This window comes from Natrinema sp. HArc-T2 (assembly GCF_041821085.1).
Classification (GTDB): Archaea; Halobacteriota; Halobacteria; order Halobacteriales; family Natrialbaceae; genus Natrinema.
Genome location: NZ_JBGUAZ010000003.1, coordinates 399,988 through 453,787 on the forward strand (window position 1 = coordinate 399,988; position 53,800 = coordinate 453,787).

The window sequence follows — 53,800 nt, forward strand, 5'->3', positions numbered from 1 at the left end:
GTATAGAAGTCCACGTCGTCCCAGGTCGCGCCCGTCCGCCGGTCGTCGTCGGGAACGCTGAACAGTTCGGCACCGCGGATCGTCGAGTGTGCGAGGACGGCGACCATCGCGTACTCGCGCAGTCGGCTTCGTCGCTCGCGCGTCGACTGGGCGGTTTCGAGCGCCTGCTCGCGGACGTAGCGCTCGAGTTCGCGACGCTGTGTGGCTGTCCAACTATCGCTCGTCGGTCGCGTCTCGGCGCTTGGGAGCGCGCTCTCGGCGCGGTCGGTCGCCGCCGGGTTCGTCTCGCAGATCCCGCCACGGACACACCACGAGAGAAACGCGCGCACGACCGCATAGTAGGTACCCGCAGACGACGCGGTGTACTCTCCCTGCTCGGTTCGGCGGCGGAGTTCGGAAGCGTAGGCGCGCATGTGCTCGACCTCGAGCGTGGCGATCAACGTGATGTCGTGTTCGTCCTCGAGCCACTCGGCCCAGCGCCGGAGGATCGACTCGGCGTTGGATGCGTAGGTGCCCGCACCCGAACTGTCGGGGTCACCAACGGCTTTTCGGTGGAGATAGGCATCGATTGCGTCCGTGATCGCGACAGCGGTCACTGGTCGGTCACCTCCGTGAGTCCGTCCGACGCGAGTCCCGCGATCGCCGCCGACACCACGGTTCGGGCGTCTCTCGATAGTCTGTGCCTGTTGGTGGCGTGGCGATCGCAGACAGCGGGATCGACACGACGGAGCATCTGTGCGAACGATACTGAGCCGGGACCGTAAATCTGTGTTTCGATATACGCAACTTGAAATAAATCGGGAAACGTGCCATCTACGCGATCGGATCCTCCTCGAGAGCCACTGTGTGTTCGGTTCGATCACACGGTGGCTGTGATGAGTCCTCTGACACTATTGTCCGGGTGGATGCTGATGACTAATCTTTTCGGCCGTGAGTCCCGGAACCGGCGTTCCACAGGCTTTACACTTCCAGTTTCGCGTCGTCGTCCCGGACTCTTTCTCGAGGTCCTGTTTGAACTCGATGTGTGCGCCACACGGACACTGGTATGTCGCGCGGGTCATGCCCGATCCAACTCCGCGGGACGCGATAAACGGTTCGCCGGCACGAGACCAATGGTGATGTACACTTACCTCGTGGCGATGTCGACCGACTTCTCGAGGCCTCGGTGGCCGCGGGAACGTCGATATCAAGGTCTCGGCGACCGTCGACACCTGACGGGATGACCACGACACATCGCGTTCCGATCACCGACGCGGGAACGGACACGGGAGTGCCGACAGTCGCTGCGGTCCACCACGAAGCTGACTCTGACGACTGGATCGTCTTCTGTCACGGCCTCCGGAGCGACAAATCGGGCAGCTACGAGCAGCGGTGTCGACGAGCCGTCGAGGCAGGCTACAACGCAGTCCGTTTTGACTGCCGCGGCTGTGGCGAATCCGACGGTGCGTTCGTCGAGTCGACACTCGAGACGCGACTCACCGATCTCCGCCACGTCGTCGACTCCTTCGATCCCGACTCGTACGCCCTGTTCGGCTCGAGTTTCGGCGGCAAAGTCGCCTTCCACGCTGCTGCCGCCGACGACCGGGTTACCGCGGTCGCGACGCGTGCGCCTGTGACGACCGTCGGAACGTTCGACGAGTATCGCGCGACCGTCGATCGCGAGGGCGAGTGGACGTTCGATACTGGCGAACGGATCGACCGTCGATTCTTCGACGCCCTCGATCGGTATCCGTTCGATGACGTCGTCTCGACTCTGTCGATCCCGGTTGCGATCTTTCACGGTGGCGACGACGCGGTCGTCGATCCTGCGGACAGTTTCGATGCGGCGAAGCAACTCGAGACTGACGTCTGTCTCGAGCGATTCGCGGAAGAGGGCCATCGGTTCTCGCGGGCCGGCGAGCGGCGATTGCGCGACCGACTGTTCGGCTGGCTCGAGTGGGTAGAGCGTCGCTCCTGAAGCTGCTCAGGAGTGGATTCGAGACGCGACTGGCGACACACTCACGCACCCATTCCGTCGGTAGCCGTCCGGTGTCCCTCGATCGGCGTCATCGTGACGTAGAGCGCCGCGGAGATCAGAACGACGTTCACCGTCGCGATGAGCCCACCCAGTCCGGATCGAGTGAGACCGAAGATGACGGTTGGAACGAGAGCGAGCAGTCCGACTGCGACTGCGCCTCTCGGTGACAGTGATTCGAGCATCGTCTGGGCTGTCCAGCGAGAGGGCCTTTAACCTATCACACTGTTTCGTTCATCGTACGTGGGTGATGCGCCACTCGAGAGTGACACCGTGACTGTGATTCGTCACTCCATCTTCGAGGAACCACTGCGGATCGGCCGGAACGCCCAGACGAGAAGGGTTCCGATGATGACGACCCCAATCAGTGCCGTCTCGAGCGGCGGGATCTCGATTCCGAAAAACGCGAGGACCGTGCGCCCTTCGACGAGGATCACGAGGCTCAGTGCGATGAGGATCAGTAATTTAGCGGGGGACGTGTGCATCAGGTGACTAACGCTCCAACGTAGTCTAGTCCGAACTGGAGATACATGACGGCTTCGCTGGAGACCGGAAGCGCCCTGATCCCCTCTCCAAAGAGTCCGCCGTCTCTCGCGACGCTGACCAGTGGGAGGGCGTAGGCGAGGACGACGAGGACGAACGCGATCCCGAACCACAGCGCCAGATTGTCGAGAACGGTCGGCGAGTCATCCGGCCCGGATAGCGCCGGTGGAATCGTCCCATCGACGACCGGCTCGCTGTCGGTGTTGAACACCGTCAGGAGCATGACCACGAGAAAGAGCATCGCGGAGATAAACAGCAACGTGCCACCGAGTGCGAGCTGGGCGTTGAGTTCGCCCATCGAACCGACAGGGACGTTGTAGTCGAAGCCCTGGTACTGCGGCTCCGCCGTCCGCCGTGGGACGCCGACGAGTCCGGCTCGGAACATCGAGTTGGTCATGAACACGATTCCGACGAACCAGAGCACGACCTGAACGAGGGCGACCTGCCGGCCGACGAGCCGGTTTCCGGTTAGCTGTGGAACGAGCCAGTACGATCCGGCCATAAGCGTCAGTGCGGTCGCAGTTCCCACCTGTGCGTGGATATGCCCGGGTATCCACAGTGCGTTGTGAACGAGGTAATTGATGTTCATCCCCGCGTTGACGATGCCGGTGAAGCCGCCGAATGCGAAGACCACCCCGGCCAGCGCCATGCCGGTAAACGCGGGATCGCGCCACGGGAGCGCCCGGAGCCAGCCGAACGTCCCTTCACCGCCGCGCTGGCGAGCCCCATGTTCCATACTGGCAACGACGGTAAACGCCGTCAGGAAGCTTGGCAATAGCAGGAACATCGTGTTGGTCATCGCGATGAACTTGAACCCCTCCGCGATGCCAGGGTCCATGTACTGGTGGTGAATGCCGACCGGTGTCGAGAGCAGGACGAACAGGATGAACACGACCCGTGCGAGCGGATCGCTGAATAGCCGCCCGCCCGACAGCTTCGGCAACACGTTGTACCACAGCAGGTACGCTGGCAGCAGCCAGAAGTAGACGACCATGTGGCCGAAGAACCAGAACAGTGTCCTGGTCAGCAGGGGATTAATGCTGTCGATAATCTCGAGCGACCACGGCAAGAGAAACACCAGAATGGAGGTCGCGATGCCGACCGTGCCGAGATACCACATAATCATCGTGGTCAACACCATGAACGTCGGGAGTGGGATCCGCTCGTCGGGGTGGTTGCCTTTCCAGGCCCACCATGTGCGGAACCAGTCGAACCCGGCGAGCCACGTCCCGATGACGAACACAACCAGTCCCGCATAGAAGAGCGGATGTGCCTGCAGCGGCGCGTAGAACGTAAAGAGCGAGTCCGCTGTCAGCGGCCTGCCGAGCACCACCGGTGGTTCATTGAGGAAGCCGGCAAGGATCGAGATTCCCGCGAGGAGTGAGCCGATCGACATCAGGCCGTACCAGAGCCAGGTAAAGCGGATGTCGGCAGGGCTCCGCCCAAGACTGCTCGTTATCGCCCACTGATATAGCCCGACGAGGAAGAAGATCGTGAACGCGATGACGAGGAAGACGCCGTGGCCGGTCAGGACAGTGTAGTACTTCGGTGATTCGAGGAATCGAAAGATGTCCGTCCGATGAAATGCCTGAATGAGCCCGAAGAGCGCGCCGATCCCGAACGCGATAAACGAGTTCAGGAAGGCGGCTCGAACGAGTCGTGCCTCTGCGGGATAGTCGTCGACGAACAGGGCCGTCACGACTCCTCACCCCCCTCGGTCTCAGCCGTCTCGTTGCTTACCACTTCCACCGACCCGGTTTCTTCGTAGTCGTCGACGGAGACGGACCAGTCGTGCTCGCCCTCGCCGAGTTGATCGCTCTCGACGGTAAACGTCATGTTCTCGGAACTCTCGCCGTCGACGGTTACGTCGCGCTGGAACGTCTGCCCCCCGATTTCGGCATTGACGGTGGTCTCGAGCGGTTCGAGTTGCCCGTTTTCGACCGTCGCGTTGACCGTGACCGTCTCGCCTGGCGCGACGGTGTCCGGTGCTTCGACGGACAGTTCGGTCAGGTCGAACTCCTCCTCGGGCTGGACGATAATCAGCCCTTCCATAGTGTGATGGAAAGAGCCACAGTATTCATGACAGATGAGGCCGTATTCGCCGGGTTCGTCGAATTCGACGGTCATCTCTGCGACCTGTCCCGGGATGGCCATCGCGTTGAGGTTCGTTCCGGGGACGTAGAAACCGTGGATGACGTCCCGGCTCGTCACGTGGAACGTAATATCGTTGTTCGCCGGAATTTCGATCGGATCGGGCTGAAAGCTGAACGTCTGGGCGACGACGTAGGCTGCATACTCGTTTTCACCGACTTGCTCGACTCGCGGTTCGCCGAACCGTTCGTCGTCGTTGAGTTCGTCCGGTGGGACTGTTCCCCCTTCGTCGTCGATCATCGAGATTCCGAGCCCGACTGAACCGAACGTGATCGTCACGATGAAGCCGACGATCAGCACCATCGCTCCTACGATCCAGAGTTTCTCGTACGTATGGATCCTCATAGGAGGACCACTGACACGCCCGTGCCAAACACAGTCAAGTCGTTGCCGACGAACTCGACGAAGTACGTGAACAGCCACATGAGCGTGAGGGCCACGAAATACAACGCGATGAGCGCGAGCGTGCCCCAAGGGTCATACTCGTCGTGACCGATCTCTCGCGAGACACGAGAATCCATATCGAAGGTGCCCCACGGTCGCCAAAATAACCCCTGTGGAGCGTTCGCACGCGAAATTCCGACTTGGACGGCGAAAGCATCGATTACTGGTACTGTCGTGGGCCGAGTCAGCTGCCGAAAGCGGCGCTGACGCTGTCGATGACGTACGCCGTGGCGGCCGACGACAGCGTTTTCTCGTTCAGAGAAATCGGACTGCTTTTCATAGGGATCCCGAAACGAACTGCTATACCAGTGAGTGAGGACACCGATCTGTCGACACTGCTCGCAGTCCTCGACGATGAGTACGCACGGGATATCCTCACCCACACGAGCGTCGAACCCATGTCTGCCAGTACCCTGAGCGAACGCTGTGACGCTTCTCTCCCGACGATCTATCGGCGACTCGACCGACTCGAGGAGTGTCACCTCGTCACCGAAGAGACGGAACTCGCCCAAGACGGCAACCACTACAGCGTCTACCGTGCGAACTTGGATCGGCTGGAACTCTCGCTGGACGAGGGCTCGTTTTCACTCGAGCTAACGTATCGTGAGGAAGACGTCGCCGACAAGTTCACCCGAATGTGGGAGGGGATGCGATGACGCGATCAGTCGTACGCCTCGATGGAGCGACGCTGTTCGAGCTGTTGACCGTCGCGAGTCTCTTTCTCGTTGCACTCTTTGGCACGCTCATCGCCTATCAGGCCTACCGGGGCTACCGCCGGAACGACGCCCGATCGATGCTGTATCTCGCCGTCGGATTACTGTTGCTGACGCTGTGTCCGTTCGTGCTCAACGTCGCGGTGACGACGCTGATCGCCCCGGAACAGATCGTGATCGCGCTACTCGAGAACGTGAGTCGGCTGTTCGGACTGGTCGCGATCACGTACTCGTTGTACGGCCATCACTAACGGGACGTCCGGGCGAGTCGAAAACGATCTATCCGACGCTGGGATGTGTGGCGGGCCGAAGCAACTGGCGGCTATCGACTCCCGCTGGCACATCGAGGGCCGATCGACGCGACACGACCCCGCGTGAGGGGGGACGCGGGACCGTGTGGGCAGGCGTCGCGGCCCTGGGATGATCGGGATGCGGGGAGACTGGGGGACCATCAAGCCGTTCGGTGACTGGGTTTCTCCTCCCCACTCGTTCCATCCGGTGCGATCGTATTAGTGACACGAGTGTGTTTTCAGGGTCGGAAAACGCGGTGTCGCCGTTGTATGTTCTGTGATCGCGTACCACAGGGTTCTTCGAGATCGCCACGTGAGAGGCAGTATGCACTATCTCGTGGGCACTGACTCCGTCCACACGACGGCGGCGATCTGTGACTATCTCGACGACCGCGCGACAGGTGACGATACCGTGACCGTGATTTCGGTTGCGCCAGCGGACGATCCGACGGCACGCCGCGATGCTGACGAGGCGCTGAACGTCGCCACCGTTCGACTCGCTGCCGTCGGCGATGTCGAGATCGACCGGCGGTCGGGATCGGGAACGCCCGCCGACGTGCTCTGTGAGGCTGCGACAGACTGTGACGCCGACGAGATCGTCATCGGGACACACAGTGGCGACCCCGATGCGACGCCCGAGGTTGGCTCGAGCACCCGTCGGCTCCTCGCGGTCGCGGATCGACCGGTCGTCGTCGTGCCGATCCCCGAACTCTAACGCACGAGCGGGTTAGAAGGGGAACAGCGAATCGGCTGCGAGATCGCGCTCGATGAGTTCGATCTCGTGGCCGTCCGGGTCTTTCGTGAAGGCATACATGTTGTCGTTGCTCTCGGGGTCGCGGTAGTCGGGTGCCTCGCGTGTCATGAGCTGGTTCCAGTCGTCCTCGAGGTCGTCGACGCGGACACAGAGGTGGCCCCAGGCGTCACCCTGCTCGTAGCTGCGACCGTCGTAGTTGTAGGTGAGTTCGACGGACATCGCCTCGGGGGCAGCGTCAGTGGGCTCGACGAAGTAGTTCGCGAAGGTGTCGGCTTCCCAGCGACCGACCTCGTCGTAGCCGAACTTGCGGGTCCAGAAGCCGAGCGCCTCGTCGGCGTCTTCGACGCGGATCATGGTGTGATCGAGCGACCAGAGCGCTCCCTCGTCGGGGTCGCGCTGGACGAGTTCGATCTCGTGGCCGTCGGGGTCCTTGACGAACGCGTAGCGACCACCACAGGATTCGGGGTCGCGGTAGTCGTCGACGCCTTCGTCCATGAGCTGCTGGTAGTAGTCCTCGAGTTCGCCCTCGGGAACGCGGACCGCAACGTGCCCCCAGGCGTCGCCCACGTCGGGCTGCTCGCCTTCGTTGTGAGTGAGCTCGAGCATCGCGCCGTCCTCGTGCATGTCCTCGGGCCCGAGATAGACGATGGTGAAGCCGTCGCCCTCGTAGCGGTCTTTCTCCTCGTACTCGAGGTGGGTCTGATACCAGTCGAGCGATTCCTCGAGGTCGGCGACGCGGATCATCGTGTGGTCGAGCGTTCCGTCCATACCCCAGTAGAAGCCTGCGCGCTCCAAAAAATTGGCGGCTGCGGTTGTCTACTCGGCCCCGTCGGGCGACTCCGCGGTCGTCTCAGGTCCGCGGTGGTCGATGTCTGCCGTCGTCTGCGTGGCAACTGGCTCGAGGTCCTTTCGGTCGGCGTCGAATCTCGAGAGGCCAACGACGAGGCCGACGAGGGCGACGACGCCCAGCGGCAGGAAGACGACCGCGGGCACGCCCAGATAACCGTTGAGCAGGTAACAGCCCACGACGACGACGAAGACGGTCGCGGCGTAGGGCAGTTGCGTCCGCACGTGGTCGATCAGGTCGGCTCCGCTGAACGTCGCCGAGAGCACCGTCGTATCGGAGATGGGTGAGGCGTGATCGCCGAAGATCGCACCGGAGAAGACGGCACCGACGGCGACCGGGACGAGCTCGAATCCCGTTCCGAACTCGTAGGCGACCTGCACGGCGATGGGCGTGACCAGCCCCATCGTCGCCCACGACGACCCCATCGTGAACGCGACGAAGGCGGCGACGAACAGGATGAGCACGGGAAGCAGTTCCGCCGACAGGTAGCCCTGCGCGAGCCCGGCGACGTAGTCGCCCGTGCCGAGCGTGTCCGCGACGCTGCTGATCGTCCAGGCGAGGACGAGGATCGTCACCGCCGTCAGCATGATGCCGAAGCCGTCGAGAACGGTGTCGACGGCCTCTCCGATGTCGAACAGCCCGTAGGCGAGCCCGAGGAGGATCGCCGAGACGACCATGGCGAACGATCCCCAGGTCAGCGCCGTCGCGAAGTCGCCCGCGCCGACGATATCGATCAACACCTGCGTGAGCCCCGTCTCGTTCGCAGCCGCGCCGATCGCCGTCGGCGCTCCCGCTTCGGCCTGGCTCGAGATCCACGACTGGTAGCCCGTCCAGAACGCACTCGCGAGCGTCACCGCGATCAGGACGACGACGGGCGCGAAGAAGATCCGAAGCATCGGCCGCTGATCGATCGGCGCGCCCAGTTCCTCCTCGACCTTCTGCAGGGGCTGTGCGTCCTCACGGTTGACATTGCCGGTCGTCCACGACCGGTGTTCGGCGTCGAGCATCTCGCCGTAGTCCCGACCGGTGAAGACGATGATCCCGACCATGACGATCGCTAACAGCGCGTACGTGTTGTAGGGGATCGACCGGACGAACGTCGCGAACGCGGTCGGCGCTTCCTCCGCGACGCCCATGCTCTCGTAGGCGTCGCTGATCAGCGAGAGCTGGAACGCGACCCAACTCGAGATACCGAGCGTCGCAACGGGGGCGGCCGTCGAGTCGACGATGTAGGCGAGTTTCTCGCGGGAGATCCGCAACTCGTCGGAGATCTCGCGCATCGTGCTCCCGACGATCGCCGTGTTGGCGTAGTCGTCGAAGAACATGGCAATCCCCAAAATCCATGTGGTCATCCCGACGGTCCGCTGGCTCTCTAAGTGATCCGTCGCCCACTCGCGGACGGCGAGCGCGCCGCCGAGCCGCCAGATGAGTGCAACGCCCGATCCTAACAGAAGCGTGAAGACGAGGATCTGGACGTGAAACCCATCGTCGACGATGATCGCGGCGACGATCCAGTCGAAGGTCTGTCCGATGCCGAGGCTCTCGGTGTAGATGACCGCCCCCGACCAGATGCCAAGAAACAGCGACAGCATCGGCCGGCGAGTCACGATCGCGAGACCGATCGCGAGCAGCGGGGGAACGAGCGAGAGCGCGCCGAACTCTGCCATAACTACCTAGTCGTCGGGTCGCCGGATATGCTTCACCGTTCCGATCCAACTCCTGTCTCATCAATAATCACGCACGATAGCATCCGTGATGATCGTGCTGGTCTGCCCCGAGACAACCCGTCTCGAAAATAAGGATTATACTATTGTCACAATGGGCGTCTTAATTCGACTCGAGGCATCGAACACGAATCAGTGCCGGCGCTCCGACGACGGGCCGACCGCGACTATCGTCGCAGAATCAGCTTCAGCACGTCTTCGTCCTCGAGGACGTGGTCCATCCCGACCTGCTGTTCGTCGTGGGTCGCGCTGGGGCCGCTGACGCGGGCAAAGCGGAAGCGTTCTTCCATCTCGCCGCCGAGTTTCTCGATCGCTTCGCCGACGGTGGCACCTTCCTCGATTACGAGTGGTTCCTCCCAGTCGACGCCACGACCGGGTTTGTCCATGTACACTCTGATGAGACCGAGGTTCTCCCAGATGCGGTCTTTGAGTGCCTCGAGCCCCTTCTCCTTCTCGGCGCTGATGAAGGTGACTTCCTCGGGGTCGAGGTCGCGCTCGCGCAACTGCTCGTCGACGGTCTCTTTGTAGTCCGGCTGGATCAGGTCGACCTTGTTGACGCAGGTGATCGAGGGGATGTACTCGCGGTTGTCCATCAGGCCGTCGACCAGCCGGTCGATGGTGACGTTTTCCTGCAGGTTGAGGTCGGCGTTGACGTAGCCCTGATCACGGAGCACGTCCTGAATCGTCTTCTCGTCTAGGTCCTGGTCGGTGCTCGAGGTGATCTTGATCCCGTCTTTGATCTTCGGGCGGACGGTGACCCGTGGCGGCTCCTGGTCGACGCGAATGTTGATGTCGTACAGTTCCTTCTGCAGGCGGTCGTACTGCTCGATCTCGAACACCGAGAGGACGTAGATGATCAGGTCGGCGTTGCGGACGACCGCCAGCACCTGCTGCCCGTCGCCTTTCCCTGTCGCCGCGCCCTCGATCAGCCCCGGCACGTCGAGCAACTGGATGTTCGCGCCGCGGTGGTTGAGCATCCCTGGATTGACGTCCAGCGTCGTGAACTCGTAGGAGCCGGTCTCGCTCTCGGCGTTGGTCAGCGAGTTCAACATCGACGATTTGCCGACGCTCGGAAAGCCAACCAGCGCGACGGTCGCATCGCCGTGTTTCTCGACGGAGTAGCCACCACCGCCGCCAGAGCCCGACTGCTGTTTCTCGAGTTTCTCCTTTTTCTCCGCGAGCTTGGACTTCAGCCGGCCGATGTGGGCCTCCGTCGACTTGTTGTAGGGCGTGTTGGCGATTTCTTCCTCGATTGCCTCGATTTCATCCTCGAGCCCCATTTGTCCGTACACAACCGGTCGGGCCGAAAAACCCTTTCGAGACCCGCACGCCGTGGCGGATCGATGGACTCGATTGGACACGTCGCCTGAATTACCAATGCTAACGGGTTTCGACACACATAAGCGACGGGCAAGCAACTGAGCAACTATGCCAGACGCATCGCAGCTGCGCGACAGCACCCAGATCGTCCTCCCACGGGAGGCCCTCGATGGGCTCGAGGCGCAGCTCGATGACGTGTGTACGGTCTCCGTCTTCGCCGAGGGCGACGACTACTGCCGAATCATCGGGAGCCCGGTCGAGATCAAACGGGCCAGTGAGTTCCTGGCTCGACACGGAGTCAACGTGCGCTGAGTGCTGGAAAGTGCCAGCACTACGACACACCAATCACGACACCGCATCCGTCTTCTGTGGGTGGTCATCGAATTTCGAACCGCCGACAGTCCTGTCAGAAGCGAGGTGCAGACGACGAGCGCCACGAGCGTCTCGAGTGTGAAATGCCGCTGTGATCGGTCGCGACCGGTCGAAACCAGAATGCCTATATTGATTTAGGCCTGCCTAAAACCATGGCCGAGAAGCCGACCGGGAAGACAGAATCGGGGTGTCGGAACCAGTCCGGGGGCAACAGTAGACTCATCGCGAGACCGATCCAAGTTGACTGTTCGAACGACAAGGTGTGTCGCCCGTGACCCGCGAGACGACGTCCGAAACGCCCGAGTACACGACGCCGGTCGAGACGATCAGGGCGGCGCGCGACACCGTCTCTTCCGTACGAAGCGCCGACGGTGGCTTCGTCGTCTCCTGTCGCGAGTCGGGGATTCGACCCGCACCGGTCACGGACGCACGATTCGACACCCACGCCGATGCCCAGCGAGCCTGTGACGCTGCTCGCCGCTACCGTGATGCGATGCGGACGCTGGACCCGTCGCTGTCGCGGTACGACCTCGTCGTCTCGCCGATCGACGAAACCGCACTCGAGGTCGCGAGCGTTCGCGAACAGACTGACCGGCGACGTGCGAACGGACTCCCCGCGTCGCAACGGACCGTGACGCTCGCCGGAACCGGCAGTGACGAGTGGCTCCGCGTCGAGAACGGCCCGGTCGTTCACTTCACCGGCCCCGATTCGCTGCTCGACGACGAAGTCATCGCACGGCAACTACGATCGAAACTTGACGAGAAACGCGGCTGATCCTCGCCCGTCTCTCCATCGGCGGGACAGGTCAGCGCGGAGCCGAAAACGCGCTCGCGGTGGCGCTCAGACAGCCGTGCCGCGTTATCACTCCGGATGTGTCGGCGCGTCGAACCTACCCCGGACGAGCGGCTTCGCGACGTGGCGACGGAGCATACATCGGTATATGGGGTCGCTCGGCTACCACTACCCCGCTACGGTCGATACTGAGCTATCACGTCTGCTTACAGTCACGGCAGACCCTTGCCTGCCCGGCGTCTACGTGGACTATGACTCGCGTCTTGGTTCCGATCGACGGCTCCTCGAAATCTACCGACGCACTCGAGGAAGCGTTCGACCTGTTTCCCGACGCCGAGATTCACGTCTTGCACGTCATTCAGGTCACACGGGTCCCGTCGGACCCGGAGACGACGCCCTACGAATACGCCAAAGAAAACGGGCAAGCGTTTCTCGAGGACGCGGCGACGACCGCCGATACACACGGTCGAGAGATCAAAACGGCGCTCATCGAGGGCCATTCCGCCCGAACGATCCACCGGTATATCGACGAGCACGACATCGATCACGTCGTGATGGGCAGTACCGGTCGGTCCGGGATGTCGAGAGTCCTGCTCGGCAGCGTCGCGGAGGCGGTCACCCGTCGCTCTCCCGTTTCGGTCACGATCGTTCGGTGATGGGCTCGTATCGACGTTGCAAGCCACGTCATACGAACCACTGCAATACGCCTCCTGTCAGCTGGTGCCGGTGGGCCCGCGACCTCTCCTGCAGGTCTCCGGTCACTCGATGCAGGGGACCGTATCACCAGTTCTCCTTCGAACGACGACCCGTCGTCTACCGCTCCGGATGCGTCGGCGCGTCGAATCCGCCCCGGACGAGCGGCTTCGCAATATGCCGACGCGCACACGGCGGCACCTCGTACCAGCCGATCTCGAGGTCGCGCTCGAGGTCCCGCGTCGTTTTCTCTGCCCGCTCCGTTTTACACGCTCGGCAGCGATAGCCCTGATTCCGACCGGCGCTTTTCATCGTCCGACCGCAGTCGGGACAGGTCGGCGTGACCCGTTCGGTTCGCACGAGGTCGCGGACGGCGAACTTCTCGAGTTTGAGCGTGCCGTCGGAAACCTCGCCACAGGCCGTGAGCCGGTCGCCGACACGCAGCGCTCGTACGCGATCTCGGAAGCGTTTGGTCGGTTCGAATGCGGCACACGTGAGCCGGTCGCTCGAGTCGTCATCTGCGGGGTCGTCGGCTGCCGGCGAGACGAGATCGACGAAGACGTGGCCGCCGCGTCGCGTGTCGGGGTCGCTGGCGACCTGTCCTTCGAGGCAGTAGGCACGACCGTCGTCGACCGTCGAGATCGCCCCCTTTTGCAGGTGGACATCGGTGCCCTGATTAGTCACGAACAGCTGGCTCGCGGCGACAGGCTCGCTCTCGATCCGGTCGGCGACCGCGCGCACTGCGTCCGGGTCGTCGCCGCGGATGCCATGCAAGATCGGGCCAGGCGTGTGAGGGACACAGACGGTCTCGTCTTCGCCGCGGTCGACCGTATCCCACACGTCGGGATACCCCCAGTCGGCGGCAGCGAAGACACTCTCGTGGTCCACTTCGCGGGGCGTCCCCCAGCGGTCGGGTTCGCGGTAGGAGATGTACTCGTAGGTCCACTCCGCGAGCGCGTCCCAGGCCCCGATCGCAGCCAGCGCACCGATCCGGCCACGACCGTCGCCCGCGTGCCACGACCGATAGCCGTGGCGGTCGATCAGCGTTTCGGCGTCGGCGATCTCGAGGTGGTCGCGGATCGCCCCGTGCGCGAACCGTGTGACATCGTCGGGTGCTCTGTCGTCGTCGGGATCGTGTGCCGCCACGACCAACCCGGGATTCGTCCGCTCGTCCGTGGTTTCGGCCAGCGACTCGAGGCGCTCTCGCGCGAGCGCGTACGCGAGATCGGGTTCGAAATCCGTGTGAATCGCCAGCGCGGCGTTGCCCCGTGTCTTGTACTCGACGGCGGGGTTGAGCCGGACGAGCAGGAGCCGCGAGACTGTCTCTGCGCCATCCTGACGGAGCCGGTCGGCGATCTCTGCGGCGACATACGTCGTACACATCCCCAACTTGCGCGAGTCTGTATCGTCGATCCCGACAACGGTCATCGCCACTGTTTGCACGCCGGCTGAGTAACGCCTTTCGGGACCGCCTCGTCACCGGGGACGGTGAAACCGCTATATAAGTATACTCCTGATACAGGCTCGAATCGCGACACGGCACGCAGGCACTACGGGGAAAACGTCTTATAGGAGGAATCGCTTACAACCCCGTATGTCCCGCTCCGCACTGGTCGGCAACGTGACCGCGATGTTAGAGGACGCGGGATTCGCGGTGAGCGATCGGTGTGCAATTCGACCGAAGAGTTTCGACATTGCCGCGCGACGTGGTGACGATCTGATCCTCGTCAAGATCCTCGCGAACATCGACGCGTTCAACGAGGCGACCGGCCACGAGATGCGTCGGCTTGGAACCTACCTCGAGGCAACGCCGCTGGTCATCGGACTCCGAAGCCGTGACGAGGACCTGAAACCGGACGTCGTCTATTTCCGACACGGCGTCCCTGTGTTCAGTCCCGATACGGCGTACAATCTGTTCATCGAAAACGTGCCGCCACTGATCTACGCTGCGCCCGGTGGCCTCTACGTCAACATCGACGGCGATCTGCTAGCCGACGAACGCCAGGGCAAAGACTGGAGTCTCGGCCAACTGGCCAGCGAACTTGGCGTCTCACGCCGGACTGTCTCGAAGTACGAAGACGGCATGAACGCCTCCGTCGAGGTCGCGATGGCGCTCGAGGAACTGTTCGAGGCGCCGCTGACGAGCCCGGTCGATGTCCTCGAGGGCGCCGACGAGGTCCACGAAAGCGACGCGACGCCGGACGATCCGGAGGCGGACCCGGACGACGAACCGGTCGTCGCCGTCTTCACGCGGGCCGGCTACAGCGTCCACCCGACGGTTCGCTCGCCGTTTACGGCAGTCAGCGAGGACGAAGCCGACAGCGACATCGTCCTGACGGGCCACTCGAAGTTCACGAAAGCCGCGGAAAAACGCGCCCGGATCATGAGTTCGATCGGGGCAGTCACCCGCACGCGATCGGTCTACGTCGTCGACCGCGCAAAGCAGGACTCCGTCGACGGCACGGCGCTGGTCGAACGCGAGGAGCTCACGAACCTCCGGAACGCCGACGAACTTCGAGACGTCATCCGGGAACGCTCGGAGTACGAAGAAGCGGTTTAATCTGTCTCGTTGAACCGACGTGCCGGAGTTCTCCGGACTTCTGGCAGTCAGTTCCATGTAACCTCGACCGTCCCACGGTCGGGCCAGTCACTCGAGATACGATAGTAGCCACTGAACGTCACTGCACCCGATCGCACGACTGCTATGCGATCGGTGTGTGAATCGTTTCAGTTGTTACTATAGACCGTATTAGGCAGCGTCGTCGCCGTAGGTCTCCTCGAGATACTCGATAATGTCACTACTTTCTGGCATTCCTTCGACGCCGGTCGTCTCGTCGGTGATAACTGGCACGCCGGTCTGGCCGCTGACTTCCTGAACTTCGGTTCGGTTCCGATGCGAGCGGGGGACTTCGATCGTATCGTAGTCGAGGCCGAGATCGTCGAGTTTCGTGCGAACCATCGCACAGAACGGACAGCCAGGAAGATCGTACAGCGTGATATCTGCCATCGTGGGCGAGAATAGGGGCCTCGAGCCGTAAGAACACAGTGGTTGCGGCGGGCTTCGATCGATAGCGTACGGGATCGAGCGCGAGTGGGGACGGTCTAGCCGAGCATGCCGCTCGTAGCGACGTAGAAGTAGCCGATCAGTGCGACGGCGATCGCCCACTGTCCGAGCCGGACGTCGCTGCGTTCACCCATCGCCGTTTTGATCAGGGGATACGCGATGATCCCGGCGGCCAGTCCGGTCGCAATCGAGTAGGTCAGCGGCATGATCGTGATCGTGAGCCCGGCAGAGACCGACCACGCGGGGTCTTCCCAGTCGATGTCGAGGACGCCCTGGAGCATGATGACTCCGACGGCGACGAGCGCGATGAACGACGCGTAGGCGGGAATCGCGGCGATGATCGGCACTGCGATCAGCGATAGCGCGAACAGAACCCCAACCACGAGGGCGGTGAACCCGGTGCGGCCACCCTCCTCGACGCCGGTCGAGGACTCGACGAAGGTCGTCACCGTCGAGGTACCGACCATCGCCCCGACGGTCGTCCCGACAGCGTCGGCCATCAGTGGCTTCTCGATTTCGGGGAGCTCGCCGTCTTCGTCTAAGAACTCACCGAACTGGGCGACGCCGATGAGCGTCCCGGCGGTGTCGAAGAAGTCGACGAAGAAGAACGTGAACACGACGAGGACGAACGTCAGCGGGTCGACGTCGCGCAGTCCCTCGACGAAGGCACCGGCAAGCGGCGTGATGTCGTAGTGTGGGGATGTCACCGCTTCGAAGGTGACTTCGCCGGTTCTCTCGTCGAGCAACGTCTCGGGTGCGAGTGCCGACGCACTCGCAACGCCAGTGAGTAACAGTCCCCAGCCGGCAACGGCTGTCGTGACGATGCCAGCGATGATCGCGCCCTTCATCCCGCGTGCCCACAGGATAAACGTCAAGAAGAGGCCGGCGAGCCCGAGGATCGCGGCTGGATTCTGTGCGACGTTACCGAGCGTGACCAGCGTCGCTGGATCGCCCGTCACGACCTGCATCTCTTGAAGCCCGATAAACAGCAGGAACACACCGATCCCCGCACCGACCGAGAATTTGACTGGTTCAGGGAAGAGGTTGATGACGTATTTGCGGGCCCCAACGGCCGTGATAGCGATGAAAATGATTCCTTCGACGAAAACCGCAGCGAGGGCCGTCTGCCACGGAATCCCCATCCCGATAACGACGGTAAACGTAAAGAAGGCGTTGAGCCCCATCCCGGGAGCCAGTCCGAAGGGTCGATTGGCGTACAGCGCCATCACCAGCACCGCGACGACCGAGGCGATGATCGTCGCGATCGCCAGCATCTGGAACACCTCGTTCGAGTCGTAGACGGCCCCGTCGATGGTCGTCTGCTGGTTGATGTCGCCCTGTTCGTTGAAGCCCATGATCGCCGGCAGCAACACCGTCGGGTTCACCACGATGATATACGACATCGCCAAGAACGTCGTAATCCCCGCGATCAGTTCGGTCGTGAAATCGGTATTATGTTCGTCAAATTCGAAATATGACGACAGTAACTCGATAGCCCCCATTTTGGATGCTCGAGCGTAGCAACACCGGTTAGTTAAGCGTTTTTGTCCAGCCTGCTATATCATGAAAGAACATTCATGCATATTGGTTGATATGGGTCCCGGTCAGTGGGTTCCGGCGGGGCCGCGACTGTCCTGTGGGCTTACCACGACTGCCGGACAGCAGACCGTCTGACGAGGTAACAAGCTGTTACCCGGGCTGTCAGTCTGGCTGGTCAGTTGCTGTCGACCGGTGGACGAACGTATTTCACCCCCGAGCGCGTACTGTGGTACCATGAGGTTTGTCATCGTTGGGTACGGTCGAGTCGGCTCACGGACGGCAACGATCCTCGCCGAGGAGGGCCACGATGTCGTCGTCGTCGACACCGACATCGACCGGCTCGAGCGTGTCTCCGACGACGAAATCGAGACGGTACACGGCGATGGGTCCGACGAGGATGTCCTCGCACAGGCGGGCATCGAGATGGCCGAGGCGATCGGGGCCTTTACGCCCGATCTCAACGTCAACTTCGCGGCCTGTATGGTCGGCACCCACCACGGCTGTCGAACCGTCTTGCGGATCGACGCCGATTACCGCGAGGACATCTACGAGAAGTACGCTGCAGAGGTCGACGAGATCATCTACCCCGAACGACTCGGCGCTGCAGGTGCGAAAACCGCCCTGCTTGGTGGAGACTTCAACGTCGTCACCGACCTCGCCGCAAACCTTCAGTTGACCGTCCTTGAGATCACGGAGGAGTCGCCGGCGGTCGGCAAGCGGATGAGCGAACTCGAGTTGCCCGAATCCGCACGGATCTACGCCCATGGCCGCGCACACGAGCCGCTGACGATTCCGCTCCCGGGAACGGAACTCGCGGTCGGCGACGAGGTCGCGGTCATCACCGAGACCGACCGCGCTGATGCGGTTCGGTCCGCCCTGTTACCCGCCAGTGCCTGATACGGTTTGCTGTAACGAGTGACCGGCCCGACCGCAGGACGGTCGCGGCCCCACCGGCACTGACTGACAGCAGACCGTCTGATACGAGGGATATCACCGCGGCTCGAGCCGCGGTGTCCCAGACGTGCCTCTGACACTTGTCCCGAATGGTTATGGGGGAAGAGAAACGGGAGCAGGCGCGCAGGCGAGTGGATGGGGGGAGTGTGGTGGGGAGGCCGCCAGCGCGCCTATTCGTTTCGTTACGGTGTGGGATAATAAAACCGCGTCAGACGGGGGTCAGACGGACGACGAAGCATCGTTTTCGGGACGGAAGACGAGCACGTTCTGGTGGACCATCGAGGGGACAAAGGAGAACGGATAGCCGTAGACGTGAAGGTCTTTCGTCGGGTCGTACCAGATCAGATTCGCTGCCAGCGACAGCGGCGCGGTCGACTCGATCGCCTGTGCGAGCTCCGCCGAGAGGAACTCGTAAGACTGCTCGCGATACATGTCGCCGATGAAGACGACGACGTGACCGTTCGAGGTGACGGCGTCGGAAAAGCGGTCAAACTTCTCGGCCATGTCCGCGAGCCAGTCGGCTTTCGTTTCCCAGGTTCCGCCTCCATCGGCGGGCATATCGCCGTCCTCGTCGCCCTCGGCTGTCCCGTCGAACGACCCCAGCTTGCTCTCACGAGTCCGGTTTTCGTTGCGTGTCTGCTCGAGTTCGTCCATGTGCCAGTAGGGCACGTCGGTCAACAGGAGGTCGACCGAGCCGTCGTCGACGTCGGCGATCAGGTCGGCGCAGTCGCCGTGGCGCATGTCCTGTGTGGCGAGCGGCGGTTCCCCGCAGGCACGCCGCTCGTCGTTTTCGCGCTCGAGGACCTCGTGATAGATCTCGACCCAGCGGTCGGTGCGCTCGAACCCGATCGCCTCCCGGCGACCGGTGCCCTCGTGTTCACAGAGGCTCGCACCCAGCAAGGTGCCGCCGACGCCGGCGAAGGGGTCGAGGACGGTGTCGCCGGCCTTGCTGAACCGACCGATCAGCTCCGCACAGAGCCGCGGGGGTTTCTGCCCGCCGTGTTCGCTGCGCAGCTCGTGCTGGAGGTCGGGCGGGTAGCCCTCCGCGATGACGGATTTCGTGGCGTACTTCCACTCCTTGCCCGTGAGGTCGTTGACCCGATTGCGCTCGTCGTAGATCCCCCGCCCCTCGACGTAGCGCTGGTGATCGGCCAACTCGTCGGTGTCGACCACCTCCCCGTCCTCGACCGGCAGGGATTCCTCGCGTGCGCGGTCGGCGTCGAACTCGCCGTTCTCGTCCGTGAACAGCCGACTCTGGCGGTGTCGTTCCCCATCGTCTGCCATACCCTCGAGTGCTCACGGGGACCGTTTAAACGCTTGTGCCTCGCGTCGACCGTCCTGCGTGCCCGACGTTTTTCACAACGTCCGTCGAAGAGCGCCGGTACCGATGGTTCTCGTCGTCGACGCCGTCCTGCTCGCAGTGGGCGTCCTTGCTCTGTGGATCGGCGCACGCCTCCTCGTGACCGGCGCCTCGCGGCTCGCCGGTGCAGCCGGTGTCTCCGCGCTCGTCGTCGGCCTCACTGTCGTCGCCTTCGGCACCTCCGCGCCGGAGTTCGCCGTCTCGCTCGAGGCGGCGTTTGCGGGACAGGGCGACGTCTCGATCGGCAACGTCGTCGGTTCGAACCTGTTTAACCTCGGCGTAATCCTCGGTCTTGTCGGCATCCTTTCGCCGTTTCGGGTCACGGAAACGCTGGTCCGCCGAGACGCGCTCGCGATGGCAACTGCGACGGCAGTCGCCGCCCTCGTCCTCCTGAACGGGGCCGTCTCGCGACTCGAGGGTGCGATCCTGCTCGCGCTGCTGGGCGGCTACCTCGGCGCACTCGGCATCGCGATTCGGACGGCGAGCCGAGCGGACGGTGGCCGACTCGACGCAGCCGGCGACGGGGTGACGGTCCCGCCGCTCGCCCCTGACGAAGGAGTTCCACGCGAAATTCAGCCGACGCTCGAGGGTGGTCGCGTCCTCGTGGGCCTGCTGTTGGTGATCGGAGGCGGGCGCGTGCTGATTGACTCGGCGGTCGGACTGGCCTTGGCTGTGGGCATCTCCGAGTGGGCGGTGGGCGCAACGATCGTCGCAACCGGCACCTCGTTGCCGGAACTCGTCACCTCCGTCGTCGCCGTTCGCCGCGGCGACGTTGGCATCGCGGCGGGCAACGTCGTCGGCTCGAACGTCTTCAACGCCCTCGGCGTTCTGGGGCTCGTCGCCGTCGTCCAGCCGACGGCGGTCGACCCCGCCGTCTTCCTCGGCATCGCGTGGCTCTGTGTGCTGACCGCGTTCGCGACGGTCGTGCTCGCGACCGGCCGGCGGTTGACCCGTCTCGAGGGCCTTGGCCTCGTCGCACTCGGAGCGGGGTACTGGGTCGTGAGCGTCGCACTCTGAGATCTCGACCGCTGAGCGACCGTGACAAGCGTCGAACCCGGTGACACGGGTGTTAGCGAGCATACTTGCCGCTCGCGCCCCGAAACGATCATATGAACATGCTCGTTGACGGCCAGTGGCGCACCGACGCCTTCGAGGTCACCACCGAGGACGGTTCGTTCGAGCGCCAGGAGACGCCGTTTCGCGACGAAATCCGTGATGATCCCGACGCTCGCTTTCAACCCGAGGCAGGCCGCTATCACCTCTACGTCTCGTATGCTTGTCCATGGGCTCATCGGACGCTTTTGATGCGGTCGATTCTGGGACTCGAGGACGCGATTTCGGTGTCGGTCGTCGACCCGTATCGCGACGAGGACGGCTGGCAGTTCACGCCCGAGAAGGAGGGGTGTACCCGCGATCACGTCCACGACGCGGACTTCCTCCGAGAACTCTACGTCCGTGCGGACCCGGACGCGACCTGCCGCGTGACGGTACCGGTGCTGTGGGACACCGAGGAGGATACTATCGTCAACAACGAGTCCGAAGAGATCATGCGGATGTTCGACACTGAGTTCGGTGAGTACGCAAAACGAGATGTCGACCTGTATCCCGAGGGCTATCAAGACGAGGTCGACCGGATCATCGATGCGATCTACGAGCCGATCAACAACGGCGTCTATCGGGCCGGTTTCGCCACGAAGCAGGGACCTTACGATGACGCGATAGACGACCTCTTTGCGGCGCTCGATCACTGGGACGAGGTGCTTGCAGACCAGCGCTATCTCGCGGGTGATCGGCTGACTGAGGCGGACATTGCGATGTTCACTACCCTCGTCCGGTTCGACAACGTGTATCACACGCACTTCATGTGTAACGTCCAGTCTATTCGGGAGTACGACAACCTCTGGCCATATCTGCGCGACCTGTACCAGACACCCGGCGTCGCTGGGACGGTGAACATGGACCACATCAAAGAACACTACTACACGACCCACCCCGACGTGAATCCCCACCGGATCGTCGCCCGCGGACCTGACCTCGAGTTCGGAGCCTCGCACGACCGTAACGCGCTTCCCGGTGGGCCGCCGTCGGACCTCCGCGCGGCGGCCAGTGCGGACGACTAATACGGTCTGCTGTAACGATGTACCGGTGTAACCGCAGTGCGGGTCGCGGCTGCACCGGAACTGGCTGACAGTAGTCCGTATAACAGCAGTGGATGCGAAGCGAAAACGATGTGACGGCGCTGTTACGCTCCGCCGTTTAGTGGACTCGGTCTAGGCGTCGACTGCGTCCTCGTCGGTTTCGGCGTCTTCGGCCTCGGCATCGTCGTCGGCCTCGAGCCGATCGGTGCCGGAACGGTCGGCTTCACGACGCCAGGTTTCGAAACTGTGCTCGATCTCCTCGTCCGAGACGAATACCTTCCAGAGAACCCACACGACGGCTATCACGGGGAGAAGCGGAAAAAGAACGATAACGAGTACTGCGGCCATGATATAGCCGAACAGGGACATCGGTCTGTTCGGCCCGTAGCCCGTCGACTCGGACACCTTGACTGACATGTGTGCGTCTACGAACGTGTCGGTATTCGGTGTTACGATTCGACGAGTCCAAACCGAAACGAACGCTCGCCGTCTCGACCATCGAAAATCAGGCGATTCGACCGGGCACAGACTATTGGACAGCAGTCAATACGAAGCCGGTCGCATGTATACGACCGTCACCCGTGGGGACGGCCGCGAATTCACGACCAGCTTCACGCCGTTCTGTCCGGCAGTATCAGGGTGACTCGAGCCCGTCTCGCTCGTCCGACTCGTCGCTGAGAACCGCTTCGGCGTCGTCCTGTGGGTGGTACTCGAGTGCGTGCATAGTCTCTGCCAGCGACAGGAATCGCTTGGAGTTGTTGGAGATGCCATGAGCGACCAGCGGCGACTCCTCGAGCGTCGCTGTCGCGGCTGCAGTGAGCAACCGTCGGCAGTCGCCAGGGCTGAGCCACATCGCGCGAGCATAGCGCTCGCCGGCCTCGTCCCGGTCCCGACACTCCTCGCGGAGTTCCTCGCGGGTGAGCAGCCAGCCGATCCGGAGATTGACGACCTCGAGTCCGTGGCGGTTCGCGTAGTACGACCCCATCGCCTCGCCGAAGACCTTCGTGACGCCGTAGTAGGTGTCTGGGTCTCCCGGCTCGTCCGGGCGGACGATAGTGGGGCTGTCGATCGTCGACTCCGGTCGGGTCGCCGTGGCGGTGTTTCCCATGTTCACCGCGTGATTCGAACTCGCGAAGACGACCCGTTCGAGGTCGTTTTCGATCGCGGCCTCGAAGGCGTTGGAAAGCCCGTCGACGTTCGGGCCGCGAAGCTCGTCCCACGCCGCCCACGGCGATGGGTTGGCCGCGAGATGGATCAGTACGTCTTGTCCCTCGAGTGCGTCGACGAACTGCTCGCGGTCGGTGATCTCGAGGATCGTCGTCTCGAGGTCGTCGGTTTCGTGGTGGGAAAACAGCGTCAACTCGTGGTCGTCGGTCGGGAAGGCGTCGATGATCACCCGACCGACGTTCCCCGCCGCACCGGTAATAGCGATGTCGGTCATATGGGTTCGACAGCAAACTGGCAGAAATAGATTGGCCTAGCACGTTCCAGAGGGGCGTCACTCGCTACGTTGAAGTCGGCACAGGCAAGGACCGACGCTCTCGCGGCGGCACGAGGTAGTTTGCCCGACTCTGAACAGTCAGATACTGGAGAATACCGTTGTTCGTTCGTGTGCCGACCGAGCTGCTCTTGGCGAGGTCGGTCCCGGTCATCGCCTCGCGAGTCTTGACGAAGTCGTCGATCGAGCGCTGCAGCGAGAGAAAGTGGGTGGTCGCCCAATCGCCGTCGGTCGAGTCGAAATCCCGACGCAGGATGATCGGTTCGCCGTCTTCGCGGGCTCGAGCGGCCTTTTGCGCGTGGCCGACTGTGCCTTTCCGGGCGACCTCGGCTGCGTCCTCGCTGACTTCGGTCACGCGACTCGAGTCACCGAGGTTATGCCCGGCCCCTTCGACGAGATCGTCGGCGTTGTGGGCTGGTGAGAACATCTTGGCGACGCGTTGGCCGCGGCTGTCGTCGCCGTACCATTGGCTGAGGGTCAACTTGAGCTTCGAGAGATGAAGCGTCGTGCCGCCGGCGAACGGGCCGTCTTGAATCGTCACGCGGTCTTCGCTCGCCTGCGTCTTCTTGAACCCCGATTTGAATCCCATGAACATCGGCGCGTCCTCCGGAACGGGATCGCCGTCGGGAATGCCGGCGACGCTGGACTGGTTGTCCGCCGGCAGCCCGCGCCCGATGAATCCCGACCGGCGGTCGGCCACCTCGAAGACGCCGTCGAAGGTTTCCTCGACGTCGATCCCGTTGAGTTGCTCGAGGTTGCCTTTCATGGCCTCTTCGACGCTTAAGGTGACCTTGCCGTAGTCGCTGGCCAGATGGAGCAACGCGTCGTACTCGTCGAGTGTGGGTTCTTCGAACGGTGTCAGCGCTGTCGGCGCTGGAAGCTCGACACCCGTGGGGGCTGCGTCGAATCGGTCGAAGTACGCCGGACTGTAGGCTATCGTAAATGCCAGTCCATCGTTGCCACGTTTGTACGCCTTCTCGAGCGTTCGGAACGCGGCCTCGAGTTGCTCGCGCTCGTCGGTGGCGTCGGCGGGGCCGTCGCCGACGTACTCGAGACCGAGCAGGAGGTGGTGTTCGGGTGGCAGTACGTTGCCGGCATCGTCGGTTGCGAGAAACTCGTTCCAGGCGTGCTGGCGATCGGGGAGTTCTGCAGGGGAGAGCGTCGCCTGTGGCACGTCTTCGGTCGCTTCGCGCTCGAGGCAGGCAGAGAGTGCGCTCGCACCGCCGATGGCGACGGCGCTGCGGACGAACGCGCGACGCGAGATCCCACGGTCCGATCGGTCCATAGACGACTCTGTGTGCCCGTCAGGCAAGGGGATTACGGTCCTCCCGACGACGCTGGTGTTGCTTCTGCTGGTGGTGATAGGACGGGACGAGTTCGAGGTGAACCCAGCGACGCGCCGTTCTCGACGATCCGGCTGCTCAACGATCGCGCGTCGGTGTCGAACCGCGTACTGCATAGCCTGCTGGGACGACCAGCGGTCAGAAATCTTACGAGTCCCGAGACCTGGATGACCGGTACAGCCATGGATGTCTGCGTCGTACGATAGCTATGAACGTGGTCGAAGTGTTCGTCGAGGTCGACGCGCCACCCGAAATCGTCTGGGAGGTGCTGCTCTCGTTCGACCGCTATCCAGAGTGGAACCCGCTCAGTCGGCGGGTCGAGGGGATAGAAGTTGCGGGGACGGAACAACAGAACGGGGACGACCCCGCTGACGCTCGTCGGTTTCTCGAGAGCCCGATGATCGTCACCGTCGAGCCGTATCGACGGCTTGCCTGGCTCGATCGGTTCGTCCTCCCGTTCGCACTCGATCGCTACCACGAGTTTCACCTCCAGCCCATCGACGACGGCAGCCGCACACAGTTGCTCCAGCGCGAGACGGTCCGTGGCGCACTCACCTCGCTGGTCTTCGACGAGACGAAAGTCGAACGAGCGTTTATTTCGATGAACAAAGCGATTGCTGCCCGCGCTGAGCAACAGGCAAGCGCGACGGTGTAAGCGGCTGTCGGCTGAGATCGCTGTCCGTCCGAAGGTTCAAGTACGGACGGGCGGCCAGAGTCGTCGTGATCTCTCAGACAGCACGTGGCTCACCGCTCGAGCAGGCCGACAGACTGCCGTCAGACACGGTGAACGATGGGACATAGGGCGCTGGTCGCCTACCGACGGCCGGATCACCGATACGACGTGCGATACAGTCACTGGGGTGGCGAGGGGCTGTCGCTGGCCGACGAGATCAGTGCCGTAACTCCGCTGGCAAACGGTGCAGTCGAGACATCGCTGGTCGCGGAGTCAGTCACGTGCGATCGACTCCTGACAGACCAACTCGATCCGTGCGTCTACGAGGCGCTGTATCTCGTCGATCCAGCAGCAGACTACGCAGTCGACACGTACCGCGTCTGCTGGCTCGAGTGGGGGAACGACCGCGACAGAGGCCGCGGCGCGATCGTCGCGGTCGATCCTGCTGACGATCGACCGCTCAGGAACTGGTTTCGCGCGATCAAAACCGCACTCGCCGACATCATCGAAATGGGCGGCCTCTCGCGGCGAGCCGCACAGGCCTATCTCGAGGCTCGCGTCTGCGAGGAGTACGAGGGCACGGTTTACACGTACGGCGAATCGGTTGGTGACGGACACGATGGCGGGTACATGCCGCCGCCCGATCGGTACCCATAGCCGACTGCCGCCTCGCGGATCGACGGACCCGGCTTACGGAGACCGGAACGCCTCGTCCCGAGTTACTCGTCGGCGCTCCAGTGGGCGTCCGCGAGCGTCCGCTGGACGACCTCGTCGCCGACGGCTGCCGCCAGCGTCTCGAAGCCGGCCCGTTCGCGTCGGTCGCCCGCGTTGGCGACCAGCCGCGAGACGATGAACTCCGGCGTCGACCGACCCACTGTATCGAAACGCGGCTGGTAGTCGACGAGTAACTCGAGGTCGGCGTTCAGTCCCTCCGCGAAAATGCCGTCGACCCGTGCGTCGGCGGGCAGCGGCTCTAAGTCGTCCGCGAGGTGGGTGACGAACACACCAAGCGCTTCGCGGTCGACGGTCAGCGTCACCAGCCCGTGTAACAGGTCTGCCGCACTGCCCGGTTCCGTGATCGCTTCGAACTCGTCGACCAGCATCAGCGTCCGACCGCCAGCGGACAGCGGCGGGACGATCGAGCGCAACGTGGACTCGAGGACGCCGGCGTTGAAACTCGCGTGGCGACGGTGAAAGACCAGCGAGTCGACCGGTGTCACCTCCGCGCGGTCTGCGGGCACCGGCAACCCCATCGTCGCCAGCAAGACGACCTGACAGAGCGTCTCGAGTAGTGTCGTTTTCCCGCCGCTGTTGGCTCCGGTCAGGACGGCGACCCGTTCTTCGCCGGGAATCGCATTGATGTCGTCCGGAACCTTCGTGACGCCGTGTTCGCCGAGCCCGTAGGTAACTGGCTGGACCGAGTCGCCGTCACGCGCCGCGAGCGTCAGGTTGCGTGCGTTGACGACCGAGACGGCTGCCTGTGCTTCTTCGACGAACGTTGGCCGGGTACAGTCGTACGCGAGCGCAAAGCGGGCCAGCGAGAGCTGTAAGGCGATGTCGTCGATTGCTTTGACGGCCCGATCGACGGCTTCGCGAGCGTCCGCGAGCGTTTCCTGGAGCTCACTGGCGACGGTCGTTTCGCGTTCGTCGACCGCTGCGGTGAGATCGCTCCGGAGGGTGCGCAACGTCCCACCGACGAAATCGGTCGCGTCCGTCGCGTCTGTCGGCATCGCGTCTCGAACCTGATCGATCGTCACGTCGGCCTCGCTCAGCAGATGATCCTCGAAGGACTGGCGAAAGCCCTCGACATCGCGGACACCGTCCGAACGCAGGTCTTCGATTAGCGAGAGGGCGTCGGCGTCCAAATCCTCGACAGTTCCCAGCGCGTCCCGAAGCCGGTCGAGTTCCTCGTCTGCACCCGCGCGAACGTGGCTCCCGTCCAATGCTGTTAGGGCTTCAGCGGCCTCCGCCAGTCTCGCGCGCTCGAGGTCGGCAATCGCGGCGAACGGTCCGGAATCGACGCCAGCCTCGAGCAACGCGAGCGCGGCCTCGACGGCGGCGCGTTCGCTGCCCTCGCGGTCGTCGTAGCGCTCGTAGGCATCGAGCACCGCCTCGCGATCAGCCTCGGCGAGGTCGGCCCAGGCGTCTCTGGCCGCGAGGACATCGTCGAGGCGCTCCTCCATCGCTGCCCGACTCTCGAGTGGCGTCAGCACCCGAATGCGATCTGCCGCGCGCTGCGTGACGGCGTGGTCGACCGCCAGATCGAGCAGTTCCTTGTAGGCCGAGCGTGCGTCACTGGTCGCTAACACGTCCATGCCGGCACTGTCGGTTGCCCGCCGGAGAATTCGCGTCGCCCGCCCGCGGGCTAACCCGGCGTCGGCAAGCGCCCGGACGTCCCCACTCTCGATCGCCTGAACCGCCCGCTCGCGGCCCAGCGTGTCGACCAGCGTCTCCCGTGTCTTTGGACCAACTCCCCAGTACTCCTCGAGTCGCATACACGTTGACTCGAGGGAACGCTCTTGATACTGCCGGACACAGATTCATCCCCACACAATCGGCTTCGCGATTCGTAATCGCTCGTTGGAGCGAGAGCAGGCCGTGGTGAGGCTTCGTCATCGTCTGATTATCGGACAGTATCCACGTTTGTGCATATAATTCGATTCTAGGACTGCCTATAGAAGCACAAACACGGGGGTTTTTATCGGCTCGATGCCCTACTGACTCCCATGACTGATGGGCGGGGCGAGACTCCCCGGCGAACAGGAATGACCGAAAAGTGCGGCGTCGTCGGCGTCTCACTCGACGGTCGGGACGCGGCACGACCGTTGTACTACGCACTCTATGCGCTCCAGCACCGGGGCCAGGAGTCCGCAGGAATCGTCACACACGACGGCTTCCAGCAGCACAGCCACGTCGAAATGGGCCTCGTCGGTGACGCCTTCGGCGAGGATGATCTCGAGACGCTCAACGGGGCGGCCGGGATCGGCCACGTCCGGTATCCGACGGCGGGCTCGGTCGATTCCTCCTGTGCACAGCCGTTCTCCGTCTCGTTCAAGAGCGGGTCGCTTGGTCTCTCGCACAACGGCAACCTCGTCAACGCCGACGAGATCCGCGAGGAACTCGCGGCCGCGGGACATGCCTTTACGAGTGACGGCGACACCGAAGTCATCGCCCACGACCTCGCGCGCAACCTCTTGGAGGAGGATCTTGTTCGGGCCGTCAAGCGCACGATGGGACGCATCCACGGCTCGTACTCGCTGACGATCAGCCACGACGACACGGTACTGGGCGTGCGCGACCCACAGGGGAACCGACCGCTGTGTATCGGCAAACTCGAGGACGGCTACATTCTCGCGTCCGAATCGGCAGCGATCGACACGCTCGATGGTGAACTCGTCCGTGACGTGCGGCCAGGTGAACTGGTCGTCCTGCAGGACGACGGCCAAGGCTTCGATACCTACCAGCTCGTCGAACAGGAACACACCGCCCACTGTTTCTTCGAACACGTCTACTTCGCGCGCCCGGACAGCGTCATCGACGACACCCTCGTCTACGAGGCCCGGCGCGAACTCGGGCGCAAGCTCTGGGAGGAAAGCGGCGTCGAGACCGACGTCGTGATGCCAGTGCCCGACTCCGGGCGCGCGTTCGCCTCAGGCTATGCCGACGCTGCAAGCGAGACGACTGCCGACGGCGAGCCGCGAGCCGAGAACGACGACGGCGTCGAGTTCGCCGAGGGGCTGATGAAAAACCGCTACGTCGGCCGCACCTTCATCATGCCGACCCAGGACGAGCGCGAACGCGCGGTACGGCTGAAACTCAACCCGATCAAGTCCACGATTGAGGGGAAGACGGTCACCGTCATCGACGACTCGATCGTTCGCGGGACGACCTCGACCCAACTCGTCCAACTGCTCAAGGACTGCGGGGCCGAAGAGGTCCACGTCCGTATCGGCGCACCGGCGATCGTTGCCCCCTGTTACATGGGCATCGACATGGCCACCCGCGAGGAACTGATCGCCTCGGACAAGTCGACCGCCGACATCCGCGACGAAATCCGCGCCGACAGCCTCGCGTACCTCTCGACCGACGCCGTCGCCGAGGTGCTCGAGAAAGACCGCATCGACCTCTGTCTGGGCTGTGTCACGGGCGAGTATCCCTACGACATCGAGGGCGAGGAAACCGACCGCGACGTGAGTCGGCCCGATATTAGCGGGCCGGAGCTCCCTGCGGACGACTAGAACCACGAAATTTTACCGAGGGCCATCGCGCTGTGCGGCGAAGCCGCCAGCACGATAGACCGCAGCGTAAAATCTTCAAAAGAGCGTGAAGCGCTCTTTTGGATTTCGCGGGATCTTTGATCCCGCTCAGTTTCGATCAAAATCACTTCTCTTTCCCGTTGGGTCAGTCGTCGTCCCGCTCGCTCGCTTTGCTTGCTCGCGGCTGGAATAGACGGGCCGCGGAACGCACAAGACGCTGACCGGCCAACTCGAGGTATGCCACTCTTGCAGTTCGAGACGACGCTGTCGCTGTCGGACGCAGAGAAAACCGCCTTCGCCGAGCGGGTGACAGATCTCTATACGACCGAGATGGCGACGACCGCGGGACACGTCGCCGTGACGATCCGCGAGCGCAATGGGGCCGACCTCCATCTCGGACGCGCCGTCGAGGGACCGTTGCTCTTTCTCGACGCGGAGATCCGACAGGGCCGAACGTTCGACCGAAAGCGGGCATTCGCCCTCAAAACGATGGCATACGTCGGTGAAACGTTCGATGTCCCCGACGAAAATCAGAAGGTCGTCTTCACCGAGCATCCCGGCGAGGCGATGATGGGCGTCGACCGAGTCGGCGGTGAGTGGTCCGGAGACGACACCGAGTCCGAATAGAGCTCGAGCCCCAGTTGTGGCGGCTATCGAAGACAGGCAGCGACGACCGCGAGCATCTCCTCGCCCCGGACTTCGTCGGCGAACAGCGGCACGCGCCGGACGTCGGTCCCGCGGAAGAGGTCCTGTGCCTCGGCTAAAGCGGATTGCTGGACATCCCAGCGTCGTTGACAGAACTCACAGTCATCGAGGTTCGGCTGGAGGAACTCGCCCTCGACGTCGTCGGTGACGTTCGACAGCGGCTCCATCACCCGGTTGACGACGACGGTGCCGACGGGAATCTCGAACTCCTGGAGTTGCTGGCGCAGTCGCTTCGATTCGAAGACGCTCATCTCCTCGGGGATCATGACGATCCGGAAGTCCGTCCGTGCGGGATCTTGCAGGGCGGCCCGCAGCCGCTCGATGCGCTCGCGAAGGACTTCCAAGTCCTCGAGCTCGTTTTCGTTTTCCGGCGCCTCCTGACCGCCGAACATTCCTTTGACGCCCTCTAACATGCCGCCGATGCGCTGGCGGAACTTCATCAGCCGGCCCATCATCGTGTCCATGATCTCGGGCAACTGCAGCAGGCGGAGGGTGTGGCCGGTCGGGGCCGTGTCGACGACGACGCGCTCGAAGCGCTCGTCGTCCATGTACTCGAGTAAGAGTTGCATCGCGGCGGCCTCGTCAGCGCCGGGCATCGCGCCGCCGAAGAGGGCGTCCATCGGTGATTCGCCGCCGAGCATGTCGCCGAGACCCCCGAGTGGGCCGCCCTCGGCTCCTTCACCACCGGGGAAGGGGGAGGCACCGCCCGCGCCCGCTCCGCCGGCGAATGGATCGTCGTCCGCTTCCGTTCCGGCACCTGCACCCGCACCGCCGAAGGGAGTCTCGCCGCGTTCCATCGCAGCCTCGGGATCGATCTCGGCTGCATAGAGCGGGATGTCGTCCCGGATGCGACCAGGTTCGGCTGGAATGTCGGTATCGAAGGTGTCGGAAAGCGAGTGTGCGGGGTCGGTCGAAACCACCAGCGTCGGCGTCCCGGCGCGGGCGCTGTCGAGGGCAGTCGCAGCCGCCATCGTCGTCTTCCCGACGCCGCCTTTCCCACCGTAGAGGACGTAGTCGGGGCCGTCGATCGGCTCGTCGGACGGCTCGACGTCGATGGTGTCGCGCTCCTCATCGGCGTCGACGGAGTCCGTCGGCGTAACCTCGATGGTGTTTCCACCTTCGTCGCTGTCCATCGTCGATTCGTCGTCCTCCTCGACCGGTTCGACGTCGATGCCGCTCATACCCCGGGGTTTCCTGCCCCGACACGAGTATTCGTCGGTCTCGAGCGCCCACCGCTGTCGCCATCAGTCGAAATACGCTGCCAGTCGCTCAGCCGCTTCCTCGACGCGTGGTGTCACGAGCGCGAACCGCAGCCACTCGCTGCGCGCGTCGCCGAAGGCCTCGCCGGGCATCCCGGCCACGCCGGCCTCGTCGATTAATCGCTCGACGTTTGCAAGCGTGCCCGGATACCCCTCGAAGCGTGCCATCACGTAGAACGAGCCACTCGGCGTGGTGTACTCTGCGCCTGCCGCCTCGAGTGCGTCGGTAAACGTCTCGACTCGCTCGCGGAGCCGCTGGCGGTTTCGCTCGTAGTACTCGGGCCCTGTCTCGCGAAGCGCCTGCAGGACCGCGTACTGAGCCGGGCGAGTCGTCGCGACGTTGACCAGCATGTGACGACTCTTGGCGTCCGCGACGAGTTCTGGCGGGAAGATCGCGTAGCCCACCCGGAACCCGGTGATCGCCATCGACTTCGAGAACGCGTTGGTGACGATCCGGTTGCCCGAGTCGGTCTCGAGTGCGCTCGCGAACGCCCCCGAAAGGTCGTAGTGGTCGTACACCTCGTCGCTGATCAGGATCGCGTCGTACTCCTCGGCGATGGCGACGAGTTCGCGCATCGTTTCGGCGGGATAGACCGCGCCCGTCGGGTTGTTCGGCGTGTTCACGACGATCGCGGCCGTCTCGTCGCTTGCAGCCGTCCGGACGGCGGCGGGGTCCAGGTACCCCTCGTCGTCGGTCGCGACGAACCGCTGTGTCCCACCGAGCATCGTCGTCTTCCCCGGATAGTAGGGATAGACCGGGTCAGTCAGCAGTATCTCGCTTCCGCACTCGCGCTCGAGGGCTCGCGCCATCGCGAGGTAGTTCGCCTCGCCCGCACCGTTCGTGACGACGACCTGCTCGGCGTCGACGCCGCGGCGGGCGGCAATCTCCGCGCGCAACTCGCGCAGTCCCTCGCTGGGTGCGTACTGGAACCGGTCTGGCTCGAGGTCGGCGTACTCGCACAGCCCCTCCCGGAGCGCCTCGGGGGGTTCCCAGTCGGGGTTCCCGCTGACCATATCGATGACGTCGCGGTCCGCCGCGTCCGCATACTCCATCACGTGGAAGAACAGCGGCGTCTCGTAGTCCATACCGGATACTCGGGAGCCACGCCCCGTGTTCTTTCCGTTTTCAGGTTACACAGTGTGCCGTCGATATCGCGATCGCCACCCTCGCTTTCACAACGGTGTCGCTCGTCGACTCGAGCATGAACGACGACATCGACCGCGAGTTGCCGATGGCAGTCGGCGATGCGCTTCGCGACCGTGACGAGACGCTTGCCGTCGCCGAGTCCTGTACCGGCGGGCTGATCGGTGCCGCAATCACCGCCGTCCCGGGTGCCAGCGACTACTTCGACGCCGGATTAGCGACCTACGCCTACGACGCCAAGCGCCGCCACCTCGGCGTGAGCCGCGAGTCACTGGACGAACACGGTGCCGTCTCCGAACCAGTCGCCCGCGAGATGGCACGGGGGGTCCGCGACGTTACGGACGTCACGTGGGGGGTCGCGACGACCGGGATCGCCGGTCCGACTGGCGGGACCGACGACAATCCGGTCGGGACTGTCTATATTGGCATCTCCTATGCGGGCCCGTGGGGCAGCGAGGAATCGTATGCGACCATCTCCCGGTACGTCTTCGACGGCGACCGAGCCACCGTTCGCGCGAAGACCGTCGACCAGGCGCTTGAGGATCTGCTCGCCGAACTCGAGGCCCAGTAACGCCCGAGACCCGTCGGCGTCGGCGACTCTCTCGAGAGAAAACTATTCCCCACAGGCATCCCCAGATGCGGGTAGATGAACAAGAAGGGTCACGTGCTAAACGCCGTGTTGTTGAGCATCGGGCTGGGGTATCTGCTCGTGCCGGTGGGGGATCTGGAGACGTTCAAGACGATCCTAATGATCGGCGTGCCGGTCACGCTGGGAGCGCTCTTTCCGGACGTCGACACTGCCTTCGGTAAGCACCGAAAAACGTTGCACAATCTGCCAATCTTACTCGGCTTCGTCGCCTTTCCGTACGTCTTCGGCAATCTCGAGTACGTCTGGATCGGCGTGTTGACACACTACGTGCTCGACGTGGCGGGGAGCAAGCGCGGAATCGCGCTGTTCTATCCGATCTCGAAACAAGAATATGGACTCCCGACAGGAGTTACAGTCAGCAGCAAGCGCGCTGATTTCGTGACCGCGGTCGTCACCGTTGGCGAACTAGCACTGGCCGCCGTGGTCGTGTTTGAACTCCCCCAGTTTGCATTTGAACTGGGACGACAGCTCGTCGGCCTGTAACGCTCTTGCAGTTCCGAGTTCGTCTACAGCAGGGTTCGTGACTCGAGGGTGCGGTGCCTTCGATCGGGTGGCCAACTCGAGTAAGATACCTGAGATGACCCTCGGTTCTAAAACGCGTCCAGGAGGCGACTACCGCCGGTTCGGCGTCCACTCGTCGCAGGCGTCCATGTCGTCCATCGCCGTCTCGTGGCGGGCACAGTAGGGAACCATCCCGTCCGAGGACCGGACGTATTCGAACTGTGCGCAGTTCCCACAGTAGCGGTCCGTCGGTTCGGCTTGCTGGTCGGTCGTCGACTCGACGATTTCGGCGTCACGACCGTCGCCGACGTCGAGCGGTGAGGAAATATCCGAGGCCGCGGAGCCGCCGTCGCTGGTGGCTGCACCGACGTGTCGGCCACGTTGTGAACTGCGACTGCGAGTCGGTGGTGACTCCTGTGACGTACTCATACTCGAGCGCTCGTCGTACGAGAGCGCCGCTCCGGACGTGTCATCCACGTTGGTCTGTGTCTCGACGTCTCCGTCGGGCGTCCCGCCGAGGAATCCGATCCCGCCAAGGCCCTCCGAGACCTCCTCGTCGTCCGACTCGATAACCGTCTTGTTGTGTCGGGTGACGTTCATCTGGAGGGACCCGCCAGGGTCGTTGCGCCGCTTGAACGTCGCGATGGCGCTGAACAGACTCCACACGGACGTCAGAAGCCCGAGCAGGTAGACGACCGACACCTCGAGCGTGAGCTGCTGGCCGTAGCCACGCCAGTGTGTGGGGTAGGCGTGCCAGAAGAGTGCGACGCCGAGCAGACAGAGACTGCCACTAATCACGGCGGCGGCCTGGATGCGACGGCTGGCCGGTAAGACGACGAAGACGCCGACGAGCGCAGTCGGGACACTCAACCCGGCGAGGACGCCCCCGACACGGACGGTCGCGAACTGGGGGGCGATGTCTCCGGAAAGAGCGACCACATACCCGCCGAAGAGGTCGGTCGTTGCCACGAGTACGGCTACGACGGCCAGGACCGCACCGAGAAGCACGAGCGCCGTTCCCGCATACAGCCGGCGGCTCGTCACCCCCGGTCCGGTCCCGTCGTAAACCTCCGTCAGGCTTGTCATACGCAGCCGTTCGGTGCCCCGCCACAAAACGATACGTCAGACACATCTCGATTGCCGGAGAGGTTCCGATGGTCGCGGGGCTCCGAACGGTCTGTGGAAGCGAAAGTTTGAATCGCTGGGCTCGCAAACGGTCGCGCATGAGTGACGAGGACGAGGACGCGGAGCCGACTGTCTCACTCGGGACACACACGCCCGTCGAGGGCGCGCCACTCGCCCGCGTAAGTTCGCGGCTGACCTGGCCGAAAGAGAAAAGCGAAATCGACCGCCTCGAGGGCGAGACTGTACTCCGGACCCCTGACGGCCCCCGTGAGCTGTCCGACGTGCTCGACGCTATCGATGAGACGTACTTCCAGCGCCACCAGGAGTTCGAGACCCACGTCCGTGACGTGATCGGGACTGGCCCGATTCCGACTGCTGACGAGTAACACAGTGTCGTCCGAGCCGGACCAACACGGCGCTGGCTGGCTTCGGGACCGGCTGCGGCTATCCTGGGTCCAGAAAACGCTGCTCCTTGGTGCCGTGCTCTCGCTGTTGTGGATGCAGCTGGTCCCCGGCGAGTTAGATCGCCGAATCGTCGTCGACGGGGTGCTTCTGATCGGTGGGCCGCTCGCGCTCGGCCTCTCACACGGGAACCGCATCGGGTGGCACGTCGATCGCGTCGCGATTCGAAATACCGTCCTGCTCGCGCTGTTCGTCCTCCCCTTCTATGTCGTCGGCTCGACGCTGCCGACGATCCGTGCATACTATCCGATCTGGACGACGTCCGCCGCACCCGCGGCGTTTCTCCCACACGCGATGAAGCTCATGGTACTCGCACTCGCCGCCGAGACCTACTATCGTGGGCTGCTCTGTGTCGGCGTCAAGGAAATCGGCATCGTTGCGGTGTTTATCAGCCCCGTCGTCTACATGCTCCATCACACCTCGAAGCCGCCGATCGAGTTCGTCCTGTCGGGCCCGACGGACGTCCTCTTCGGTGCCGTCGACTACGCGTCCGACTCCATTCTCCCGTCAGTAGTCGCCCACGGCGGCGGCCTCGTCTTGCTCGACTGGCTCGTCATACACGAACCAGTGTTCGATCCCCTCCCCGTGATCCGCTTTCTCGAGTGGGTGCCGATCCCGCTGTAATCAGCAGTGACCCGGTCCCCGTCTTTCACCCGGTCTCTCTGGTGACAGGCGATCGATCGATGATCGTCGCCTGCGGCCCTCTAGTTGGCTGAAATTACAGTCAATACTATCAACACTTATGCCCTTCTCGTGAAAGATGAGTATATGGACGCTCGGTCCTCGGTGTTCGCCCTCCTGATCTGCGTCCTCGGCGTGCTTGCTGCGCTGGTTGTCCTTCCGCTCGTCGAGTACGTGCTGGCTGCTTGTCTGCTTGCGGTCGCGCTCCGACCGGCCTACGAGCGACTGGCTCACCGCGTCGGCGCGCGAACCGCCGGTGTCACGCTCACTGGTCTTGCCGTCGCTGGAGCCGTCGTTCCGCTGGTCGTCGTCTCGCTGCTCGTCCTCGAGACCGCCACATCGGTACTCGAGGCAGTCTCTGCGGATCACATCGCCGCAGCCGGGCAGACGTTTGCACGAACGACGCTCGGCATGGACGAGCGGACGGCCGCGACACTCGAGGCAGCACTGTCGAGTGAACTCACGGGTGCGATCGGGGCAGCGACGGACGTAACCCTGTCCGAGACCCTCGGCGTCGTGACTGCTGCCGTCGATGTCGTCATCGGGACGCTCGTGTTCGTTTTCGTGCTGTACTACTTACTCGTCGACGGTCCTACAGCCCTCGACTGGGTCCGACGGATCGTCCCGCTCGAGCGCTGGCTCGTCGACGAGCTGTTCGCGGAGGTTCATATCGTCATCTGGGCGGTGCTCCGTAGTCATTTGCTTGTCGCCGTGCTGCAAGGGGTACTCGGTGGACTGGGACTCGTTCTGCTCGGTGTTCCGAACGCGGTCGTATTGGCGGTCGCGCTGTCACTCGTGTCGGTGCTCCCGACGGTCGGGATCTGGCTCGTCTGGGGACCGGTCACCGTTACCCACGCGCTTTCGAGTAGCCTCCTCGGCAGCGTGGCGTTGCTAGGCTATGGAATCGCCGTGCTCGCGGTCGTCGACACGTATCTCCGGGCGCTGTTCGTCGACCAGCGATCCGGGCTGCATCCAGCGGTCGCGCTGGTGGGTGTCGTCGGCGGCGGCGTGCTGTTCGGCATCGTCGGCCTGTTCGTCGGCCCGGTCATCCTCGCAGCGTTCAAAGCCAGTGTGACCGTCGTCGATCGCCTCGAGCACTCGTCGTCGAGCGACGGTTCCGATACTGATCCCGATCGCGGACGCGAGACGACGTTCACGGAGCTCGACCAGTAGCTCGATGGCGTCTCGGACCGACCGGCTGATTCAGTCTCGGTTCGAGAAGGCGTTCAGGTTCGACTGCAATCCAGCCGCGAGTTCGGATTTGCGCTGCAGTCGCCCGTAGGAGACCGGGAGTCGTGTCGCGACCTCCGCGACTGCCTCGTGGAACGTTTCGGCTTCGCCGTATCCTCCGTCGAAGGCGTTGCGAACGCTCTCGCGAACTTGCCAAACGCCGACGGGTGCCCAGTAGTCGTCAGACACCTCGCGCAAGACGAGACATTTCGCCTGTCGACCGATCGACTCGAGCTGCTCGAGGACACCCAACCGGGCGGCGTAGTAGGCACCCGCAGTCTCCTCGACGTAACTCGAGCGCCCCTCGTAGCCCTCGCTGGCGCTCTGGAGCCAGATGTCGTCGTTCGGGTTCGGATTCCAGATGCTGCCCGGCGCTTTCATCTCGACGAGTTCGAACTCCCAGGTGCCGGGTGCGAGGACGACCCAGTAGCGGTTTCCCATGTACTCGTTGGCCCAGACCTGCACCTCGTCGACGCTGGGTGCGTTCCGGATGCGCCCACGCAAGTACTTCCCGACGGTGTCGTCGACAGCCGTGATCGACCACCGCGTTGGCACGAGTCGGCGCTGTTTGGTCTGGCCGAGTGCGCCAGCCGACAGAATCGAGTTGATGTCGTAGACATCGAAGCCGCGCCGATAGAGATAGGTCATCGCTCCCTGGGCCTGCCAGTCGTCGTCCTCGAGCGTCTTTTTGACTGGCCGGGGCACGTATGGGTTCTCGCGCAGCTCCGCGTTGCGCGCGTTGGCACGCGGGCCCCGCGGCGTCGCCACGTCCGTCCCCGCGTCCAGCCCGAGATCAGGAGTATCGTCTAACCCGATTTCCAAGTCGACCGGGCGGTCGGCGATCGCGACCTCCCGCTGGACGCCGACGAAGCCGTCCCACGTGTCGTGGACCGAGGGCGTCAGCCGGCTCGCGATCGACGGCGAGTCGACGTTGGCGCGCTTGCTCGAGTTCAACAGGCCGGTCCGGCGCTGAAGCACGTCGTCGATGGCATACCCCTGCCGGTACCAGTCGCCGTCGGTGACGTACTCCGTAGCAGCACTTTCATCGCCGACCGGCGAGAGCAGTCCGACGGGAATGTCGGGATAGTTCGACCGCCCGACGAAAATCGACGGTGCGGTCGAGCCGACGAGGGTGTCGCCACTGACGGCGTCGTCGAACCGCCGCTCGAAGTCCTCTAGGTGGTCCGTGATCGCGTAGGACTTCTCTTTGGCGAGGCGGCGACGTTCTGCCTCCTCGTCGGGCTCTAACTCCTCGATGTAGTCGTCGAGGCGCATTCACTCGCCGTAGGACGGGCACGACTTTGAATGTTGATACTGTCGAAAAACGTTGGTGACCGAGTGAGATGTCAGAGGCAGAGATCCGGTCGGGCGTCGAGCAACCGGATCTCACATCGATGTTTCGACTGGGGTATAAAGTATCCGCCACCGTCTTTTCTCCCTCTGAAAACGCGACCGGCACTCGCCGTTTCGGAAGCGTGATCATCGTCCCCGGCTCGGTTCGCTCGCGCAGCGGTCGAAAGACAACCGTTAAAAACGGCGGGCGGGAAGGGAGGTGTATGAGTACGACCGACGACCGAGAGGCACGTGCCTGTGTCTCTTGCGGGCTCAACATCGCGGGCACGAACGCTGCCGCGTTCAAATGTCCCGACTGCGGCCAGCAGATCTACCGCTGTGCCAAATGTCGCAAGCAGAGCAACCTCTATGAGTGTCCCGACTGCAGTTTCACCGGCCCGTAACTACCATGGGAAAAGTCGCTGCCAAAATCAAGGTCATGCCGGACAGCCCCGAAATCGACCTCGACGCGCTCCAGGAGCGCCTCGAGAGTACCCTCCCCGAGGGTGCGAAGATCAACGGCGTCGAACGTGAAGAAGTCGCGTTCGGCCTCGTTGCGCTTTACCCGACCGTGATCGTCCCCGACAGCGCGGGCGGCACGGAGACCGTCGAGGAGAACTTCACCGAAGTCGACGGCGTCGAAAGCGTCGGCGTCGAGAACGTCGGCCGTATCTAAACGGCGAGCGTCGTCCGTTTTTATACTGTGAGCAAACAGTAAGTAGCTGTGCGATCGTGTCTCGACGCCTGTCGCCGCCCGCGACGGCGTCTCGAGTTCGATCGAGATGTGAATCTGCTGTCGGACAGTAGCAGCCGGCTCGGCGCAGGACCGCTCGAAGCCAGCAGAGCTGGCAGTATTACTCGCACGGGGCGTTCGCTGTCGCTACTGGATTGTCTATAGTAACAGCTGAAAACGATTCACACACCGATCGCACAGCTCTCGTGCGATCGGGTGTACAATGACTTTCAGTGGCTACTATAGAGTCGACGAACGCTTACTGGTTTGGCTCCTGATCGTCGCGGTTCGCACCGAGGTTAGCCTGCGAGACGATCTCTGCGCCGATCGGTGAGAGGTCGACGGTCACGTCGTCGGTGACGGCCTTGCTGATTTCGTCTAAGTTCCCCGCGAGGACGGTCAGCACGTCGTCGGGATTCGTGTAGACGAGCATATTTCCGTCCTGGCCCTCCGCGACGAGTTGCGTGTCGTTGAGCACGATTTGATCGTTCTGAATCGTCGCCGAGACGACCGGCAGCGCCGCCGGTTTCCCCTGTTCGTCATCTCTGACTTTCCGGATGTGGACCGCATCGAGGTCGAGGACATCTTTGTGTTCCTTGATCTGTTCGGCGCAGTTGACCATGTCGTTGAGAAGCGCCGTGCGACGCTCGTTGCCGTGATCGCCATCGAGACAGTGCTGACAGACGCGGAGTTCGAGTCGCATTATCCCGTTTTCGTCGTCGACACCGATGAGAATTCCGCTTCAGTCGCGTGGTCACCCGCGGTCAGCGCGCTGGCAGCGACCGTGCGGATTCACGGCCTTACTCGCGTAATTGGTCGCAAATCTCATGGATCCTGTCACTTCCCTGTGGGACGTAGCCGCCGTGATAACACAGCGTATGGTCGATCTCGAGGTCAGCTAGCGTCTCGACGGACTCGATCGCGCGGTCCATATCCGGCGTGAACTGCGGTTTCGGACCGTCAAGGGGCTCAGCTCCGTCCGCGACGAGTGCGTCACCCGCGACGAGCAGGTTTCCATCGGGGAAGTACAGCGAAACGTGCCCCGGCGCGTGGCCCGGCGTCGCGACGACTTCCATGGGGCCGGCAACCGTCGGAATCCGAACCCCGCCGACCAGTTCGATGTCGACAGCGACGGGCGGGTAGCGGTCGCCGTCGCTCTTGATCGGGTCGCGCTCGCCGGCGACGTACGGCGCTTCCGCGTGGTGAGTCGCGACGACCGCATCGACGCGTTCGTTCAGTTCTGATAGCCCACCGGCGTGGTCTCCGTCGTGGTGGGTGAGGACCACCAGCCAGATATCCTCGAGGTCGTAGCCTAGGCTCCGTAGGTGGGTCTCGAGACCGCCGATAGCACTCTGTGGACCTACGTCGCACAACACGAGGCCGCGGTCGGTCTCGACGACCGTGGGACTAATTGTCAGTTCTCGCTCGCCGTACTCGACCGTGATCGGCAGCGTGTGCACGCCAGCGTCTTCCGCCATACGACGACCATTCGAGGCCAGCACGATAGGTGTGGGTGTCCCGCGGTCCCTCGCTGCTCACGACGCGAGGGGCACACTCGAGCAACCCGAATACGTGTGTTTTATAACCGTCACCGGACAAAGCGGTCGTACGACTATGCCGAAATCTAATGGCCCTCGTCAGGGAACCCGGCGAAAGCTCGCAAACGATCCTCGAGACCGCGGCACGTCGCCGCCACAGCGTGCGATTCAGGAGTACGAAGAGGGTGAGAAAGTCCACCTGAAGATCGACCCAAGCGTTGCGGACGGTCGCTTCCACCCGCGCTTCGACGGTCTGACCGGCGAAGTCGTCGGCAAACAGGGTAGCGTCTTCAAAGTCGAGATCAACGACGGCGGCAAGGACAAGACCCTGCTCGTCGCCGCGGCTCACATGCGCGCGCAGAACCAGGAAAAGAGCCGGATCTGAACAGGGATGACGATCTTCAAAGAGATCGTCGACGAGGAGTTCCTGACGGTCTCGGAGACGAAGGAGCTGCTCGCCGACATCGAAGCCGAACGCGCGATGGACGAGGATCGCGAGCTGCGCTACGAACTCGCGCGAGCGATCGAACACGCCAATCGATTCGCCGTCCTCGAGCCCGAGGAGGCGCAGGCGCTCGTCGACGCCCTCCAAGAGTTGGAGAAGGTCGACGAGCCGACGGCCTACAAGATCGCCAACCTCCTGCCACAGGACCGGGACGAACTCCGGTCGGTGTACGCACAGCAGCGCTACTCGCTGTCGGGGGACGAACTCGACGACATTCTCAACGTCGTCGCACAGTACGTCTAATACGGATCGCTGTCCCGCGTTCTCGGCTTATCGTACAGCCATCGTGCGGTCGAATGTGTAGTGACTATCAGTGGCTACTGCTCGAAGCAGTTCGGTTACCGACAGGCGGTTGTCGCCTCCGTGCCGCCTCTTGAAAGCGAGCCGACTATTTAAGTACGCCCTCGCCGTAGCAAACGACAATGAGCGAAGCCGATGGCGACGAGATGGACGTTCGGCGCGCGGTCGTGTTGGATTACCTCGCACACGGGCTGTCTGACGACGGTCGACCGCAGTACGCGAAGTCACCGGCAGGGTACGCTGTCGGCATCGAAGACTTCCAACTCTATCAGGTCGCGTTCGACGAGGACGAACGGCTCACGATCGGCAGCGAGGTCGTCGTCAAACCTCCCGTCGAACGCGAGGTCGTCACCGAAGCCCACCGCGTCGAGTACGACGACCTCTCCTCGGGTGCCCAGTCGGAACTCGAGTACGTCGTCGCCGACCTCGTCGAGGAGTACGAAGCGCGCTTCGTCGACTTCTACAACGACGCCCAGCCGATCACACTGCGGCTCCACCAGCTGAACCTGCTGCCGGGGATCGGGAAGAAACTTCGCAACAGCATCCTCGATGAGCGAAAGCGCAAGCCCTTCGAGAGCTTCGAGGAACTGTCCGAACGGGTCTCCGGGCTCCACGATCCCGACGAGATCTTAGTCGAGCGGATTCTCGAGGAACTGCGCGACGACGATCTGAAGTACCAGACCTTCGTGGGTCGGCGCGAACAGGAACAGAACCAGTAACCGGCAGGTGTAGGCGGTCGGTTTCTCGCGGCCAAGACAGTGCGTTTACACCGCTTCTCGTCATAGCGACGGCAATGAGAGATCCAGACGCACTGATCGCCCGGGCAGGGGTCCGCGGCGATCCGGATCGCGACCAGCACTTCCTCGTCGACGATCGCGTCCTCGACCGACTGCCGACTTACCTTACGGAGATCGACGCCGACACGGGCCACCTCCTCGAGATCGGCGGTGGAACGGGCGTACTGACCGATCGGTTGCTCGCAGTCGGCGACGAGGTAACTGTCGTCGAACGCGATCCCGATCTCGCCGCGTTCCTGCGCGAGGAGTTCGCCGACGAGATCGCAGCCGGCGGCCTAACCGTCATCGAAGGCGACGCTCTCGAGGTCGACCTGCCCGACTTTACGGCGTCAGTGTCGAACCTCCCCTACGGCGTCTCGAGCGAAATCGCCTTCCGGCTGTTTCCCAAGGGGAAGCCGCTCGTTTTGATGTTCCAGCAGGAGTTCGCCGAACGGATGGTCGCCGACTCCGGGACGAGTGAATATGGCCGACTCTCGGTCTCGAGCCAGCACTATGCGGAGATCGAACTCGTCGAGTCGGTTCCGAAGGAGGCGTTTTCGCCGCCACCGGCGGTTCAGAGCGCGGTGATTCGCGCGATTCCGCGCGAGCCCGACTACGAGGTCGACGACGAGGAGTTCTTCCTGCGGTTCGTCAAGGCGCTGTTCACCCAGCGCCGGAAGACGATCCGGAACGCGATCCGGAACACGGCGCACATCTCGAGGCTCGCAGAACCGGACGCAGTCGTCGACGCGGCTGATGAGGACGTCTTGCAAAAGCGCGCCGGCGCGATGGCCCCGACCGAGTTCGCCGCGCTGGCCCAGGTCGCGTGGGAGGTCGGCGAGCCCGACGACGACTGATCGAGTGACGGCTCGAGCCGGACGGGTCCAACCAACGGATACTCAAAGCTGCGCGGACGACAGATCGGAGAGATGAACGCATGGTCGGACTACTGACCGGGCTCGAGTGGCTGTCGGAAGCGGCTTCGACGACCGAGCTCAAACTTGCAGCTTCTCTCGTGGCGGTCGCGCTCGTGGTCGCCGTGCTGTTCTCTTACCGGCGGCTCCACGCGTGGATCGCCGAGCGGGCGCGACCGCTGTACGCTGACATCGTCTCGATGTCGTTGCTCATCGCGGCCTGCCTAGTGAGTCTCACCGTTGTAACGGGTGTCTGGGGGCGCACGGACGAGGTTCAACAGCTCTCGACGAATCTCGGACTCGCCAGTGACGATGTCGCGCGCGCTATCGTCTCGTTTCTCCTGTTGGTCGTGACGGTCATCGTCACTCGATTCGTCAGCCGGGTGATCGAGGAGGTCTTCAACTCCTCTTCGGCCGTGACGGCCCACCAACGGAAGGTAACACATCGGCTGTCACAGGTACTCATCTGGACGGGGTCGCTGGTCGTCGTGTTGGGTATCTGGATCGAGGATCTCGGCAGCCTCCTCGTCGGGGCCGGGTTCCTCGGGATCGTGCTCGGGATGGCCGCCCGCCAGACCCTCGGAACCGTGCTCGCGGGCTTCGTCCTGATGTTCGCCCGCCCGTTCGAGATCGGCGACTGGATCGAAGTCGAGGGCGACGAGGGCGTCGTCACCGACATTTCGATCGTCAACACACAGGTCCGGTCGTTCGACGGCGAGTACGTCATGATCCCAAACGACGTCATCGCCTCGGGCACGGTGACCAATCGCTCGAAGCGAGGACGACTGCGACTCGAGGTCGAGGTCGGGGTCGATTACGAGACCGACATCGACCGGGCTGTCGACCTCGCAAAAACGGCGATCGACGACGTCGACGAAGCGTTGGCGACACCGGCTCCACGGGTGGTCGGCAAGTCGTTCGGCGATTCCGCCGTCGTGTTCGGTGTTCGGTTCTGGATCGATAACCCGAGTGCCAGACGATACTGGAACGCCCGAACCGCTGCGATCAGTGCGATCAAGGAGACGTTCGAAGCCGAAGGCATCAAGATTCCGTACCCACAGCGTGAACTCACCGGTCGACCCGAAGCTGGTGGCTTTCGGGTTGCCGACGAGCGTGAAACGGTGTCTGCCGAGGAATCCAGTGACCACCGCATGACGACGACACCGGAGGAACAATAACATGGGACTCGAGGACCGACGCGAGCAAGAACCGGACGTCTACCAACCCGCCGAGGACTCTCAGCTGTTAGCCGAGACAGCCACTGACCGTCTCACGGGTGACGAACTCGTCCTCGAGGTCGGCACCGGCTCGGGCTACATCGCCGGACAGATCGCCGACGAGACGGGGGCGCGTGTGATCGCGTCGGATCTGAACCCGCACGCGGTCCGCCAAGCTCGAGCCCCGAACGTCGAGACGGTGCGGGCGGATCTAGTTGCCCCGTTTCAGGATGGCGTGTTCGACGCGGTCGCGTTCAACCCGCCGTACCTGCCGACCGACCCCGAAAACGAGTGGGACGACTGGATGGAACACGCGCTCTCGGGCGGTGAGGATGGTCGGGCCGTCATCGACCCGTTCCTATCGTCTGTCGGTCGCGTGCTCGCGCCCGACGGCGTCGTCTATCTGCTCGTGAGCAGCCTAACGGGGGTCGACGACGTCGTCGAACGGGCCGGTGAGGAAGGCTTTAGCGCGGTTGCCGTCGCCGACGAGTCGTTTCCTTTCGAGACGCTGACCGTGCTCGAGTTGCTTCCGTAATCCGCATCATTTCATCCGAAAATACTTATTGGATGTCTGACCGCTACTGGAATGATGCCCTCCACGAGACGGACACTGTTGACGACCGTCGGTGCGGCGAGCGTCGCCCTCGCGGGGTGTTCGATGCCCTCACGGTTCTCGGAGCCCGACGACCCGCCGCCCTCCGGTGTCGCCGAGTTACCTGATCCCGACGGCCACGTCGCTGGCGCGAACGGTGACTGGTCGACGTTCGGCTGCAACGCGGCCAACACCCGCGAGATCGCGGATGGAAAGGCACCCGTCGACGGCGTCACCGAACGTTGGCGAGTCGAGGTGACGCAACTCTCCTATCAGGAACCCGTCGTCGCTGATGGACACGTCTACTACGTTGACCACCGCACCCTTCGGGTCTTCGACGCGACCGACGGGACGGAACTGTGGTCGCTCGAGGACGTTCGTACGCCGCCGTTGCTCTGGGATGGGATCGCCTATGTAGCTACCGTCGGGGCGCTCCACGCACTCGAGGCTGACACTGGGAACCCGGTGTGGGACCGCGAGTTCGAGGCCCCTGGTTCGGTGACGACGCCGGGGACCTACGCCGGTCGCCGACTGGTCTTCGGGATTGGAGAGCAGGTGATCGCGCTCGATCCAGCCGACGGATCCATCGAGTGGCGACGCGATGTCTTCGGTCAGGTACTCGATCACGTCGCCGTCTTCAAGGGATATTGGTACGTCATCGCGACCGAGGCTGGGGAAGTCTACTTGCTCGATAGGGATGGGATCGGTGGGCGGCGGTGGCAACTGCCCGCAGCACCGACGGCTCCGCCCAGCGCCGATTCGGATTCGGTCTATGTCACGTGCCGGGACGGAACGACGTACGCCCTGATGGATGACGGGCTCTCGAGTCCGGGGATCAACTGGACCGCCGATACCGGCGGGGTCGAACGTGGGATCGGTGTGGTGGATGGGCTCGTCCTCGTCGCGAACGGTGGCAGGCTTCATGCCATCGATTCGGAATCCGGCGATCGACGCTGGGAGTCCGCGGTCGGCGACTGGCAACAAACGGCCCCGGCAGCCGGTCGTGACACGGTTTTCGTCGGTGGTGACCGCCTTTGGGCGTTCGATCCAATCCCCAGCAACAGCCTGGGTCGCGGACCTGCCGTCCGGTTCGAACAGGAGTTCGCGGGGCGGGTTGGCCCTGGCCCGGTTCTAGACGACGGCACACTCTACGTCGTCGCGCACGTCGACGATGAAACGTACGCGTTGCTGGCCCTCGAGTGACGGCCCGCACTTGTGTGTCATGCGGCCACGTTTGGGTTTTCTCGATGGGGATCGAACTCTCCGAGTGACCGACCGCGAAACCACGAAACCCGCAAGAATTACTGCAGTGTATTACATTGGATGGAAAATATTAAGCGTCGGTATAGCCTAGCCGGGTGTACGATGACTGAGTACGTTTCGACCACGCCGGGGCTGTATCCGCTTCCGGACTGGGCGAAAGACGATCTCTCGGACCTCAAAGGCCATCAGAAACACGACCTCATCAGCGGCGATGAGGGCGAGGAGATCACCGCGGTCTACGAGCAGGCCCGCGAAGAAGTGATCGGCGTCCAGCAAGACGCCGGCCTCGACCGCATCGTCGAAGGCCAACTGCGGTGGGACGACATGCTCGCCCACCCGCTTGCAGTCGCCGACGCCGTCGAAACGCGCGGGATCGTCCGCTACTACGACAACAACAACTTCTATCGAGAGCCCGTCGTCACTGCCGACCTCGCAGCCACCGGTGACGTCGCCTCGGAACTCGAGGCCGCCGCCGACCTGACCGACGGCGACGATCTGCAGGCCGTCCTCCCCGGCCCGTACTCGCTTGCCGACCTCGCGACCGACGAACACTACGGCGACGAGGCCGACTTCCTCGCGGCGATCGCCGACTTCCTCGCCGACGAGGCCGACGCCTTCCCCGCCGTCGAGACGCTGTTCCTGCTCGAGCCCTCGCTGGTCGAGAACGCACCCGACGACGGCGAAGACGAACGCGCGAGCGAGGCGATCGATCAGGTCGCCAACGCCGTCGACGCCGACGTCGTCGTCCAGCCCTACTGGGGCGCACTCGAGGAGAAGGTCTACGCACACCTGCTCGATGCCGATATCGACGCCGTCGGCTTCGACTTCGTTGCGAATCAAGACGACAACCTCTACAACATCCAGGAGTACGGCACGACCGACGACGTCGCGCTTGGGCTCGCTGACGGCCAGAACACGCTGGTCGAAGACCCCGAAGCGATCCGTGACCGCGTCGAGTGGGTCGAAGGCCAACTGCAGACGGCCGACTTCGAGACGGTCTATCTGACGACGAATACGGAGACGTTCTACCTGCCGTATGCAAAGTACGTCGAGAAACTCGAGGTCCTTGCCGAAGCCGCAGACCTCGCAGAGGTGACAGCAGCATGAACGATAACAAAGATCAGTTTCGACCCGAGGATCACGAGAACGACCACTTCCTGCTGACGAGCGTCGTCGGCTCCTATCCAAAGCCCAAGTGGCTCAACCGTGCGAAAGAGCTCTACGAGGACGACGAGGCCGACTTCGACGAGGACAACTGGCAGGAGGCGAAAGACGACGCCGCTCGCGTCATCACGAACGAACACGAGCGTGCCGGCCTCGATACCGTCGTCGACGGCGAGATGCGCCGCACCGAGATGGTCGAGTTCTTCGCCCACCGGATCGACGGCTACGAGTTCAACGGCCCCGTCAAGGTGTGGGGACACAACTACTTCGACAAGCCAAGCGTCGTCAGCGAGGTCGAGTACGACGAGAGCTGGCTCGTCGACGAGTACAAGTTCACCGCAAGCGCCACCAACCGTCCCGTGAAGGTCCCGATCACCGGGCCCTACACGCTCGCGAGCTGGGCGTTCAACGAGGCCTACGAGGACGACGCGGACCTCGCCTACGCCCTCGCGGACCTCGTCAACGAGGAGATCGAGAAACTCGTCGACGCCGGTGCCCGCTACATCCAGATCGACGAGCCCGCACTCGCGACCACGCCCGACGACCACGCCATCGTCGGCGAAGCCTTAGAACGGATCGTCGCCGACATCCCCGAGGAGGTCCGCATTGGACTGCACGTCTGTTACGGCGACTACTCCCGGATCTACCCCGAAATCCTCGAGTTCCCCGTCGACGAGTTTGACCTCGAACTCGCCAACGGCGACTACGAGCAACTCGACGTCTTCAAAGACCCCGAGTTCACCGCAGACCTCGCGCTCGGCGTCACTGACGTTCACGTCGCCGAGGTCGAATCGGTCGAGCAGATCGAGGAGAACATCAAGAAGGGCCTCGAGATCGTCCCGCCGGACCAGCTGGTCGTCTCGCCGGACTGTGGCCTGAAACTGCTGCCCCGTGAGGTCGCCTACGGCAAGATGGAGAACATGGTGCAGGCGGCCCGCAACGTCGAAGCGGACCTCGACGCGGGTAACATCGACATCGAGCGCGAGACGCCAACGCCGGCCGACGACTGATCGCGGTCGCTCGACGCACGACGCTCCCGTTTCTCGTTCATTTTTCACATCAGGTTACGCACTTGGTACTCACTGCTACGACGGGTAACTATCAAACAAATTATGTCGGACGAGAGTATGGGTCCAGTAGACATGACTACGACACGAGTGTTACCAGGTATCCCTCTTGTCCGATAACGTATACATAGCGCAAGTCCCTAGCAGTGTTCGATGGCACAGTCCTCCACGATCCGACGCGAACTACGCGACGACGTCGCCGAGCATCGCGACACAGACCACGATATCGACCCCCTGTTCGTAAACCGGTGGTCCCCGCGTGCGATGACCGGCGACCCGCTCGACGAAGCTGAGTATCTTCCGCTGTTCGAAGCCGCCCGCTGGGCACCCTCCGCGTTCAACAACCAGCACTGGCGGTTCATCTACGCGAGCCGCGAGGACGAGGAGTGGGACACCTTCGTCGACCTCCTCTCCGAAGGGAATCGAGCGTGGGCGCGCGACGCCGCCGTACTCGCCGTTATCGTCTCGAAGACGACGTTCGACCACAACGGCGAACCGGCTCCCGTCCACTCCTTCGACACCGGTGCCGCCTGGGAAAACCTCGCCCTCGAGGGCGCACGCCGCGAGCTGGCCGTCCACGGGATGGCCGGCTTCGATTACGAACGCGCAGCCGCGGAACTCGAGGTTCCTGACGACTTCGACGTCGAAGCGATGGTCGCCATTGGCGAGCGCGCACCGCCTGAGACGCTCCCCGATGAGTTACAAGAGCGCGAACAGCCCAGCGACCGCAAGCCACTCGAGGAGATCGTCCACCGCGGCGGCTTCGAGACCGACACAGCGTAACCACCCCGGCTGTCGCACCACAAAGCGCTAACTATCGGGCCGGTGAACGCCCGCCCATGACCCTCGAGGTCGGCGTGCTCGGCTACGGGTTCATGGGAAAGGCACACGCGAACGCGATGGCGCGGCTGTCGATGTTCTTTCCGGACGCGCCCGCGATCGACCGCAGCGTCCTGATCGGTCGCCACGAATCGGCGCTGGCCGACGCTGCCGACCGGCTTGGCTTCGATTCGACCGCGACTGACTGGCGTGACGTTGTCGACGATGTCGACGTCTTCTACAATCTCGGTCCGAATCACGTCCACCGCGAGCCGTCGGTCGCCGCCCTCGAGGCCGGCACACCAGTTTTCTGCGAGAAGCCGCTCGCACCGACGCTCGAAGACGCCGAAGCAATGGCCGAGGCAGCGCGCGAGGCTGGTGACGACGTTCCGGCGGGGTGTGCGTTCAATTACCGGTTCGTCCCCGCGATCCAGTACGCCAAGGAACTGCTCGAGGCGGGCGACTTCGGCGAGATCCACCACGTCCGCGGGCGCTATCTGCAGGACTGGCTGGTCGATCCCGAGGCCCCGTGGTCGTGGCGCAACGACGCGGAACTGGCCGGGTCGGGCGCACTTGGAGATCTCGGCGCGCACACAGTCGACCTCCTGCGGTTTCTCGTCGGGAGCGACGACCTCGCGGGAGAGATCGAACGCGTCAGCGGCCACTTGCAGACGTTCGTCGATGAGCGCCCGACGGAAGACACGGTGGACGAAGCCGATCCTGAAACCCGGCCCGTCACCGTCGACGACGCCTACTCCGCACAGCTCGCGTTCGCAAACGGCGCGATGGGCACGCTCGAGGCCTCGCGCTTCGCGACGGGTCACAAGAACGACCATACGATCGAAATCCATGGCTCCGAAGGGAGTCTGCGGTTTTCATTAGAGCGGCTGAACGAACTCGAGGTGCTCCGCGACGGCGATCGCGGCTACGAGACGATTCTAGTCACTGACGAAGACGACCCCTACATCGATCACTGGTGGCCGCCGGGTCATGTCATTGGGTGGGAACATCTCTTCGTCCACGAGAACTACGAGTTCTTGAGCGCCGTCGCCGATGGCAGGGTGTACGAGCCGAACTTCGCCGACGGCCTCGCCGCCCAGCGGGTCCTCGCCGCGATCGAGGAGAGCGACGAGCGCGGTGAGTGGGTCACACTCGAGTCGTAACGTTCGACCTCGCTATCTTAGGCAATAATTCGGTCGTAGGTCTCCTGAGAGAGGACCTGCGGTTCGTAGTCGATGCCACGCGTTGCAAGCACGTCGACGAACGCAGACAGGTGGTTTTCCGAACTTTCCATCAGGTTTGAATAGACGGTGATGATGTCGTCGTTGTCGGCCTGGTCGATGAACTCCTGGATGTCGACAATATCGGTTTCTTCGATGAGTCCGCCAACCATGAGCGCCTCCGTGGGCGATTCGAGACCGCGTGCCACCAGTGAATCGTAGAGCGACTGGAGTTCGTCGTTCGTGAACGACCCGATCGCATCGCGGTATGGATCGTCAAGGCCGTACTTGTCGATCAGGTTCTTGATCGCGTCCGTGTGTCGCTGTTCCGAACTCGCGATCCGATCGAAGATCGTCAGCCCCCACTCCTCGTAGAACGTGAGATAGATGTCGCGAGCCAGCTTTTCTTCCTCACGCATATAGCGAATCCCTGCTCGCTCCGCATCCGACAACGGCTCGAGGGAACCCGACGAATCACCGTTTTGGCCCGTCCGCTGTCGTCGTGCGGCGGCTGTTCCGGTTGCTGCGGTCCCAGCGAGGACACCGATTCCGCCAACGAACCCGCGCCGAGTGAGTTTGGTCGATCTCATTTCGAGTTGAACTGTGAAGACACCACACATAGCATTTCTAGTTGAATACTCGAAAACGGGAATTGAAAATGACTGAATGTCTGACTAACATTCTATATTTAAAACAACATGTTGAAATAGGGCTGTTAAAATTCTAGAGAAAGCACAAACCTCTTAGCAAGCAGATGGTTTCACGTAGTGGCTTTGTGAAGTATGGACCGTAACTGTATCATTATTTATACTAAGATCAACCCGAACGGTGTTATCGCCGTCGCACGTCTCGTCAATCGTGCCTGCTGCGTTCGTCGTGGCTTGCAGTGTGTACTCTCCATCAGAGAGATCGTCAATAACAATATATTGACCGGGCAGAGATGCGTCATACTCGTCAGCCCACCCGGCACTGATCCCTTGATACTCACAATCGAACTGGGAACTACTACTGGCGGTCGAACGGGTTTGGTACAGATCCCGAAGACAGAATGTCTGCTTTCTTACCGCGCCCGTCCTCTCGCCCGATTCGTCAAGCAGGATATAGTTATTGAAACCTTTTAAGTGCGAGTGACCATGGGACTCCGAATATTCGAACAGATCCGGGCGGTTCTCAGGACGGCCTAATTCGGCATCCGTGTCTCCCACATTGTAGATGATCATATCAAATCGAAGTAGCCTATGTTCGCCTGGGGTTACAAAGCCATCTTCAACGTCAGCACTGGACTCATCAAACACTTCTGTTGAAACGCTGAAATCCCTGACACCTGGAACGAAGTTGACACCTGACCTATCCTCAACTTGGTCGTCCGAGGGTTCAGGGTCGGACTCAGCTGTCGTGGGTGGCGGTGTCGCCGAGTTCTCTTCGTCCGCCGGGGTGGCCTCCTCGTCCGCGGTACCTTCGCTTCTAGAGGTCGTGGAGGTGTCCGTGCTATTGTCACTCACTCTGAACGGGTTATCAATCGCCATGCCCCCGAGCGTGACCATGCCGACCCCTGCCACTACGATGAGGAGAACCCCCATCAGTGCCGCCGCACGCTTCCTACCTTTAATCCATTTTATTATCATACTTCTCACCAGACTGTACCCGGATCTAAGCGAGAAGAAATATAGTAAGATTCCTATTAATTAGATAGTGAAATAATAGGCCTGTCCTAAATAACTGTTAACTGGTGAACGTCTCTCTTACTTTCATTTATCGCACATTTTGTAATATATAATGGATTCTGTGGGGGAGAGAACAATACCGCTGGTCGGACTAGCTGGAGTTGCCGTGGTTGTTCTCGGAGCAATACTCGTTAGCCCCTCAGAGCACCTCCGAACGAACAGGTAGCCCTCGACTAATGGTAGCTGTGACGAATTCTAATTGATATCTCGACAGCCCTACACTGTACTGATCAGAAATAGATTCCTGAGGGGCGTACAACGCTATTTGACTTTGTCCGACGGACGCCAGCCATCTGAGCGGCACAGACTGTCGATCCGGACTGCTTCCCACCGAACCGCACGACTCGGGCAACCTAAGTATGGCCCGTCCTAACTCCTGCGTGAACGCCCGTGTCGTACGACAATCACACGCCCGACTCGAGATTTCGGTCGCTGATCGATCGGTTCAGCTACCCGCACCTGTTGACTGCGACGCTCACGCTGGTTGCAGCGACGATCCTGCTGGGTGTTGCGGCGAAGGCGACGGGGTCCGGATTGGCCTGTCAGGCCAACTGGCCCCAGTGTGACGCCGGCCCGTACAACCTGTTGCCGGCGAACTTGCCGAGTTTCTACGAGTGGTTCCACCGTTTCGTCGCGATGTTCGCCGGCTTCGCCATCATCGGCTCAGCACTGGCTGCCTGGCGACTCCCCGATGTCGACCGGCGCGTCACCGGGCTGGTCGTCCTCGGGATGGTCCTGACACCGGTGCAGGTCGCACTCGGCCGTGAAACCGTCACACAGTACACGATGGACATCCTGTCGCTGCACTTCTGGACGGCAGTCACCATCTTCACGCTGTTCCTCGTCGCGACAGTCCTCGTCTGGGCATCGCGGCTGACGGCGACCCACGTCACCGGTGCGCTCGCGCTTGGAATCGTCGCGCTGCCAGCCCACGTGGCCCTCAGTCCCGCCGTTGATGCCGGTATCGAGGTATACTCCCCGACGATGCAACTGGTCCAGTACGCCGTGACGCTGACGCTGCTTGGCGCAGCGATCGTTGCCGCGATGGTCGGCCGACGACGGTTCTCCGGTCGGTCCGTCGTGCCACTCCTCACGGCGCCGCCGCTCGTGGTCTTGGTCCTCTTTTTCGGCCGGCAGGCGCTCAACCCCGCACTCGAGATGCCCTATCTCGTCACCGCAGCCGCACTCCTCGTGACGTTCGTCGTTGGGATGGCCCTCACCCGACGAGAAGGGTAATCGACAGGCCAGCGAGGGTGGCTGCTAGTCCCAGTCCGAGCAATCCGTAGTTAGCGACTGGGTTTGCGGCTGTCGTCACCGCGAAGGAGTATCGGCGGCGTGAGAACGGCCAGAACGGTCGAATCCCCATTGGCGTGAGCGCGTCCGCGAGGAGATGGGAA

General features: G+C 62.9%; 61 protein-coding genes (2 of these 61 running past the window's edge). 34 read left to right on the top strand and 27 right to left on the bottom strand.

From position 1 onward, the window contains the following. Positions 1-596: the 5' portion of a tyrosine-type recombinase/integrase gene (locus tag ACERI1_RS09550; RefSeq protein ID WP_373617892.1), read on the bottom strand. 514 nt of this gene lie to the left of the window's left edge; 596 of the gene's 1,110 nt are visible here — the first part of the coding sequence; the start codon lies at positions 594-596; its stop codon lies off the left edge, out of view. Between the two features lie 294 nt (positions 597-890). Then, entirely contained in the window at positions 891-1,061 is a 171-nt protein-coding gene (locus ACERI1_RS09555) for a hypothetical protein (protein ID WP_373617894.1), read from the bottom strand. A gap of 158 nt (positions 1,062-1,219) precedes the next feature. Between ACERI1_RS09555 and ACERI1_RS09560 the strand changes: the two genes are divergently transcribed. Further along, a complete protein-coding gene (locus ACERI1_RS09560; protein ID WP_373617895.1) occupies positions 1,220-1,957 on the top strand; it encodes an alpha/beta hydrolase family protein in 738 nt (245 codons plus the stop codon). A gap of 41 nt (positions 1,958-1,998) precedes the next feature. Here the strand turns inward: ACERI1_RS09560 and ACERI1_RS09565 are convergent, their stop codons facing one another. The 5 genes from ACERI1_RS09565 to ACERI1_RS09585 all read right to left on the bottom strand — a co-directional run bounded on the left by ACERI1_RS09565 (position 1,999) and on the right by ACERI1_RS09585 (position 5,229). Beyond that, a complete protein-coding gene (locus ACERI1_RS09565) occupies positions 1,999-2,199 on the bottom strand; it encodes a cytochrome-ba3 oxidase subunit (protein WP_373617896.1) in 201 nt (66 codons plus the stop codon). Positions 2,200-2,301: 102 nt separating this feature from the next. Then, the gene (locus ACERI1_RS09570) at positions 2,302-2,499 is read right to left on the bottom strand and encodes a CbaC protein (RefSeq protein ID WP_373617897.1); all 198 of its coding nucleotides are present in this window, start codon (positions 2,497-2,499) and stop codon (positions 2,302-2,304) included. After that, the gene (locus ACERI1_RS09575) at positions 2,499-4,256 is read right to left on the bottom strand and encodes a b(o/a)3-type cytochrome-c oxidase subunit 1 (RefSeq protein ID WP_373617898.1); all 1,758 of its coding nucleotides are present in this window, start codon (positions 4,254-4,256) and stop codon (positions 2,499-2,501) included. The genes ACERI1_RS09570 and ACERI1_RS09575 overlap by 1 nt, the downstream gene beginning before the upstream one ends. Further along, entirely contained in the window at positions 4,253-5,053 is an 801-nt protein-coding gene (locus ACERI1_RS09580; RefSeq protein WP_373617899.1) for a cupredoxin domain-containing protein, read from the bottom strand. Before ACERI1_RS09580 ends, ACERI1_RS09575 begins: the two co-directional genes overlap by 4 nt. Next, a complete protein-coding gene (locus ACERI1_RS09585) occupies positions 5,050-5,229 on the bottom strand; it encodes a cytochrome oxidase (protein ID WP_373617900.1) in 180 nt (59 codons plus the stop codon). Before ACERI1_RS09585 ends, ACERI1_RS09580 begins: the two co-directional genes overlap by 4 nt. 231 nt (positions 5,230-5,460) lie before the next feature. On the opposite strand from ACERI1_RS09585, the gene ACERI1_RS09590 reads away from it, so the two are divergent. The 3 genes from ACERI1_RS09590 to ACERI1_RS09600 all read left to right on the top strand — a co-directional run bounded on the left by ACERI1_RS09590 (position 5,461) and on the right by ACERI1_RS09600 (position 6,870). Further along, positions 5,461-5,808 carry a winged helix-turn-helix domain-containing protein gene (locus ACERI1_RS09590; protein ID WP_092935200.1) on the top strand — a complete coding sequence of 116 codons (348 nt, stop codon included), beginning with the start codon at positions 5,461-5,463 and terminating at the stop codon, positions 5,806-5,808. Continuing rightward, positions 5,805-6,116 carry a hypothetical protein gene (locus tag ACERI1_RS09595; RefSeq protein ID WP_373617901.1) on the top strand — a complete coding sequence of 104 codons (312 nt, stop codon included), beginning with the start codon at positions 5,805-5,807 and terminating at the stop codon, positions 6,114-6,116. Before ACERI1_RS09590 ends, ACERI1_RS09595 begins: the two co-directional genes overlap by 4 nt. A 364-nt stretch (positions 6,117-6,480) precedes the next feature. Further along, on the top strand, positions 6,481-6,870 hold the full coding sequence (locus ACERI1_RS09600; protein WP_373617903.1) for a universal stress protein: 390 nt from the start codon (positions 6,481-6,483) through the stop codon (positions 6,868-6,870). A gap of 12 nt (positions 6,871-6,882) precedes the next feature. Here ACERI1_RS09600 and ACERI1_RS09605 read toward each other — a convergent pair whose 3' ends face one another. The 3 genes from ACERI1_RS09605 to ACERI1_RS09615 form a co-directional block, all read right to left on the bottom strand. Continuing rightward, the gene (locus tag ACERI1_RS09605; protein WP_373617905.1) at positions 6,883-7,677 is read right to left on the bottom strand and encodes a VOC family protein; all 795 of its coding nucleotides are present in this window, start codon (positions 7,675-7,677) and stop codon (positions 6,883-6,885) included. Between the two features lie 48 nt (positions 7,678-7,725). Continuing rightward, positions 7,726-9,423: a Na+/H+ antiporter NhaC family protein gene (locus tag ACERI1_RS09610; RefSeq protein ID WP_373617907.1), complete on the bottom strand. Its 1,698-nt coding sequence runs from the start codon at positions 9,421-9,423 to the stop codon at positions 7,726-7,728. Between the two features lie 224 nt (positions 9,424-9,647). Continuing rightward, positions 9,648-10,760 (bottom strand): OBG GTPase family GTP-binding protein, encoded by a 1,113-nt coding sequence (locus ACERI1_RS09615; RefSeq protein WP_373617908.1) that lies wholly within the window; start codon positions 10,758-10,760, stop codon positions 9,648-9,650. 148 nt (positions 10,761-10,908) lie between these two features. Here ACERI1_RS09615 and ACERI1_RS09620 point away from each other — a divergent pair, with 148 nt between their 5' ends. From ACERI1_RS09620 to ACERI1_RS09630, 3 genes are all read left to right on the top strand, one after another. Continuing rightward, entirely contained in the window at positions 10,909-11,112 is a 204-nt protein-coding gene (locus ACERI1_RS09620) for a hypothetical protein (RefSeq protein WP_373617910.1), read from the top strand. A gap of 331 nt (positions 11,113-11,443) precedes the next feature. Continuing rightward, complete coding sequence (locus ACERI1_RS09625; protein ID WP_373617911.1) at positions 11,444-11,947, top strand: hypothetical protein; 504 nt, start codon at positions 11,444-11,446, stop codon at positions 11,945-11,947. 269 nt (positions 11,948-12,216) lie between these two features. Beyond that, complete coding sequence (locus ACERI1_RS09630; RefSeq protein WP_373617913.1) at positions 12,217-12,621, top strand: universal stress protein; 405 nt, start codon at positions 12,217-12,219, stop codon at positions 12,619-12,621. 157 nt (positions 12,622-12,778) lie between these two features. Here the strand turns inward: ACERI1_RS09630 and ACERI1_RS09635 are convergent, their stop codons facing one another. After that, positions 12,779-14,086 carry a DUF1743 domain-containing protein gene (locus ACERI1_RS09635; RefSeq protein ID WP_373617914.1) on the bottom strand — a complete coding sequence of 436 codons (1,308 nt, stop codon included), beginning with the start codon at positions 14,084-14,086 and terminating at the stop codon, positions 12,779-12,781. Positions 14,087-14,252: 166 nt separating this feature from the next. Between ACERI1_RS09635 and ACERI1_RS09640 the strand changes: the two genes are divergently transcribed. Then, the gene (locus ACERI1_RS09640; RefSeq protein ID WP_373617915.1) at positions 14,253-15,218 is read left to right on the top strand and encodes a transcriptional regulator; all 966 of its coding nucleotides are present in this window, start codon (positions 14,253-14,255) and stop codon (positions 15,216-15,218) included. A 189-nt stretch (positions 15,219-15,407) separates the two neighbouring features. Here ACERI1_RS09640 and ACERI1_RS09645 read toward each other — a convergent pair whose 3' ends face one another. Next, positions 15,408-15,665 (bottom strand): glutathione S-transferase N-terminal domain-containing protein, encoded by a 258-nt coding sequence (locus tag ACERI1_RS09645; protein WP_373617916.1) that lies wholly within the window; start codon positions 15,663-15,665, stop codon positions 15,408-15,410. A gap of 95 nt (positions 15,666-15,760) precedes the next feature. Continuing rightward, the gene (locus ACERI1_RS09650) at positions 15,761-17,224 is read right to left on the bottom strand and encodes an NCS2 family permease (protein WP_373617917.1); all 1,464 of its coding nucleotides are present in this window, start codon (positions 17,222-17,224) and stop codon (positions 15,761-15,763) included. A 271-nt stretch (positions 17,225-17,495) separates the two neighbouring features. On the opposite strand from ACERI1_RS09650, the gene ACERI1_RS09655 reads away from it, so the two are divergent. After that, positions 17,496-18,158 carry a TrkA family potassium uptake protein gene (locus ACERI1_RS09655; RefSeq protein WP_373617918.1) on the top strand — a complete coding sequence of 221 codons (663 nt, stop codon included), beginning with the start codon at positions 17,496-17,498 and terminating at the stop codon, positions 18,156-18,158. A 276-nt stretch (positions 18,159-18,434) separates the two neighbouring features. On the opposite strand, the gene ACERI1_RS09660 is transcribed toward ACERI1_RS09655, so the two are convergent. After that, positions 18,435-19,499 (bottom strand): DNA methyltransferase, encoded by a 1,065-nt coding sequence (locus ACERI1_RS09660; protein ID WP_373617919.1) that lies wholly within the window; start codon positions 19,497-19,499, stop codon positions 18,435-18,437. A gap of 103 nt (positions 19,500-19,602) precedes the next feature. Here ACERI1_RS09660 and ACERI1_RS09665 point away from each other — a divergent pair, with 103 nt between their 5' ends. Both ACERI1_RS09665 and ACERI1_RS09670 read left to right on the top strand, forming a co-directional pair. Beyond that, the gene (locus ACERI1_RS09665) at positions 19,603-20,592 is read left to right on the top strand and encodes a calcium/sodium antiporter (RefSeq protein ID WP_373617920.1); all 990 of its coding nucleotides are present in this window, start codon (positions 19,603-19,605) and stop codon (positions 20,590-20,592) included. Positions 20,593-20,684: 92 nt separating this feature from the next. After that, complete coding sequence (locus ACERI1_RS09670; RefSeq protein ID WP_373617921.1) at positions 20,685-21,695, top strand: glutathione S-transferase family protein; 1,011 nt, start codon at positions 20,685-20,687, stop codon at positions 21,693-21,695. Between the two features lie 150 nt (positions 21,696-21,845). Here the strand turns inward: ACERI1_RS09670 and ACERI1_RS09675 are convergent, their stop codons facing one another. From ACERI1_RS09675 to ACERI1_RS09685, 3 genes are all read right to left on the bottom strand, one after another. Beyond that, positions 21,846-22,130: a hypothetical protein gene (locus tag ACERI1_RS09675; protein WP_373617922.1), complete on the bottom strand. Its 285-nt coding sequence runs from the start codon at positions 22,128-22,130 to the stop codon at positions 21,846-21,848. Positions 22,131-22,347: 217 nt separating this feature from the next. Beyond that, complete coding sequence (locus ACERI1_RS09680) at positions 22,348-23,154, bottom strand: NAD-dependent epimerase/dehydratase family protein (protein ID WP_373617923.1); 807 nt, start codon at positions 23,152-23,154, stop codon at positions 22,348-22,350. 64 nt (positions 23,155-23,218) lie between these two features. Then, the gene (locus ACERI1_RS09685) at positions 23,219-24,496 is read right to left on the bottom strand and encodes a Tat pathway signal protein (RefSeq protein ID WP_373617924.1); all 1,278 of its coding nucleotides are present in this window, start codon (positions 24,494-24,496) and stop codon (positions 23,219-23,221) included. A 266-nt stretch (positions 24,497-24,762) separates the two neighbouring features. On the opposite strand from ACERI1_RS09685, the gene ACERI1_RS09690 reads away from it, so the two are divergent. Both ACERI1_RS09690 and ACERI1_RS09695 read left to right on the top strand, forming a co-directional pair. Next, entirely contained in the window at positions 24,763-25,209 is a 447-nt protein-coding gene (locus ACERI1_RS09690) for an SRPBCC family protein (RefSeq protein ID WP_373617925.1), read from the top strand. Between the two features lie 135 nt (positions 25,210-25,344). Next, positions 25,345-25,884 carry a DUF6735 family protein gene (locus ACERI1_RS09695; RefSeq protein ID WP_373617926.1) on the top strand — a complete coding sequence of 180 codons (540 nt, stop codon included), beginning with the start codon at positions 25,345-25,347 and terminating at the stop codon, positions 25,882-25,884. Between the two features lie 62 nt (positions 25,885-25,946). Here ACERI1_RS09695 and ACERI1_RS09700 read toward each other — a convergent pair whose 3' ends face one another. Next, the gene (locus ACERI1_RS09700; RefSeq protein ID WP_373617927.1) at positions 25,947-27,722 is read right to left on the bottom strand and encodes a DNA mismatch repair protein; all 1,776 of its coding nucleotides are present in this window, start codon (positions 27,720-27,722) and stop codon (positions 25,947-25,949) included. A 270-nt stretch (positions 27,723-27,992) separates the two neighbouring features. On the opposite strand from ACERI1_RS09700, the gene purF reads away from it, so the two are divergent. Further along, positions 27,993-29,465, top strand: coding sequence for an amidophosphoribosyltransferase (purF, locus tag ACERI1_RS09705; protein ID WP_373618158.1), 1,473 nt, complete (start codon positions 27,993-27,995; stop codon positions 29,463-29,465). Positions 29,466-29,720: 255 nt separating this feature from the next. Next, positions 29,721-30,110 (top strand): tautomerase, encoded by a 390-nt coding sequence (locus tag ACERI1_RS09710; RefSeq protein WP_373617928.1) that lies wholly within the window; start codon positions 29,721-29,723, stop codon positions 30,108-30,110. Between the two features lie 23 nt (positions 30,111-30,133). Here the strand turns inward: ACERI1_RS09710 and ACERI1_RS09715 are convergent, their stop codons facing one another. Further along, a complete protein-coding gene (locus ACERI1_RS09715) occupies positions 30,134-31,369 on the bottom strand; it encodes an ArsA family ATPase (protein WP_373617929.1) in 1,236 nt (411 codons plus the stop codon). Between the two features lie 63 nt (positions 31,370-31,432). Next, entirely contained in the window at positions 31,433-32,533 is a 1,101-nt protein-coding gene (locus ACERI1_RS09720) for a pyridoxal phosphate-dependent aminotransferase (RefSeq protein ID WP_373617930.1), read from the bottom strand. A gap of 116 nt (positions 32,534-32,649) precedes the next feature. Here ACERI1_RS09720 and ACERI1_RS09725 point away from each other — a divergent pair, with 116 nt between their 5' ends. Beyond that, a complete protein-coding gene (locus ACERI1_RS09725; protein WP_373617931.1) occupies positions 32,650-33,162 on the top strand; it encodes a CinA family protein in 513 nt (170 codons plus the stop codon). A gap of 75 nt (positions 33,163-33,237) precedes the next feature. Further along, complete coding sequence (locus ACERI1_RS09730) at positions 33,238-33,723, top strand: metal-dependent hydrolase (RefSeq protein WP_373617933.1); 486 nt, start codon at positions 33,238-33,240, stop codon at positions 33,721-33,723. Positions 33,724-33,852: 129 nt separating this feature from the next. Here ACERI1_RS09730 and ACERI1_RS09735 read toward each other — a convergent pair whose 3' ends face one another. Further along, on the bottom strand, positions 33,853-34,827 hold the full coding sequence (locus ACERI1_RS09735; RefSeq protein WP_373617935.1) for a hypothetical protein: 975 nt from the start codon (positions 34,825-34,827) through the stop codon (positions 33,853-33,855). Between the two features lie 137 nt (positions 34,828-34,964). On the opposite strand from ACERI1_RS09735, the gene ACERI1_RS09740 reads away from it, so the two are divergent. The 3 genes from ACERI1_RS09740 (at position 34,965) to ACERI1_RS09750 (ending at position 37,182) form a co-directional block, all read left to right on the top strand. Further along, a complete protein-coding gene (locus tag ACERI1_RS09740) occupies positions 34,965-35,252 on the top strand; it encodes a DUF5789 family protein (RefSeq protein ID WP_373617937.1) in 288 nt (95 codons plus the stop codon). A gap of 4 nt (positions 35,253-35,256) precedes the next feature. Then, a complete protein-coding gene (locus ACERI1_RS09745) occupies positions 35,257-35,952 on the top strand; it encodes a type II CAAX prenyl endopeptidase Rce1 family protein (RefSeq protein ID WP_373617938.1) in 696 nt (231 codons plus the stop codon). A 144-nt stretch (positions 35,953-36,096) separates the two neighbouring features. Beyond that, on the top strand, positions 36,097-37,182 hold the full coding sequence (locus tag ACERI1_RS09750) for an AI-2E family transporter (protein ID WP_373617939.1): 1,086 nt from the start codon (positions 36,097-36,099) through the stop codon (positions 37,180-37,182). A 30-nt stretch (positions 37,183-37,212) separates the two neighbouring features. On the opposite strand, the gene nreA is transcribed toward ACERI1_RS09750, so the two are convergent. Next, on the bottom strand, positions 37,213-38,514 hold the full coding sequence (gene nreA / locus ACERI1_RS09755) for a DNA repair protein NreA (RefSeq protein WP_373617940.1): 1,302 nt from the start codon (positions 38,512-38,514) through the stop codon (positions 37,213-37,215). Between the two features lie 281 nt (positions 38,515-38,795). Between nreA and ACERI1_RS09760 the strand changes: the two genes are divergently transcribed. Continuing rightward, positions 38,796-38,975 carry an HVO_2753 family zinc finger protein gene (locus tag ACERI1_RS09760; protein WP_373617941.1) on the top strand — a complete coding sequence of 60 codons (180 nt, stop codon included), beginning with the start codon at positions 38,796-38,798 and terminating at the stop codon, positions 38,973-38,975. A 5-nt stretch (positions 38,976-38,980) separates the two neighbouring features. Then, positions 38,981-39,247: an elongation factor 1-beta gene (locus ACERI1_RS09765; RefSeq protein ID WP_092931371.1), complete on the top strand. Its 267-nt coding sequence runs from the start codon at positions 38,981-38,983 to the stop codon at positions 39,245-39,247. Positions 39,248-39,563: 316 nt separating this feature from the next. On the opposite strand, the gene ACERI1_RS09770 is transcribed toward ACERI1_RS09765, so the two are convergent. Both ACERI1_RS09770 and ACERI1_RS09775 read right to left on the bottom strand, forming a co-directional pair. Further along, on the bottom strand, positions 39,564-40,007 hold the full coding sequence (locus tag ACERI1_RS09770; protein WP_373617942.1) for a hypothetical protein: 444 nt from the start codon (positions 40,005-40,007) through the stop codon (positions 39,564-39,566). Positions 40,008-40,104: 97 nt separating this feature from the next. Continuing rightward, positions 40,105-40,782 carry an MBL fold metallo-hydrolase gene (locus ACERI1_RS09775; protein ID WP_373617943.1) on the bottom strand — a complete coding sequence of 226 codons (678 nt, stop codon included), beginning with the start codon at positions 40,780-40,782 and terminating at the stop codon, positions 40,105-40,107. Between the two features lie 136 nt (positions 40,783-40,918). Between ACERI1_RS09775 and ACERI1_RS09780 the strand changes: the two genes are divergently transcribed. The 11 genes from ACERI1_RS09780 (at position 40,919) to ACERI1_RS09830 (ending at position 50,622) form a co-directional block, all read left to right on the top strand. Beyond that, a complete protein-coding gene (locus ACERI1_RS09780; protein ID WP_373617944.1) occupies positions 40,919-41,227 on the top strand; it encodes a 50S ribosomal protein L21e in 309 nt (102 codons plus the stop codon). A 6-nt stretch (positions 41,228-41,233) separates the two neighbouring features. Beyond that, a complete protein-coding gene (locus ACERI1_RS09785; RefSeq protein ID WP_373617945.1) occupies positions 41,234-41,590 on the top strand; it encodes an RNA polymerase Rpb4 family protein in 357 nt (118 codons plus the stop codon). 179 nt (positions 41,591-41,769) lie between these two features. Further along, complete coding sequence (locus ACERI1_RS09790; RefSeq protein ID WP_373617947.1) at positions 41,770-42,366, top strand: DUF655 domain-containing protein; 597 nt, start codon at positions 41,770-41,772, stop codon at positions 42,364-42,366. Positions 42,367-42,440: 74 nt separating this feature from the next. Continuing rightward, the gene (locus ACERI1_RS09795; RefSeq protein ID WP_373617948.1) at positions 42,441-43,280 is read left to right on the top strand and encodes a 16S ribosomal RNA methyltransferase A; all 840 of its coding nucleotides are present in this window, start codon (positions 42,441-42,443) and stop codon (positions 43,278-43,280) included. 80 nt (positions 43,281-43,360) lie between these two features. Beyond that, positions 43,361-44,515, top strand: coding sequence for a mechanosensitive ion channel family protein (locus ACERI1_RS09800; protein ID WP_373617949.1), 1,155 nt, complete (start codon positions 43,361-43,363; stop codon positions 44,513-44,515). A 1-nt stretch (position 44,516) separates the two neighbouring features. Continuing rightward, positions 44,517-45,089: a HemK2/MTQ2 family protein methyltransferase gene (locus ACERI1_RS09805; RefSeq protein ID WP_373617950.1), complete on the top strand. Its 573-nt coding sequence runs from the start codon at positions 44,517-44,519 to the stop codon at positions 45,087-45,089. Between the two features lie 54 nt (positions 45,090-45,143). Beyond that, positions 45,144-46,349 carry a PQQ-binding-like beta-propeller repeat protein gene (locus tag ACERI1_RS09810; RefSeq protein WP_373617951.1) on the top strand — a complete coding sequence of 402 codons (1,206 nt, stop codon included), beginning with the start codon at positions 45,144-45,146 and terminating at the stop codon, positions 46,347-46,349. 162 nt (positions 46,350-46,511) lie between these two features. Beyond that, positions 46,512-47,516 (top strand): 5-methyltetrahydropteroyltriglutamate--homocysteine methyltransferase, encoded by a 1,005-nt coding sequence (locus ACERI1_RS09815; protein WP_373617952.1) that lies wholly within the window; start codon positions 46,512-46,514, stop codon positions 47,514-47,516. Beyond that, entirely contained in the window at positions 47,513-48,583 is a 1,071-nt protein-coding gene (locus tag ACERI1_RS09820) for a methionine synthase (protein WP_373617953.1), read from the top strand. The genes ACERI1_RS09815 and ACERI1_RS09820 overlap by 4 nt, the downstream gene beginning before the upstream one ends. Positions 48,584-48,793: 210 nt before the next feature. Continuing rightward, positions 48,794-49,423, top strand: coding sequence for a nitroreductase family protein (locus ACERI1_RS09825; protein WP_373617954.1), 630 nt, complete (start codon positions 48,794-48,796; stop codon positions 49,421-49,423). Between the two features lie 56 nt (positions 49,424-49,479). After that, on the top strand, positions 49,480-50,622 hold the full coding sequence (locus ACERI1_RS09830) for a Gfo/Idh/MocA family protein (RefSeq protein WP_373617955.1): 1,143 nt from the start codon (positions 49,480-49,482) through the stop codon (positions 50,620-50,622). Positions 50,623-50,639: 17 nt separating this feature from the next. On the opposite strand, the gene ACERI1_RS09835 is transcribed toward ACERI1_RS09830, so the two are convergent. Together ACERI1_RS09835 and ACERI1_RS09840 are read right to left on the bottom strand one after the other, a co-directional pair. Further along, the gene (locus ACERI1_RS09835) at positions 50,640-51,269 is read right to left on the bottom strand and encodes a DUF2202 domain-containing protein (RefSeq protein WP_373617956.1); all 630 of its coding nucleotides are present in this window, start codon (positions 51,267-51,269) and stop codon (positions 50,640-50,642) included. A gap of 153 nt (positions 51,270-51,422) precedes the next feature. Then, positions 51,423-52,304, bottom strand: coding sequence for a lysyl oxidase family protein (locus tag ACERI1_RS09840; protein WP_373617957.1), 882 nt, complete (start codon positions 52,302-52,304; stop codon positions 51,423-51,425). A gap of 489 nt (positions 52,305-52,793) precedes the next feature. On the opposite strand from ACERI1_RS09840, the gene ACERI1_RS09845 reads away from it, so the two are divergent. Beyond that, positions 52,794-53,639 (top strand): cytochrome oxidase assembly protein, encoded by an 846-nt coding sequence (locus tag ACERI1_RS09845; protein WP_373617959.1) that lies wholly within the window; start codon positions 52,794-52,796, stop codon positions 53,637-53,639. On the opposite strand, the gene ACERI1_RS09850 is transcribed toward ACERI1_RS09845, so the two are convergent. Beyond that, positions 53,620-53,800, bottom strand: the final stretch of a protein-coding gene (locus tag ACERI1_RS09850; RefSeq protein WP_373617960.1) for a metal-dependent hydrolase. 311 nt of this gene lie beyond the right edge of the window; 181 of the gene's 492 nt are visible here — the last part of the coding sequence; its start codon lies beyond the right edge, outside the window; its stop codon occupies positions 53,620-53,622. The two genes, ACERI1_RS09845 and ACERI1_RS09850, sit on opposite strands and share 20 nt — an antisense overlap.

What these genes read in the sequence shown, in the direction of transcription:
- ACERI1_RS09715 (WP_373617929.1), bottom strand. Translation starts at nt 31,369, where the DNA reads ATGAGCGGCATCGACGTCGAACCGGTCGAGGAGGACGACGAATCGACG.
- ACERI1_RS09810 (WP_373617951.1), top strand. Translation starts at nt 45,144, where the DNA reads ATGCCCTCCACGAGACGGACACTGTTGACGACCGTCGGTGCGGCGAGC.
- ACERI1_RS09585 (WP_373617900.1), bottom strand. Translation starts at nt 5,229, where the DNA reads ATGGATTCTCGTGTCTCGCGAGAGATCGGTCACGACGAGTATGACCCT.
- ACERI1_RS09720 (WP_373617930.1), bottom strand. Translation starts at nt 32,533, where the DNA reads ATGGACTACGAGACGCCGCTGTTCTTCCACGTGATGGAGTATGCGGAC.
- ACERI1_RS09595 (WP_373617901.1), top strand. Translation starts at nt 5,805, where the DNA reads ATGACGCGATCAGTCGTACGCCTCGATGGAGCGACGCTGTTCGAGCTG.
- ACERI1_RS09775 (WP_373617943.1), bottom strand. Translation starts at nt 40,782, where the DNA reads ATGGCGGAAGACGCTGGCGTGCACACGCTGCCGATCACGGTCGAGTAC.
- ACERI1_RS09700 (WP_373617927.1), bottom strand. Translation starts at nt 27,722, where the DNA reads ATGCGACTCGAGGAGTACTGGGGAGTTGGTCCAAAGACACGGGAGACG.
- ACERI1_RS09690 (WP_373617925.1), top strand. Translation starts at nt 24,763, where the DNA reads ATGAACGTGGTCGAAGTGTTCGTCGAGGTCGACGCGCCACCCGAAATC.
- ACERI1_RS09710 (WP_373617928.1), top strand. Translation starts at nt 29,721, where the DNA reads ATGCCACTCTTGCAGTTCGAGACGACGCTGTCGCTGTCGGACGCAGAG.
- ACERI1_RS09825 (WP_373617954.1), top strand. Translation starts at nt 48,794, where the DNA reads ATGGCACAGTCCTCCACGATCCGACGCGAACTACGCGACGACGTCGCC.
- ACERI1_RS09645 (WP_373617916.1), bottom strand. Translation starts at nt 15,665, where the DNA reads ATGGCAGATATCACGCTGTACGATCTTCCTGGCTGTCCGTTCTGTGCG.
- ACERI1_RS09785 (WP_373617945.1), top strand. Translation starts at nt 41,234, where the DNA reads ATGACGATCTTCAAAGAGATCGTCGACGAGGAGTTCCTGACGGTCTCG.
- ACERI1_RS09835 (WP_373617956.1), bottom strand. Translation starts at nt 51,269, where the DNA reads ATGAGATCGACCAAACTCACTCGGCGCGGGTTCGTTGGCGGAATCGGT.
- ACERI1_RS09615 (WP_373617908.1), bottom strand. Translation starts at nt 10,760, where the DNA reads ATGGGGCTCGAGGATGAAATCGAGGCAATCGAGGAAGAAATCGCCAAC.
- ACERI1_RS09840 (WP_373617957.1), bottom strand. Translation starts at nt 52,304, where the DNA reads ATGATAATAAAATGGATTAAAGGTAGGAAGCGTGCGGCGGCACTGATG.
- ACERI1_RS09790 (WP_373617947.1), top strand. Translation starts at nt 41,770, where the DNA reads ATGAGCGAAGCCGATGGCGACGAGATGGACGTTCGGCGCGCGGTCGTG.
- ACERI1_RS09565 (WP_373617896.1), bottom strand. Translation starts at nt 2,199, where the DNA reads ATGCTCGAATCACTGTCACCGAGAGGCGCAGTCGCAGTCGGACTGCTC.
- ACERI1_RS09675 (WP_373617922.1), bottom strand. Translation starts at nt 22,130, where the DNA reads ATGTCAGTCAAGGTGTCCGAGTCGACGGGCTACGGGCCGAACAGACCG.
- purF (WP_373618158.1), top strand. Translation starts at nt 27,993, where the DNA reads ATGACCGAAAAGTGCGGCGTCGTCGGCGTCTCACTCGACGGTCGGGAC.
- ACERI1_RS09805 (WP_373617950.1), top strand. Translation starts at nt 44,517, where the DNA reads ATGGGACTCGAGGACCGACGCGAGCAAGAACCGGACGTCTACCAACCC.
- ACERI1_RS09560 (WP_373617895.1), top strand. Translation starts at nt 1,220, where the DNA reads ATGACCACGACACATCGCGTTCCGATCACCGACGCGGGAACGGACACG.
- ACERI1_RS09750 (WP_373617939.1), top strand. Translation starts at nt 36,097, where the DNA reads ATGGACGCTCGGTCCTCGGTGTTCGCCCTCCTGATCTGCGTCCTCGGC.
- ACERI1_RS09740 (WP_373617937.1), top strand. Translation starts at nt 34,965, where the DNA reads ATGAGTGACGAGGACGAGGACGCGGAGCCGACTGTCTCACTCGGGACA.
- ACERI1_RS09580 (WP_373617899.1), bottom strand. Translation starts at nt 5,053, where the DNA reads ATGAGGATCCATACGTACGAGAAACTCTGGATCGTAGGAGCGATGGTG.
- ACERI1_RS09650 (WP_373617917.1), bottom strand. Translation starts at nt 17,224, where the DNA reads ATGGGGGCTATCGAGTTACTGTCGTCATATTTCGAATTTGACGAACAT.
- ACERI1_RS09800 (WP_373617949.1), top strand. Translation starts at nt 43,361, where the DNA reads ATGGTCGGACTACTGACCGGGCTCGAGTGGCTGTCGGAAGCGGCTTCG.
- ACERI1_RS09640 (WP_373617915.1), top strand. Translation starts at nt 14,253, where the DNA reads ATGTCCCGCTCCGCACTGGTCGGCAACGTGACCGCGATGTTAGAGGAC.
- ACERI1_RS09795 (WP_373617948.1), top strand. Translation starts at nt 42,441, where the DNA reads ATGAGAGATCCAGACGCACTGATCGCCCGGGCAGGGGTCCGCGGCGAT.
- ACERI1_RS09695 (WP_373617926.1), top strand. Translation starts at nt 25,345, where the DNA reads ATGGGACATAGGGCGCTGGTCGCCTACCGACGGCCGGATCACCGATAC.
- ACERI1_RS09780 (WP_373617944.1), top strand. Translation starts at nt 40,919, where the DNA reads ATGCCGAAATCTAATGGCCCTCGTCAGGGAACCCGGCGAAAGCTCGCA.
- ACERI1_RS09725 (WP_373617931.1), top strand. Translation starts at nt 32,650, where the DNA reads ATGAACGACGACATCGACCGCGAGTTGCCGATGGCAGTCGGCGATGCG.
- ACERI1_RS09605 (WP_373617905.1), bottom strand. Translation starts at nt 7,677, where the DNA reads ATGGACGGAACGCTCGACCACACGATGATCCGCGTCGCCGACCTCGAG.
- ACERI1_RS09600 (WP_373617903.1), top strand. Translation starts at nt 6,481, where the DNA reads ATGCACTATCTCGTGGGCACTGACTCCGTCCACACGACGGCGGCGATC.
- ACERI1_RS09665 (WP_373617920.1), top strand. Translation starts at nt 19,603, where the DNA reads ATGGTTCTCGTCGTCGACGCCGTCCTGCTCGCAGTGGGCGTCCTTGCT.
- ACERI1_RS09730 (WP_373617933.1), top strand. Translation starts at nt 33,238, where the DNA reads ATGAACAAGAAGGGTCACGTGCTAAACGCCGTGTTGTTGAGCATCGGG.
- ACERI1_RS09765 (WP_092931371.1), top strand. Translation starts at nt 38,981, where the DNA reads ATGGGAAAAGTCGCTGCCAAAATCAAGGTCATGCCGGACAGCCCCGAA.
- nreA (WP_373617940.1), bottom strand. Translation starts at nt 38,514, where the DNA reads ATGCGCCTCGACGACTACATCGAGGAGTTAGAGCCCGACGAGGAGGCA.
- ACERI1_RS09670 (WP_373617921.1), top strand. Translation starts at nt 20,685, where the DNA reads ATGAACATGCTCGTTGACGGCCAGTGGCGCACCGACGCCTTCGAGGTC.
- ACERI1_RS09680 (WP_373617923.1), bottom strand. Translation starts at nt 23,154, where the DNA reads ATGACCGACATCGCTATTACCGGTGCGGCGGGGAACGTCGGTCGGGTG.
- ACERI1_RS09760 (WP_373617941.1), top strand. Translation starts at nt 38,796, where the DNA reads ATGAGTACGACCGACGACCGAGAGGCACGTGCCTGTGTCTCTTGCGGG.
- ACERI1_RS09630 (WP_373617913.1), top strand. Translation starts at nt 12,217, where the DNA reads ATGACTCGCGTCTTGGTTCCGATCGACGGCTCCTCGAAATCTACCGAC.
- ACERI1_RS09735 (WP_373617935.1), bottom strand. Translation starts at nt 34,827, where the DNA reads ATGACAAGCCTGACGGAGGTTTACGACGGGACCGGACCGGGGGTGACG.
- ACERI1_RS09770 (WP_373617942.1), bottom strand. Translation starts at nt 40,007, where the DNA reads ATGCGACTCGAACTCCGCGTCTGTCAGCACTGTCTCGATGGCGATCAC.
- ACERI1_RS09820 (WP_373617953.1), top strand. Translation starts at nt 47,513, where the DNA reads ATGAACGATAACAAAGATCAGTTTCGACCCGAGGATCACGAGAACGAC.
- ACERI1_RS09685 (WP_373617924.1), bottom strand. Translation starts at nt 24,496, where the DNA reads ATGGACCGATCGGACCGTGGGATCTCGCGTCGCGCGTTCGTCCGCAGC.
- ACERI1_RS09655 (WP_373617918.1), top strand. Translation starts at nt 17,496, where the DNA reads ATGAGGTTTGTCATCGTTGGGTACGGTCGAGTCGGCTCACGGACGGCA.
- ACERI1_RS09620 (WP_373617910.1), top strand. Translation starts at nt 10,909, where the DNA reads ATGCCAGACGCATCGCAGCTGCGCGACAGCACCCAGATCGTCCTCCCA.
- ACERI1_RS09555 (WP_373617894.1), bottom strand. Translation starts at nt 1,061, where the DNA reads ATGACCCGCGCGACATACCAGTGTCCGTGTGGCGCACACATCGAGTTC.
- ACERI1_RS09610 (WP_373617907.1), bottom strand. Translation starts at nt 9,423, where the DNA reads ATGGCAGAGTTCGGCGCGCTCTCGCTCGTTCCCCCGCTGCTCGCGATC.
- ACERI1_RS09815 (WP_373617952.1), top strand. Translation starts at nt 46,512, where the DNA reads ATGACTGAGTACGTTTCGACCACGCCGGGGCTGTATCCGCTTCCGGAC.
- ACERI1_RS09660 (WP_373617919.1), bottom strand. Translation starts at nt 19,499, where the DNA reads ATGGCAGACGATGGGGAACGACACCGCCAGAGTCGGCTGTTCACGGAC.
- ACERI1_RS09635 (WP_373617914.1), bottom strand. Translation starts at nt 14,086, where the DNA reads ATGACCGTTGTCGGGATCGACGATACAGACTCGCGCAAGTTGGGGATG.
- ACERI1_RS09830 (WP_373617955.1), top strand. Translation starts at nt 49,480, where the DNA reads ATGACCCTCGAGGTCGGCGTGCTCGGCTACGGGTTCATGGGAAAGGCA.
- ACERI1_RS09570 (WP_373617897.1), bottom strand. Translation starts at nt 2,499, where the DNA reads ATGCACACGTCCCCCGCTAAATTACTGATCCTCATCGCACTGAGCCTC.